This is a genomic window from Halorubrum sp. Hd13, from assembly GCF_002252755.1.
Classification (GTDB): Archaea; Halobacteriota; Halobacteria; order Halobacteriales; family Haloferacaceae; genus Halorubrum.
In genome coordinates this window covers 54,434-108,435 of the sequence record NZ_NHOY01000037.1, presented here as the reverse complement: position 1 = coordinate 108,435, position 54,002 = coordinate 54,434, and the positions used below count along the sequence as shown (strand labels likewise).

Annotated in this window: 57 protein-coding genes, 1 tRNA gene and 1 pseudogene (2 of these 59 running past the window's edge); 25 read left to right on the top strand and 34 right to left on the bottom strand. The window is 68.8% G+C overall.

The annotated features are described in order from the left end of the window. Positions 1-807, bottom strand: the 5' portion of a protein-coding gene (thiL, locus tag DJ81_RS05185) for a thiamine-phosphate kinase (protein WP_094525312.1). The gene continues 87 nt to the left of window position 1, outside the view; only the first 807 of its 894 coding nucleotides appear in the window; the start codon lies at positions 805-807; the stop codon falls past the left edge of the window. A gap of 276 nt (positions 808-1,083) precedes the next feature. On the opposite strand from thiL, the gene DJ81_RS05180 reads away from it, so the two are divergent. Both DJ81_RS05180 and aceA read left to right on the top strand, forming a co-directional pair. Further along, the gene (locus DJ81_RS05180; RefSeq protein ID WP_094588810.1) at positions 1,084-1,467 is read left to right on the top strand and encodes a hypothetical protein; all 384 of its coding nucleotides are present in this window, start codon (positions 1,084-1,086) and stop codon (positions 1,465-1,467) included. 109 nt (positions 1,468-1,576) lie between these two features. Next, on the top strand, positions 1,577-2,659 hold the full coding sequence (aceA, locus tag DJ81_RS05175; protein WP_094526739.1) for an isocitrate lyase: 1,083 nt from the start codon (positions 1,577-1,579) through the stop codon (positions 2,657-2,659). Between the two features lie 111 nt (positions 2,660-2,770). Here aceA and DJ81_RS19075 read toward each other — a convergent pair whose 3' ends face one another. Then, on the bottom strand, positions 2,771-2,935 hold the full coding sequence (locus DJ81_RS19075) for a hypothetical protein (RefSeq protein WP_170938246.1): 165 nt from the start codon (positions 2,933-2,935) through the stop codon (positions 2,771-2,773). A gap of 523 nt (positions 2,936-3,458) precedes the next feature. Between DJ81_RS19075 and DJ81_RS05170 the strand changes: the two genes are divergently transcribed. After that, complete coding sequence (locus DJ81_RS05170; RefSeq protein ID WP_094557784.1) at positions 3,459-4,457, top strand: ammonium transporter; 999 nt, start codon at positions 3,459-3,461, stop codon at positions 4,455-4,457. Here the strand turns inward: DJ81_RS05170 and DJ81_RS05165 are convergent. Together DJ81_RS05165 and arcS are read right to left on the bottom strand one after the other, a co-directional pair. Beyond that, positions 4,438-4,788 carry a hypothetical protein gene (locus DJ81_RS05165; protein ID WP_094526737.1) on the bottom strand — a complete coding sequence of 117 codons (351 nt, stop codon included), beginning with the start codon at positions 4,786-4,788 and terminating at the stop codon, positions 4,438-4,440. The two genes, DJ81_RS05170 and DJ81_RS05165, sit on opposite strands and share 20 nt — an antisense overlap. Positions 4,789-4,899: 111 nt before the next feature. After that, positions 4,900-6,702, bottom strand: a complete 1,803-nt coding sequence (arcS, locus tag DJ81_RS05160; protein WP_094588785.1) for an archaeosine synthase subunit alpha — start codon at positions 6,700-6,702, stop codon at positions 4,900-4,902. Positions 6,703-6,782: 80 nt separating this feature from the next. On the opposite strand from arcS, the gene DJ81_RS05155 reads away from it, so the two are divergent. Next, entirely contained in the window at positions 6,783-7,229 is a 447-nt protein-coding gene (locus DJ81_RS05155; RefSeq protein ID WP_094526735.1) for a pyridoxamine 5'-phosphate oxidase family protein, read from the top strand. A gap of 191 nt (positions 7,230-7,420) precedes the next feature. Here the strand turns inward: DJ81_RS05155 and DJ81_RS05150 are convergent, their stop codons facing one another. From DJ81_RS05150 to DJ81_RS05095, 11 genes are all read right to left on the bottom strand, one after another. Then, positions 7,421-7,975 (bottom strand): hypothetical protein, encoded by a 555-nt coding sequence (locus DJ81_RS05150; RefSeq protein WP_094588783.1) that lies wholly within the window; start codon positions 7,973-7,975, stop codon positions 7,421-7,423. A gap of 408 nt (positions 7,976-8,383) precedes the next feature. After that, complete coding sequence (locus DJ81_RS05145) at positions 8,384-9,304, bottom strand: hypothetical protein (protein WP_094588781.1); 921 nt, start codon at positions 9,302-9,304, stop codon at positions 8,384-8,386. Then, positions 9,305-9,913, bottom strand: a complete 609-nt coding sequence (locus DJ81_RS18700; RefSeq protein ID WP_141212535.1) for a hypothetical protein — start codon at positions 9,911-9,913, stop codon at positions 9,305-9,307. A 1,458-nt stretch (positions 9,914-11,371) separates the two neighbouring features. After that, positions 11,372-12,895, bottom strand: a complete 1,524-nt coding sequence (gene tgtA / locus DJ81_RS05130) for a tRNA guanosine(15) transglycosylase TgtA (RefSeq protein ID WP_094588775.1) — start codon at positions 12,893-12,895, stop codon at positions 11,372-11,374. 82 nt (positions 12,896-12,977) lie between these two features. Next, on the bottom strand, positions 12,978-13,754 hold the full coding sequence (locus tag DJ81_RS05125) for a Nif3-like dinuclear metal center hexameric protein (protein ID WP_094588773.1): 777 nt from the start codon (positions 13,752-13,754) through the stop codon (positions 12,978-12,980). Between the two features lie 472 nt (positions 13,755-14,226). Then, the gene (gene hemA, locus DJ81_RS05120) at positions 14,227-15,564 is read right to left on the bottom strand and encodes a glutamyl-tRNA reductase (RefSeq protein ID WP_094521995.1); all 1,338 of its coding nucleotides are present in this window, start codon (positions 15,562-15,564) and stop codon (positions 14,227-14,229) included. Then, on the bottom strand, positions 15,561-16,250 hold the full coding sequence (locus tag DJ81_RS05115; RefSeq protein ID WP_094521996.1) for a bifunctional precorrin-2 dehydrogenase/sirohydrochlorin ferrochelatase: 690 nt from the start codon (positions 16,248-16,250) through the stop codon (positions 15,561-15,563). The genes hemA and DJ81_RS05115 overlap by 4 nt, the downstream gene beginning before the upstream one ends. A 31-nt stretch (positions 16,251-16,281) precedes the next feature. Beyond that, entirely contained in the window at positions 16,282-17,367 is a 1,086-nt protein-coding gene (locus tag DJ81_RS05110; RefSeq protein WP_094527914.1) for an Lrp/AsnC family transcriptional regulator, read from the bottom strand. Positions 17,368-17,464: 97 nt separating this feature from the next. Beyond that, a complete protein-coding gene (locus DJ81_RS05105) occupies positions 17,465-17,932 on the bottom strand; it encodes a hypothetical protein (protein WP_094527913.1) in 468 nt (155 codons plus the stop codon). A gap of 13 nt (positions 17,933-17,945) precedes the next feature. Then, the gene (locus DJ81_RS05100) at positions 17,946-18,347 is read right to left on the bottom strand and encodes a 30S ribosomal protein S6e (RefSeq protein WP_094521999.1); all 402 of its coding nucleotides are present in this window, start codon (positions 18,345-18,347) and stop codon (positions 17,946-17,948) included. A gap of 128 nt (positions 18,348-18,475) precedes the next feature. Beyond that, positions 18,476-19,204, bottom strand: a complete 729-nt coding sequence (locus tag DJ81_RS05095) for a lipoate--protein ligase family protein (RefSeq protein WP_094588771.1) — start codon at positions 19,202-19,204, stop codon at positions 18,476-18,478. 137 nt (positions 19,205-19,341) lie between these two features. On the opposite strand from DJ81_RS05095, the gene DJ81_RS05090 reads away from it, so the two are divergent. From DJ81_RS05090 to DJ81_RS05080, 3 genes are all read left to right on the top strand, one after another. Further along, positions 19,342-21,021: a histidine kinase N-terminal 7TM domain-containing protein gene (locus tag DJ81_RS05090; protein WP_094522001.1), complete on the top strand. Its 1,680-nt coding sequence runs from the start codon at positions 19,342-19,344 to the stop codon at positions 21,019-21,021. Between the two features lie 104 nt (positions 21,022-21,125). Further along, entirely contained in the window at positions 21,126-22,106 is a 981-nt protein-coding gene (locus DJ81_RS05085) for a hypothetical protein (protein WP_094588769.1), read from the top strand. Between the two features lie 289 nt (positions 22,107-22,395). Then, positions 22,396-22,857, top strand: a complete 462-nt coding sequence (locus DJ81_RS05080; protein ID WP_094527910.1) for a PaaI family thioesterase — start codon at positions 22,396-22,398, stop codon at positions 22,855-22,857. On the opposite strand, the gene DJ81_RS05075 is transcribed toward DJ81_RS05080, so the two are convergent. From DJ81_RS05075 to DJ81_RS05060, 4 genes are all read right to left on the bottom strand, one after another. Next, on the bottom strand, positions 22,827-24,794 hold the full coding sequence (locus DJ81_RS05075) for a molybdopterin biosynthesis protein (RefSeq protein WP_094527909.1): 1,968 nt from the start codon (positions 24,792-24,794) through the stop codon (positions 22,827-22,829). The genes DJ81_RS05080 and DJ81_RS05075 overlap by 31 nt on opposite strands. Further along, positions 24,791-26,080 (bottom strand): gephyrin-like molybdotransferase Glp, encoded by a 1,290-nt coding sequence (glp, locus tag DJ81_RS05070; protein WP_094588767.1) that lies wholly within the window; start codon positions 26,078-26,080, stop codon positions 24,791-24,793. Before glp ends, DJ81_RS05075 begins: the two co-directional genes overlap by 4 nt. A 94-nt stretch (positions 26,081-26,174) precedes the next feature. Beyond that, positions 26,175-27,041: a PHP domain-containing protein gene (locus DJ81_RS05065; RefSeq protein ID WP_094522006.1), complete on the bottom strand. Its 867-nt coding sequence runs from the start codon at positions 27,039-27,041 to the stop codon at positions 26,175-26,177. Positions 27,042-27,418: 377 nt separating this feature from the next. Beyond that, positions 27,419-28,369, bottom strand: coding sequence for a permease (locus DJ81_RS05060; protein WP_094588765.1), 951 nt, complete (start codon positions 28,367-28,369; stop codon positions 27,419-27,421). Between the two features lie 161 nt (positions 28,370-28,530). Here DJ81_RS05060 and DJ81_RS05055 point away from each other — a divergent pair, with 161 nt between their 5' ends. From DJ81_RS05055 to DJ81_RS05035, 5 genes are read left to right on the top strand one after another with little or no spacing between them, the layout of a single operon-like run. Then, positions 28,531-28,710: a zf-TFIIB domain-containing protein gene (locus DJ81_RS05055; protein WP_094522008.1), complete on the top strand. Its 180-nt coding sequence runs from the start codon at positions 28,531-28,533 to the stop codon at positions 28,708-28,710. 2 nt (positions 28,711-28,712) lie between these two features. Next, the gene (locus DJ81_RS05050) at positions 28,713-29,417 is read left to right on the top strand and encodes a hypothetical protein (RefSeq protein WP_094588763.1); all 705 of its coding nucleotides are present in this window, start codon (positions 28,713-28,715) and stop codon (positions 29,415-29,417) included. A 9-nt stretch (positions 29,418-29,426) separates the two neighbouring features. Beyond that, the gene (locus DJ81_RS05045) at positions 29,427-29,783 is read left to right on the top strand and encodes a hypothetical protein (protein WP_094588761.1); all 357 of its coding nucleotides are present in this window, start codon (positions 29,427-29,429) and stop codon (positions 29,781-29,783) included. 58 nt (positions 29,784-29,841) lie between these two features. Next, positions 29,842-30,375, top strand: coding sequence for a nucleoside deaminase (locus DJ81_RS05040; protein ID WP_094527904.1), 534 nt, complete (start codon positions 29,842-29,844; stop codon positions 30,373-30,375). A 27-nt stretch (positions 30,376-30,402) separates the two neighbouring features. Next, positions 30,403-31,443, top strand: coding sequence for a carbohydrate kinase family protein (locus DJ81_RS05035; RefSeq protein WP_094588759.1), 1,041 nt, complete (start codon positions 30,403-30,405; stop codon positions 31,441-31,443). Positions 31,444-31,461: 18 nt separating this feature from the next. On the opposite strand, the gene DJ81_RS05030 is transcribed toward DJ81_RS05035, so the two are convergent. Next, on the bottom strand, positions 31,462-32,289 hold the full coding sequence (locus tag DJ81_RS05030) for a BtpA/SgcQ family protein (RefSeq protein ID WP_094527902.1): 828 nt from the start codon (positions 32,287-32,289) through the stop codon (positions 31,462-31,464). A gap of 82 nt (positions 32,290-32,371) precedes the next feature. Between DJ81_RS05030 and DJ81_RS05025 the strand changes: the two genes are divergently transcribed. Beyond that, positions 32,372-32,818, top strand: coding sequence for a hypothetical protein (locus DJ81_RS05025; RefSeq protein ID WP_094527901.1), 447 nt, complete (start codon positions 32,372-32,374; stop codon positions 32,816-32,818). 89 nt (positions 32,819-32,907) lie between these two features. Here DJ81_RS05025 and DJ81_RS05020 read toward each other — a convergent pair. Further along, a pseudogene (locus tag DJ81_RS05020) lies at positions 32,908-33,759 on the bottom strand (cbb3-type cytochrome c oxidase subunit I); the annotation flags it as partial. A gap of 69 nt (positions 33,760-33,828) precedes the next feature. Between DJ81_RS05020 and DJ81_RS05015 the strand changes: the two are divergent. Beyond that, entirely contained in the window at positions 33,829-34,269 is a 441-nt protein-coding gene (locus DJ81_RS05015; protein ID WP_094588757.1) for a MoaD/ThiS family protein, read from the top strand. Between the two features lie 183 nt (positions 34,270-34,452). Here DJ81_RS05015 and DJ81_RS05010 read toward each other — a convergent pair whose 3' ends face one another. The 5 genes from DJ81_RS05010 to DJ81_RS04990 all read right to left on the bottom strand — a co-directional run bounded on the left by DJ81_RS05010 (position 34,453) and on the right by DJ81_RS04990 (position 36,459). Continuing rightward, positions 34,453-34,764 carry a HalOD1 output domain-containing protein gene (locus tag DJ81_RS05010; protein WP_170938245.1) on the bottom strand — a complete coding sequence of 104 codons (312 nt, stop codon included), beginning with the start codon at positions 34,762-34,764 and terminating at the stop codon, positions 34,453-34,455. Positions 34,765-35,140: 376 nt separating this feature from the next. After that, positions 35,141-35,225 (bottom strand) — tRNA-Leu (locus DJ81_RS05005). Between the two features lie 85 nt (positions 35,226-35,310). Continuing rightward, the gene (locus DJ81_RS05000; RefSeq protein WP_094523436.1) at positions 35,311-35,664 is read right to left on the bottom strand and encodes a ferredoxin; all 354 of its coding nucleotides are present in this window, start codon (positions 35,662-35,664) and stop codon (positions 35,311-35,313) included. Positions 35,665-35,764: 100 nt separating this feature from the next. After that, a complete protein-coding gene (locus tag DJ81_RS04995; RefSeq protein ID WP_094523439.1) occupies positions 35,765-36,004 on the bottom strand; it encodes a hypothetical protein in 240 nt (79 codons plus the stop codon). Further along, positions 36,001-36,459: a DUF5796 family protein gene (locus tag DJ81_RS04990; RefSeq protein WP_094523441.1), complete on the bottom strand. Its 459-nt coding sequence runs from the start codon at positions 36,457-36,459 to the stop codon at positions 36,001-36,003. The genes DJ81_RS04995 and DJ81_RS04990 overlap by 4 nt, the downstream gene beginning before the upstream one ends. 137 nt (positions 36,460-36,596) lie before the next feature. Here DJ81_RS04990 and DJ81_RS04985 point away from each other — a divergent pair, with 137 nt between their 5' ends. The 7 genes from DJ81_RS04985 (at position 36,597) to DJ81_RS04955 (ending at position 41,468) form a co-directional block, all read left to right on the top strand. After that, positions 36,597-37,946, top strand: coding sequence for a hypothetical protein (locus DJ81_RS04985; protein ID WP_094588755.1), 1,350 nt, complete (start codon positions 36,597-36,599; stop codon positions 37,944-37,946). After that, on the top strand, positions 37,946-38,407 hold the full coding sequence (locus tag DJ81_RS04980; protein WP_094558287.1) for a hypothetical protein: 462 nt from the start codon (positions 37,946-37,948) through the stop codon (positions 38,405-38,407). The genes DJ81_RS04985 and DJ81_RS04980 overlap by 1 nt, the downstream gene beginning before the upstream one ends. Before the next feature lie 53 nt (positions 38,408-38,460). Beyond that, complete coding sequence (locus tag DJ81_RS04975; protein WP_094588753.1) at positions 38,461-39,069, top strand: hypothetical protein; 609 nt, start codon at positions 38,461-38,463, stop codon at positions 39,067-39,069. A 121-nt stretch (positions 39,070-39,190) separates the two neighbouring features. Next, complete coding sequence (locus DJ81_RS04970; RefSeq protein WP_094588751.1) at positions 39,191-40,102, top strand: shikimate kinase; 912 nt, start codon at positions 39,191-39,193, stop codon at positions 40,100-40,102. Positions 40,103-40,129: 27 nt separating this feature from the next. Beyond that, positions 40,130-40,423: a chorismate mutase gene (locus DJ81_RS04965; protein ID WP_094581024.1), complete on the top strand. Its 294-nt coding sequence runs from the start codon at positions 40,130-40,132 to the stop codon at positions 40,421-40,423. A 172-nt stretch (positions 40,424-40,595) separates the two neighbouring features. After that, positions 40,596-40,916 (top strand): hypothetical protein, encoded by a 321-nt coding sequence (locus tag DJ81_RS04960; protein WP_170938244.1) that lies wholly within the window; start codon positions 40,596-40,598, stop codon positions 40,914-40,916. Beyond that, on the top strand, positions 40,917-41,468 hold the full coding sequence (locus DJ81_RS04955; RefSeq protein ID WP_094527895.1) for a hypothetical protein: 552 nt from the start codon (positions 40,917-40,919) through the stop codon (positions 41,466-41,468). Between the two features lie 77 nt (positions 41,469-41,545). Here DJ81_RS04955 and DJ81_RS04950 read toward each other — a convergent pair whose 3' ends face one another. Both DJ81_RS04950 and DJ81_RS04945 read right to left on the bottom strand, forming a co-directional pair. Next, positions 41,546-42,841, bottom strand: a complete 1,296-nt coding sequence (locus tag DJ81_RS04950) for an RNA-guided endonuclease TnpB family protein (RefSeq protein ID WP_094588748.1) — start codon at positions 42,839-42,841, stop codon at positions 41,546-41,548. Further along, positions 42,838-42,993, bottom strand: a complete 156-nt coding sequence (locus tag DJ81_RS04945) for a DUF2080 family transposase-associated protein (protein ID WP_094527893.1) — start codon at positions 42,991-42,993, stop codon at positions 42,838-42,840. The genes DJ81_RS04950 and DJ81_RS04945 overlap by 4 nt, the downstream gene beginning before the upstream one ends. Before the next feature lie 53 nt (positions 42,994-43,046). On the opposite strand from DJ81_RS04945, the gene tnpA reads away from it, so the two are divergent. Beyond that, the gene (gene tnpA / locus DJ81_RS04940; RefSeq protein ID WP_094588746.1) at positions 43,047-43,445 is read left to right on the top strand and encodes an IS200/IS605 family transposase; all 399 of its coding nucleotides are present in this window, start codon (positions 43,047-43,049) and stop codon (positions 43,443-43,445) included. A gap of 438 nt (positions 43,446-43,883) precedes the next feature. Here the strand turns inward: tnpA and DJ81_RS04935 are convergent, their stop codons facing one another. Both DJ81_RS04935 and DJ81_RS04930 read right to left on the bottom strand, forming a co-directional pair. Beyond that, the gene (locus DJ81_RS04935; RefSeq protein ID WP_094588744.1) at positions 43,884-44,180 is read right to left on the bottom strand and encodes a DUF3006 family protein; all 297 of its coding nucleotides are present in this window, start codon (positions 44,178-44,180) and stop codon (positions 43,884-43,886) included. Further along, positions 44,177-45,631, bottom strand: coding sequence for a lamin tail domain-containing protein (locus tag DJ81_RS04930; protein ID WP_094588742.1), 1,455 nt, complete (start codon positions 45,629-45,631; stop codon positions 44,177-44,179). The genes DJ81_RS04935 and DJ81_RS04930 overlap by 4 nt, the downstream gene beginning before the upstream one ends. A 205-nt stretch (positions 45,632-45,836) precedes the next feature. Here DJ81_RS04930 and DJ81_RS04925 point away from each other — a divergent pair, with 205 nt between their 5' ends. Then, positions 45,837-46,838, top strand: coding sequence for an acetamidase/formamidase family protein (locus DJ81_RS04925; protein WP_094588740.1), 1,002 nt, complete (start codon positions 45,837-45,839; stop codon positions 46,836-46,838). 209 nt (positions 46,839-47,047) lie between these two features. Here DJ81_RS04925 and DJ81_RS04920 read toward each other — a convergent pair whose 3' ends face one another. Continuing rightward, a complete protein-coding gene (locus tag DJ81_RS04920; protein WP_394338267.1) occupies positions 47,048-49,045 on the bottom strand; it encodes an ATP-binding protein in 1,998 nt (665 codons plus the stop codon). Continuing rightward, positions 49,038-49,940 (bottom strand): helix-turn-helix domain-containing protein, encoded by a 903-nt coding sequence (locus DJ81_RS04915; RefSeq protein ID WP_212589828.1) that lies wholly within the window; start codon positions 49,938-49,940, stop codon positions 49,038-49,040. Before DJ81_RS04915 ends, DJ81_RS04920 begins: the two co-directional genes overlap by 8 nt. Before the next feature lie 292 nt (positions 49,941-50,232). On the opposite strand from DJ81_RS04915, the gene DJ81_RS04910 reads away from it, so the two are divergent. Further along, the gene (locus DJ81_RS04910; RefSeq protein ID WP_094588738.1) at positions 50,233-50,595 is read left to right on the top strand and encodes a DUF5518 domain-containing protein; all 363 of its coding nucleotides are present in this window, start codon (positions 50,233-50,235) and stop codon (positions 50,593-50,595) included. A gap of 322 nt (positions 50,596-50,917) precedes the next feature. Here DJ81_RS04910 and DJ81_RS04905 read toward each other — a convergent pair whose 3' ends face one another. Both DJ81_RS04905 and DJ81_RS04900 read right to left on the bottom strand, forming a co-directional pair. Continuing rightward, complete coding sequence (locus DJ81_RS04905) at positions 50,918-52,618, bottom strand: tryptophan--tRNA ligase (RefSeq protein WP_094588736.1); 1,701 nt, start codon at positions 52,616-52,618, stop codon at positions 50,918-50,920. Between the two features lie 503 nt (positions 52,619-53,121). Next, complete coding sequence (locus DJ81_RS04900) at positions 53,122-53,508, bottom strand: DUF5830 family protein (protein ID WP_094527885.1); 387 nt, start codon at positions 53,506-53,508, stop codon at positions 53,122-53,124. Positions 53,509-53,637: 129 nt separating this feature from the next. Between DJ81_RS04900 and DJ81_RS04895 the strand changes: the two genes are divergently transcribed. After that, on the top strand, positions 53,638-54,002 hold the 5' end (the start) of the coding sequence (locus tag DJ81_RS04895) for a tRNA pseudouridine(54/55) synthase Pus10 (protein WP_094588734.1). Its footprint extends 919 nt past the window's final position; 365 of the gene's 1,284 nt are visible here — the first part of the coding sequence; its start codon is at positions 53,638-53,640; the stop codon falls past the right edge of the window.

Here is a 54,002-nt window from a genome sequence, read left to right as displayed (position 1 = left end):
GAGTTCGGCCCGACAGGCATCTCGGGCCGCGTCGAGCTCGGCGTCGGGAACGGCGCAGACGAGCTCGAAGTCCTCCCCGAAGTGCGCCGCAAGCTCGAACCGGTCGCTCGGGCCCTCGGCGATGTCGTCGACCGCGGGATGGACCGGGAGCCGGTCCCGTTCGAGCGCGAACCCGACGCCGCTCGCCTCCGCGAGCTGGTGGAGCGACCGCGCGAGGCCGTCAGAGGAGTCCATCATCGCGGTCGCTCGCCCGACGAGCGCGGTCCCGTCGGCGACGCGGGGCGTGAACCGAAAGAGGTCGTTGGCGCGCTCGACCGACCCCTCGTCGTCGCGTTCGAACAGGCGGAGCGCGGCCGCCGACCGCCCCCACTCGCCGGTGACGCAGAGCGCCTCGCCCGAGGCGGCGCCCGAGCGCGTTACCGGTCCGTCTTCGGCGACCTCGCCGATGGCGGTCGAGGCCGTCGTGAACTCATCGTGGCTGTCGAGGTCGCCGCCGACGTACTCGGCGTCGACGGCCTCGCAGACGTCGACCGCGCCCGCGACGAAGCGGTCGAGTCGGTCGGGGTCGAAGGCGGCGTCGGCGTAGACGGCGACGGCGGCGGTCGCGCTCGCGCCCATCGCCGCCACGTCGGAGAGCGACGCGCCGACCGCGCGCCACCCCGCGGTGTACCGCGTCGTTCCCGGTGGGAAGTCGGTGCGCTCGTGGAGCATGTCGGTCGTGATGACGGTGTCGCCGACGACGGCGGCGTCGTCGCCCGCGTGCGGCAGGTCGGCGGCCAGCCGGCGAAGCGCGTCGCGCTCGTTCACGGCGGGTCCAACGCGCCGGAACCGGTTAGTATGGATCGGTCCGACGCTCTCGGCCCGCACGCGCGGTGCTCCGATCGGAGTCATGTTCCGTGGTACCACACATCATTTAAGGGAATAAGATAGGTTAACGAATATTATCATTATCAATCATTATGTTTATTACCATTCCTCCGAACGAACCGAGTGCAATGTCAGTATCCGTACGCGGACATGTGGCAACGCGACGCGCCGACCGACAGATCACCAGACGACCACCGCAACCACCCACACGACCCGATGACGACACCTAACGACGCCACGACGCCCGAGACGACTCGACCGACAGACCAGCAGACGACCGACGGCGACCGATCGACGACCCGGACCGACCGATCGACGACCCGGACCGACCGATCGACGACGGGGCGCCCGACGACCGATCGGACGCCGACCGACGACACTTCTCCCCGAGGGATTCCCGGCCGCACGCCGATCACCGAGGAAGCGGGCGCGCCGCTCGTCCCGACGACGACCGCCGAGCGATCCCCGACGACCGCCGACCCGACGCGCCGATCGGCTCGCGCCGCGACGCGCCCCCCGACCGACGCGGAGCGGGACGCGCCGCTGGTCCCGGACCTGCGTCCGACCGGCCGCACGCGGACCGACGGGGGATCGCGATGAGCGCCGTTCCGATGGCCGGAACCGGTGACGGACCGCGACCGGACCCGACGACGTTCACGCGGCGCGCGACCGACCGACACACCGACGGCGACACTGCGGAGTGACACCTATGCACCCGAACGAACTCGACGACGACGTCTTCACGAGAGATATCGACAACCCGGCCGGCAGGAAGCTCCGCGAGCTGTTCGCGGAGCAGGAGTACACCTTCGCGCCCGGGATCTACCACGCGCTCGACGCTCGCCTCGCGGAGATGGCCGGCGTCGACGCCGCCTACATGAGCGGCTACTCCACCGTGCTCGGTCAGTTCGGCTTCCCCGACCTGGAGATGGTCACGATGACCGAGATGGTCGAGAACGCCAAGCGGATGGTCGAGGCGACGAACCTCCCGGTCGTCGCCGACTGCGACACCGGCTACGGCGGCGTCCACAACGTCCGCCGCGCGGTCCGCGAGTACGAGAAGGCCGGCGTCGCCGCCGTCCACATCGAGGACCAGACCTCGCCGAAGCGGTGCGGCCACATCGCCGGCAAGCAGATCGCCTCCCGCGAGCAGGCGCGGTCGCGCTTCGAGGCGGCCGTCGACGCCAAGCAGAGCGAGGACACGGTCATCATCGCGCGGACCGACGCGTACGGCTCCGCGAACGGCGACTGGGAGGAGCACCTCGAACGCGGCCGGATCTACGCCGACGCCGGCGTCGACCTCGTCTGGCCGGAGATGCCCGACCCGTCCCGCGAGGACGCGGTCGAGTACGCGGAGACGATCCACGAGACCCATCCCGACCTCGACCTTGCGTTCAACTACTCCTCGTCGTTCGCGTGGAGCGAGCAGGAGGACCCGCTCACCTTCGAGGAGCTCGGCGACCTGGGCTACCAGTACATCTTCATCACCCTGTACGGGCTCCACTCGGGCGCCCACGCGGTGTACGAGGACATGCAGAACATCGCCGAGAACGACGAGCAGGCGCAGTTCGACCTGGAGGACCGCTACCTCGGTCACGAGACGGAGAGCCACCACGAGCTCTCCTTCGTCCCTCGGTATCAGGACATCGAGGCGCGGTTCGACCCCGAGGCGTCGGCCCGACAGGAGGCGTCGGCCGGCTTCAGCGAGGACGAGCGCGACCCGATCACGGCCGAGGACACCGAGGCCGAGGGAGAAACGGAGGAGCCACCGGCCCCCGAGAGCGACGACTGATCGGGAGCCGATCGCGGAACGAGACCGGAATCGCCCGGTCGTCTCGCTTTTCTTTATCGCCGGCGGTCGGTCGCGGTTCGGGGACCGGTGGTCGGACGCCGCGCTCGCGGATCAGGCCGGAAGCGTGTCGATGCCGTTGATCTCGACGTAGCCGTAGCCGCACTCGGGGCACCGCCACTTCGTCTTCTCGCCGAGGTGGAGGGTCATCGCCGCGGTCCGGTAGAACGACTGGGCCTCTCCGCACGAGGGACAGTCCACGTCCTTTTCGAGCGCCATGTGCCAGGTTCGGTCCGGCGCAGTTTTGAAGCTACTGATCCGGCGATCGGAGGGGATCGGTGATCGGGTCATCGCGCGCTCCGATGGCTCCGTCGATCGTGTATACGTCGGTCTCGAGGCCGGTAGAGCGGTGACAACCACCGAAGTTCGGCCGCTCAGGGATAACCGATCGACCGCGTTCGATACTGACCACTCCCGAAGCCAGCAGCCGTGGGGACGACGCGTTCGAACAGCGCCGCGACCTCGCGCCTCCCCAGCCTCGCCGCTCGCTTCGCTCGCGGCGTCCCTCGCGCGCTCCTCGCGGGCCGGCAGCCCGCTCGTCGGCGCGACACGGCGCCATAGCGTTCTTTGAAATCTGTGGCGAAAACGAGAACATTAGCCACACGATCTCAAACATCAGATTCAACAGATACCTCGGCATCATGCCAGTGTTTTCACTTTCGATGCTACGATACTCTTCATATGTGATGTATCCCAAGTTTTGTACTAACATATCACATATCTTCGTCTCAAGCGTCGGGACATGACTCGTGACAAGCCAGCCGAGACTTCGTCACCTAGTGAGCGAAGCACCGAGCGGGCGCTGACCATCACGGTTGACGACGAGGAGTACCGTTCGAAGAAGCGACACCTCAACGTCGACAACATCGTTGTTCTGTCCGTCTCCCGCGGTGCGCTCACCAGTAACGGTATCGTCGGCATCGTTGGGATCTCGGCGGCGGTCGGGTTCCTGCTCTCGACCTTCAGCACTCTCGTGGGTGTCGTCGGGTTCGTGATCGCCGCCATCGCCGTCTCGCTGTTGTTGTTCGTGGACGACACGGTCGAGATCGAAACGACCGCCGACACGTACTCCGTCGGGCTCTCGGACTGGGAGTCGATGGCGTCCGGGTACAGCGAGCTCGAACACGACCTCCAGCAGCTGACCGACGACGACACGGGGGCGATCCTGTTGCTTGCGGGCATGGCCGGCGCACTGGTTGGCATCGTCGATGTCGTGCTGGGTATCGCCATCGGCGTCCTCGGCGCGGCGGCGCTCTACGCGTACCTCCCGGACGAACCCGACTCCGACGAACCGTTCGGGGTGACATCGCTGACGGTCAAGGACAACCGGATTGAGAACGAGTTCCGTGAGATGGCACCGGACCCCATCATCGTTAAGCGGAACGAGGAGACACTACTCAGACGGTACAGCTACCGGTACTACTTCGTCCCAGAGAACATCGTGAGCATCGCCGAGGCGGAGGTCCTGCACCCGGCCCGGACGATACTCTGGACCGCGATGCTAATCTCAGGCCTGCTCGCCCTCTACTTCCTCATCCAGGCCGATGTCCTGTACACCCTGGTGTTCGTCGTCATCGTTGGGTTGGCGCTACTACTCGCGTCGCTGCTGGAAGACTTCGTCTTTGTCTCCGTCCGCAGCCACGGTGATACGGAGAAACACTTCGAGATGCTGCCCGAGGACGCCAAGACCCTCCTCCAACGGTTTAATCGGCGGCGCTCCACTACCGCCGCGGAGGAGTAAACAGGTATCTGGACGGCACGAACGGACTCCCCCAGAGCAGGACGGTGAAGGGAAGCAGAAACCACAGCGCTATCGCCACTACGCTCGCCTGTTTCAGACCGCTGATGACCAGAAGGTCCACGACGAGCATCACAACTGCGAAGACTGCACCGAGAACCCCGTATCGGAACCCGATGCCACCGTAGACGAGAGCTCCCAGCAGGATTGGGATGATCAGTGGCGTGTGCTTCAATACCGGGATCGCACCCAGCCTGACTGCCCAGCCTATTCCCTCGTAGGCCCCGATTAGCACGCCGAAGACCGTGGCCAGCACTCGCGCTCTGGAGATCACGGGTCCGGACCTCACCCCGCATGTATATTTCGACCAACTAATACTTTTGCCGGGTGGGCCAGCGATGATAAATAAACGGTATCGTCGTCGTCGCTCGCTACTCGTCACCGCTCACTTCTCGTCCACGTGCCGGACCTCGCTGGCGACGCCGCGCGTCGAGTCGACCATCTCCGGCCCGGACATCTCCGCGCGGCCGACCGCGAACGCCTTCGGCCCCTCGATGACGACCTCGTCGCCGACGCGGATGTCGTCGTCCGCGTCCACGACGCCGGGCGCCAAGACGGAGCCGTGCGGGACGAACGGGTCGATCTCGACGCGTTTGGTCGGGGCGGCGCTCTCGGCCCAGCGGCGCGCGCCGGCGAGGGTGAACGAGAGGGTGCCGTACTGGGGCACCATCGTCGCGAGCTGCTCGCCCGGCTCGCCCTCGCGGCCGGCGTCGGGGTCGTCGCCCCACACCTGGAGTTTGGGGTAGCGGCCGGTCGTGCGGATATCGGCCTCGCCCGGCCCGCCGAACAGGTCGTCGCCCGCGCCGTCGCCGAGCAGGTAATCGGCGAGCGCCCGGACCGTGTTGTGCTCGCGCTCGCGCTTGCTGTAGGCGGGCTCGCCCTGCAGAGTCGCGTTCAGCTCTCCGAGCGACTCGTCGCTCGTCGGGTGGCCGACGCACGTGTACTCGAACGGGACGTCGACCGCGGGGTCGCTCGCGACGCGCTCGCAGATCTCGCGGTAGCCGTCTTCGGGGACGTGCGCGATCACCCGCGAGTAGTCGTTCCGCTCCAGATAGCGCCGGAGAACCTCGGAGACGAACCCGATCTCGTCCTCGCTCCAGTCGCCGGTGACGACCGCGTCGTAGTGCTGGGCCGGGTACGTCGTCTCCAGCTCCTGAGGCACCACGCCGATCGGCGAGGTCATCGAGACGGTGTGGCCGCGCCACTGGATCGCGTCGTGGAACTGCCCGTGACTCTGCGAGTCGCTGTACGGCTTCGTCGCCGAGCAGGGCACCAACACGAGCGGCTGATCGGTGAACCGGTTCCGGTACCGGCTCGTCACGCGGTCTGCGAACCGCCGGATCTCGACGCGGTCCAGCGTCTCCGCGGTCGCCGCGGTCACCTCGGCGTCGCGCATCAGCGGCGTGCGCTCCTCGACGTACCCCCACTGGTCGTCGAACTCCCGGAACGCGGCCGTGAGCCACTGCTCGTGGCGGGCCTGCCCCTCGACGTAGTCGCGGAGGCGACCCGCGCGGATCCGCTCGCGGACGCGCCGAAGCTCCGCGCGGAGCGCGTTCACGTTGTGCACGGCGCAGTCGGCGCGGGTGAACTCGTCGCGGGGCGTCGCGCAGGCCGGACAGGCGCACGGCAGTTCGTCGAGGTCCTCCAGGAAGTGCTCGGCGTCGGCGGTGAGGTATCGCCCCTCCGTCCCCTTCGTCCGGGCGAGCGTCGCGTCCACGAGGTCGACGCCGGCGTACGCGAGGACCGCGACGTTCAGCGGCGTGGCGACGCCAGAGAGGAACAGCGCGGTGTCGGCCGGGAGCGCCTCCTTCGCCGACACGACCGCGTCGCGGAACGCCTCGCCGTGGCCGACGAACCCGGACGCGTCCGAGAGCAGATACGCGTCGGCGCCGACGTCGCGGGCGCCCGCGCTGTCGACGACGGCGGCGGAGGGGTAGTCGACATCGGGGTGATCGACCGCGAACGACTCGCGGACCTCCTCGCGGGTCCCCGCGGGGAACGAGCGGTGCGGCAGGACAGTGAGCGCGGCCTCGTCGCCGTCGGGGACCGCTCGGTCGCCGGCCCAGAGGCTGCCCGCGTCCTCGAGGAACGGGTCCGCGAGCGCCGGCGTCGTCACCGGATCGGCGAGCCGAAGCTCCCCGAGTCGGGCGGCGCCGTCGCGCTCGTGGACCTCGAAGTAGTCGGTCATACGTCCCCTCGCGCGGGGACGGTCAATTCTCTTGTGTTCCGCGCCGCAACCGTTACGCCGGACCCGACCGAATGGATCGCATGGAGCCGACCGGCCCGTGGGACCGCGACCGCGTCGACGAGTTCCTGACCGACACGCACGTGCCTGTCCGCCTCGGCTGTCACACCCCCGCAGACGACCCGTGGATCGTCTCGCTGTGGTTCTCGTGGGACGGCGCCGTCCACTGCGCGACGAGCGCCGACGCCGACCTCGTCGCCTTCCTCGCGCACGACGACCACGTCTCCTTCGAGGTGTCGACGAACGACCCGCCGTATAAAGGCGTCAGGGGACGAGGGCGCGCGACGGTGTCGCCGGACGAGGAGAAGGAGCTCCTGCGCGCCCTGCTGGACCGGTATCTCGGCGGCGTCGACAACCCGACCGGGGAGCGGCTCCTGAGCCCGGAGCGAGAGGAGGTCCGGATCCGCATCGAGCCGGAGCGACTCCACACGTGGGACTACTCGAAGCGGATGGGGTCGGGAGAGGGATAGTATCGCCCGGCCGTATTTCCGGTCCCCGTTGAAGCTCTCAGACCGTGAGGGGAAGTGGCTGCTGAATACAGAGGATGGATACACAAGAGACAGAAGTGGTGAGCCCAACCGAAATTCATCGCTCACCGGACAGCCGTCTCGGGTCAGCGGTTTCAGAAAGTTACCAGACGGCCATCGGAGAGATCCCCGACTCACTCATCAAGCGAGCGCTCGTATAGCGCTCCAGTAAGGACGCTGGCCGGCAACGCGATCCACGACGAAGCGAGGAACGCAACGACGATGATACCGATGCCACCGATGACGGTGTCGACGAGGGGGCTGCCGGTGGCTACGGCGTAAACCGAGGGAAGCCCAACTACCAACGCACCGGCGACGAGATAGGCCAGTGCCATCGCCAGCAGACCGCCGATCGCACCCCCATAGCGCTGTGACGGGGGGACGAGTCGCCACGCCGCGACCCCGGTGACGAACAACAGTGGGGCAACGACGGCGGAGAGACTGATAGCAGCCGACAGGAGTCCGACTACAAACGGGGGTCCTACTACAGCGTTGGTAACGAACGGAGCACCACCCGAACCCACCCCGATCAGTAGGATCCCAACCCCGACAACGAGATAGTAGAGAGTCGTGACCCCGACTGCCGTAATCGCCATCACGTATCCCGCACCAACGTCACGATCTCCGCCACGTGGGAGCCGATCGAGGTGCTTGAAGGGGGAAACAGCGAGTCGAGGGACGGGGACCATACAGGCACGTCAGGTCTGAATCAGTTAACGTTTGACTGCCTCGACGCGGGCCGTAACGTGGAACCCATACTATACACTTCACAAAACCGCGTGAGTGTGGAGTCTGAAGGATTCGCGCCTTGTATCTCGCACGGCTGTCGGAACATTTCTCTGAACTGGTAGACCCCTCGGTGGTCAATACGCAAGCGCGAAATTGCGGGTGATTCAGCCGCGTAGGCCCGGAAGTATCGACTGTAGATCGTTCAGTACAGGGAACTTACAGACCAGAGACGGTCTACTCCCTCCTCACTTCTGTTAGGAACGTAATGCGAGATACAGAGGCTGAATGTACTTCGGTGCTTGATACGAGGTACAGAGGAGCGAGTCGAGGTTGGTATCGCGTGGCGACTCTGCCGAAGGATGTCTCGCCTACTGGGCAGGTGTCTCGTGTCTCCAGAGCGTACTTCCGAAAATAAACACGCTGATCGTGACAGTAAGAAGAAATCCCGCAGCGATGCTCGGGGAGAGCCAGGGAGCGATAGGCGTCGAGACGAGAGGCGTTCCCAGCAGTGCCAATACCAACGTCACGGCGACCAGACCACCGTAGAGCACGCCGACGATACCGACGATACCAAGCGCCACACGAGTCGAGACACGACTCCAGCGAGTTGCGAGGTATCCCGTGAGCGGGAGGGCCTGTAACGCGTGAAGCCCGACAAGATGAGCAACACGAAGGTCGCCACCCGTCAAACTCCAGTTTAATAAGGTGAGTCCAGGCCCTCCACTGGCAGCTCCGACGGCATGGGATTGCCTGAACACCATGAGCCACCCTTGGAAGCTCATGAGAACAAATAGGAACATCCCGAGTACGAGTCCCCAGAGATAGGGAGGCGGGAGATCGGGAGGACTCCGGACGACTCGCCAGAGGACGTACGCGACGACAGAGGAACTGATAGTAATTGTCGCGCCCATGATCATGAAAATCGTCGTGTCGAGTGGCGCGCTCGTGTTGAAGTGTGATGCAACTCCTCTCGCGGCTTGGGTCGAGATCAGGGTGATTTCGATCGTCATCGCTCCACTGATCGTGTAGGTAGCTACCTTCTCCACTTGGTCAGTCAACGACAACGAAGGAAGAATCCACGCCATCGTTCCCGTAAAGATGGCAATCGAGATGGCGAACTTCCACGGCTTGGTCCAGACGTTCCGTCCGAGAAGCGTTCTACTGTCCAGTGCTATCAGGACAGTGAATAGAGCGGCGAGAGCGAGATGGGCGAGTGTAACGGTGTACAATAGTCGGTTACGGTTGCGAAGTTCTGTCAGCATTTCCTGCGCGGGTAAGGCCCTGTTCATCTATTCACCCCGCGAGGACGTAATCGCTGCTCCCTTCGACTGCCGTATTAGCAATAGCGAACTGTAGACGAGGCCAGTGACCAAGACGATCGTGAATCCCACGACCCACGCGAAGGCAAACCATCCAACCAGTGCATTCTCGTAGACTGTGATGATGTCTGCCGGTGGCTCGATGGCTGAGGGACCGAAATGCACGTACCCGATTAGTAGTGAACTCACGAAGAACAGGCCCGTCCAGTAGGGGATCCCAGCGCGGTCACGCCAGCCCAAGTACAATCCCAGTGTGATAAACGGGTACGATAGCAGACTGAACGTGAACGCGTTGATTTCCGGTGTCAGTGGCCATCCAACGTGGTTGCCGCGGATGATGTGGTCGATATGATGTCCGATTCCAAACAGGGAGATAATCACCAATAGCCCAACGAGTCGCTGTGGGATAGGGTGGTCACCTTTACGCAAGTCATGTATAACGGGACGGAGGTGAGATCCCTTCCACATGAACAGGCCGGAGATTACTAATGCTGGAAACAGAGCCAGTTTCACGAACAGTTCTGCCCTCGGAGTCGATCCCAGCGGTGAATAAATGAAGAGGCCGAGAACTGCTGCCACTGCGGCGTGAACGATTCGCTGAAGAGATCGAGATGGCCACCATTGCTGTGTTTTATCACTCATACGTTGTCTTCTAACCACCTCATTTGCTATTTGCTGGGATAATTAAAGCCGTTGGATAATAAACAATTTCATCCACGATCTATAATGTGGTTTTCAGGAATATTCACACAGAGCGTTCTGCTCTCACACGTCTTCAAAAGGATACAGGGAGCAACTACTATGACCAATATGCGCCCTCTATCGGCACGAGCGGTATCAACTCCCCAGTCGCTGTCAGTAGCTACATGACCGATAGGGAGAATACATTCAGCACTGAGACTGCGTTACTTTCTTCGTTTGATTCCCGGACCAACCGTTAGTAGGTGCCTACGGACGCATCTGTATGACTAGCTAAAGCATCTGTTTGTTTCTGGATATTCTATTTATACTCTACCGTCAAAACCACATGTGTGAACAGGAGAACGTATCTGTCTGTAACGAGTGTGACCGTGGCGTCTGTCCTCGGAGGCTGTTCGGCAGTGACGGGAGGTTCTGGTGATGTCCGCGTCGATGACACGACACAGCGAGAACAGACGTACGAATTAGACCTACAGAAGGGTGATACAGTGAAAATCATCGTTGGAACACAGAAAGGGTCTGGTGGAGAAGTTACTCTCTCTCATGACTCGCAAGACGTTCTCTCAGAGGCGTTCGAAACGGAGCAGACGTTTGAGCGTACAATCACGGTTACCGGTGTTCACGAACTCTCAGTGAAACCGTCCGAGTCTACTGTGATAAGTATCAAAGCTATCGTTAATCCGTAGCGGTGGATGACAGTCGATCCCCTGTACTGACCCATTTGGGCTACCGTTCTCTGGAGGGGGTTCCGTGTAAAATACGCGCGTTATATGTAGCAGTGACGTTTCGAACTACTCGGCGCTTGTCAGTGCTAGCGTGACCGATACAGAGGATCTAATCAGCACGGGGACTGCGTTATTTTCCCCATTTGAATTCTAAATTAGGCATAGATTGCGCTTGCGAACTGGTCAGTCGTTTACCAGTTCAGAAAAGTTATCACAAACACCACTCGAACTAGTTTTGATGCCCTCCGGAACAGATGAACTACTTACATCGATTCGGTATCTGCTCTTCATAATTGTATTTTTGCTCGGGCTTGGAGTCGCGGCACTTGGTGATCTCGCTGTTGCGGTACGTGGTTACACGACAGGGATATCGACTGCTGCTCGCTCGATCGGGGGCGTAGTCGTACTTACAGAACTTGGGCTTCTCTTTTATACAGTGCTTCGACCGAACGGGAGTCAAGACTCAGCGAACTAAGTTTATCGAGTGATTCGTGATTTCCCTGTACTGACCGATCCGGCCTGATCATACTGAGGGGGACTAGTACAAGACTCCCGCCCTGTATTCAGCACAGCCACAGAAATCAGTCACTGATCGGGGGTTCAACAAGCCCCGTTACCCGGACCGCCCGAGCGTCCGCAGGTCCTCCGTCTCGACGCAGTCGGGGACGGCGTCGAGCGCCGTCTCTGGCCAGCCGTCGTGACCGAGCGTGATCGCGGTCTCCGGGTTCGCCGACGCCAGGGCGGCGACGCCCTCGGCCGCGGCGACCTGCGCCGCGTCGTCGAGTCGCTCCGGGACCTCGGCAGTGAGCGGGTACGTCTCCGAGAGCGCCCGCGGGAAGGGACCGAACGGGGGTTTCACGCGCCACACGGCGTCGTAGTCGTGCGTGGAGGGCGCGTTCGACTCCGTGAGCAGCAGGCGGTCGGGGACCTCCAGCCTGGCGAGCCGGTCGCGGTGCCGGCGGATCTCGGGGCGCCGGGCCGATTCGTGGGAGGTGTAGAAGAACGCGTCCTTCGAGACCGGATCGGCGCGCTCCAGCTCGTCGGCGTGGTCCAGCAGCGCCCGGTAGCCGTCGAGCATCGCGGGGTGACCGCGGGCCCGGCGGTCGACCAGTTCGAGGAGGTTCCCCGACCGGATCGCCGCCTTCACGCGGCGGAGCTCCTCGAAGGTGACGTGGAGGTTGTGCTCGGCCAGCAGCTGCTCGGCGGACGCGTCGGCGTCGGTGTCGCCGTTTCCGCCCCCGGCGCTCCCGTCCATCTCCCGGAGCTCCGCGGGCGTGTGCTCGGCGCAGACCGGACACGAGCAGGGGAAGTACTCCATCTCCTCCAGGTGCTCGGTCCCGGAGACGGTCAGGTAGCGCCCGTCGCGCGCCATCAGCGCGTAGGCGGCCGAGTCGAACAGGTCGCAGCCGGCGGCGACCGCCAGCGCGAGCATCATCGGGTGGCCCGCGCCGAACAGGTGGACGGGCGCGTCCGGGTCGAGCCCGCGCTTCGCGGCGCGGACCGCCTCGACGACGTCGGCGTAGCGGTAGGCGTTGAGGAGCGGCACCATCGCGCCGACCGGGAACACGTCGAGGTCGGTGTCGGTCGCGCGCCGGCCCGCCGCCTCTCGGAGGTCCGGGAACGTCGACCCCTGTACGGGCGCGTTGACGAGCATCTCGCCCGTCTCCGCCGCCTCGGCGTCGGCGAGCGCCTCCTCGGTGGTCGCCAGCTCGCGCTCGGCGCGCTCGCGGTCGACGTCCGGCGGCGTCGGCACGTCGACGGGGGTCGCCACGTCGCTCCCGATCCGCCGCTGGAACTCGATTATCTCCTCGGTGGTCACGTCGATGTCGCCGTACTCGGCGAGCTGGAAGGAGCCGGAGTCGGTCATGATCGCGCCGTCGAACCCGAGGAAGTCGTGGAGCCCCTCGTCCAGCACGCGGTCGCGAATCCGGTCCGTGCTCCGGATGATGTAGGAGTTGGTGATCAGCATCTCCGCGCCGAACTCCTCGCGGAGTCGGGACGGCTCGACAGTGAGCACGTTGGGGTTGACGACCGGCAGCAGCGCCGGCGTCTCGACCGTGACCCCGGCGCGGGGGACCTCCAGCCGGCCGATCCGCCCGGCGGCGTCGTGGTCCCGGATCTCGAAGTGATCGCGCATACCCGGAGTGCGCGGACGCGGGCGGTAAGGGTTGCGTTCGGGAGGCGACGGGACGGAGCCCTCGCCCCTCCGGTCGGACTCCTCAGAGTCCCGTCGGGTGACTCACGTACTCGGTCCCCAGCCCCCACTCCGCCGACAGCGACCGGAGGGACCGCACCCCGAACGTCTCCGTCGCGTAGTGGCCCGCGAGGAACACCGTGACGCCGGCCTCTCGCGCCTCGTGGTACGCCTTCCCCTTCCCCTCGCCCGTGATCAGTGCGTCGGCGCCCGCCTCGACGGCCTCGTCGAGCCAGTCGACGCCGGACCCGGTGACGACGGCGACCCGGTCGATCTCGTCCGGGCCGAAATCGAGCACGCGCGTCGGCGACGCCTCGCCGTCGGGCTGGCCATCGAAGTCGTCAAGCGCCTCCCGGATCGACGCCGCGGACCGCGGCGCGTCGAGCTCGCCGACCGTCCCGATCGTGACCGGTCCGATCTCGCCGAACGGCTCCCGGTCCCCGACCCCGATCGCGCCCGCGACGCCGGCCGCGTTACCGAGGTCCTGATGGCCGTCCAGTGGGAGATGTGAGACGTACAGCGCGAGATCGTTCTCGACCAGCGCCGCGATCCGGTCGTACGCGGTCCCCGTGACGCGGTCGATGCCCCCCCACGAGATCCCGTGGTGGACGACGAGGACGTCGGCGCCCGCGTCGGCCGCGGCCTCGATCGTCGCCTCGGCGGCGTCGACCGCGAACGCGACGCGCTCCACCTCGGCGTCGTCCGGACCGACCTGTACCCCGTTCGCGCTGGCGTCGACGTCGGCGTACGCCGCCGTGTCGAGTTCGTCGTCGAGCCGTCGCGCGTACTCGGAGAGTTTCATGACGATCCGTGGATCGGCCGGGGAATAAAGAGCGACGGTCCGTCCGGGTCGGCTCCGATCGCAGCCGGACCGAGAACGTCTCTCAGGCATATAAACGTCTCATGCGGTGGCGCGCGCCTCCGAGCGCCCGGAGGGCGCGACGGAGCGCGCGCGAGGGAGTCGGACGTCCGGAGCGAAGCGGAGGGCGTCCGACGAGGCTGGGGAGGCGTGAGGCTGCGGTGCTGTGCGGGGCGGGATTCAAATGGGCAGCCGCGAGGACGAAGCACGACGACGCAAGCACTGCAGGGAGCGAACGAAGTGAGCGACCGAAGCGCGTGGTTCGAGACGCCCGAGGCGTCTCGTCATCGCCGGAAATCAGAGATTTTCGGCTAGCAGTCAGAACGCAGAGCGTTCTGACGACATCACGAAAGGCGCTCCGCGCCTTTCGAACGACAGCGAGTCGCGCGAGTAGCGAGGGCGACCGAAGGGAGCGCTAATCGTCCAGTTCCTCGGCGATCGACTCCGGCGGGCCGTCGATCTCCGGACCGCTCTCCTCCGCCGACGTCCCGCCCGGGACCTCGGGCGGGGCGTCGAACTCGGGATCGAACAGCCGGAGGGCGGTCCGGATCGTCTCCCAGTCGTCCTCGCCCGCGGCGTCGCGCAGCGAGCTGGTCGGGGCCGCGAGCAGCTGGCCGACCAGCGCGTCCGCCATGTCCGAGACGGTCTCGCGCTGCTCGTCGGTCAGATCGCCCTGCGCCTCCAGCTTCGAGAGCGCGCGGTCGACCTCGCGGGCCTTGACGCGGTCGGCGCCCGCGTACATCGCGGAGATGGCGTCGTCCGCGCGCTTGCGCTTGTACGCCCGCAGGATTCGGTCGAGCTCCTCGTCGATGATCGCCTCGACCTCGCGCGCCTCCGCCTCGCGGCTCTCGCGAGTCCGGCGCGTCACGTCCTCTAACGCGTCGATGTCGTACAGCGTGAGCTCGTCGCGGTCGGCGACCGCCGGGTCGACGTCGCGGGGCTGCGCGATGTCGATGCAGACGAGCCGCCCCGCGTCCGCGACGTGTTCCGGCTCGATCACCGGTTCCGGGCTCCCGGTCGCCGAGATCACGAGGTCGGCCCCGTGCACGACCGCCGGGAGGTCGGCGAGCGAGACGGCCTCCGAGGGCGTGTCGACCTCGCCGGCGACGAACTCCGCGTTCGGCACCGTCCGGTTCGCGACGACGATCTCCGAGACGGCCGTGTCGTCGAGCGTCCGGGCCGCGAGCGTCCCCATCTCGCCGGCGCCGACGATGACGGCCGAACCGTCGGTGAGGTCGATCTCGGTCGCGGCCAGCCGGACCGCGGCCGACCCGAGCGAGACGACCCCCTCGTTGATCGACGTCTCGTTCCGCGCGCGCTCCCCGACGTGGAGCGCCTTCGTCACCGCGTCCTTCAGGACGGGGCCGATGCCGCCCGCGGACTTCGACTCCTCGTACGCCTCCCGGAGCTGGCCGATGATCTGGTCCTCGCCGAGTACGAGCGACTCCAGCCCGGAGGCGACGCGCATCAGGTGTTCCAAGCTCTCCTCGTGGTCGAGTCGGCGGACCGCGCCGCCGCGGACCTCGGGGGCGAACGACGCCAGCGCGTCGGTCCCGTCGACGGTCCGGTCGGTGACGACGAACGCCTCCGAGCGGTTGCACGTCTGGAGGGCGAACGCCTCCTCGACGCCGTCGCGCGCGAGCAGGTCCGAGACGGTCGCACGGACGCCGTCGCCGCCGGCCGACTCGATCTCGTCGACCGTCGCGCGGGAGTGAGCGACGCTCACGCCGGCGATTGCTCCCGTCTCTTTCATTCCTTGAGTACCTCCTCGATCACGGAATACGCCTCTTGACGACCGTTGGATCTCCCCTTTTGTAAACCCTTCCAAACCCCCTCGGATCGCACGACGCGACGGATCGCCTCCCGGCGCGCCTCGGGCGCTATCTCCCGCTCTCTGAGCTCCGCGCGGAGCTCGCCGGAGAGCTCCGCCATCGCGCCGGCGCCGTCGATCTCGGCCTCGACGCGCTCGCGGAGCGCCTTCGCGAGCGCCGGGCTCGCGCCCCCGGTCGAGAGTGCGACCCGGACCGGCTCGTCCTCGACGGTCGCCGGGACCACCACGCTCCGGGCGTCGCGCGTGCCCGATCGGTCCGCGGCCGACACGTCCGTTCGGTTGACGAGCAGGCCGGCGTCGAGCGCGGCGGCCTCCGCCGCGGCGTTGACGGCGGCGACGTCCGTGGCGGCGACCACGAGCGCGGGGTCGACGCGCGCGACCCAACCGCGGACCGCGTCGGCGTCCGGGGCGGCGCGGACCAGCTCCACTCCCGCTCCGCTCGCTCCGCCTCCGTCCCGCGCCCGCTCGACGAGCCGCTCGTCGAACCCGGGGCTCACGACGACGACGCGGGCCTCGTCGGCGAACCGCGACGCCTTTCGCGCGCCGACGCTCCCCCCGCCGAACACGAGCACCGACTCCCCGGCGAAGTCGTGGTACAACGGGATCACGTCGGACGCCCCCGAACCGCGGTGCGACGGATCACGTCGTGTTGCTGTCGGCGCGGTCGGCGATGCGGATCCCCGTCTTCTTCAGAATTCGCGTCGAGAACAGCGTGTCCCAGTCGTCGGCGCCGACGTCCCAGTGCTCGTCCATCAGCTCTTTCACCTCCGCGATGCGGCGCTCGCTCTCCGCCTCCGTCCGCCCGTGCGTCATCGCGAAGAAGTTGTACTCCCAGACGCCGGCGTGCCGAGGGCGCTCGTAGCAGTGCGTGACGAAGTCGAGCGAGGCGACCGCGGGGCCGACCTCGTCGAGGACATCCTCGGGCACGTCCCAGACCGTCATTCCGTTCTCCGTGTACCCGAGCGCGTAGTGGTTCGGGATGACGCCGACGCGGCGCACCTTCCCCTCCGCCTCGAACTGTTTGATCGTCTCGATCACCCAGTCGACGTCGGCGTCGAGCGCGGCCGCCACGTCGGCGTACGGCGTCTCCGTGATCGGGAGCCCGCCCTGGATCTCGACGACGAGGTCGCGCTCGTCGGGCGTGAGCGCCCCCCGGTCGCTCGGCGTGACAGCCGGACCGAGGTCGGACAGGTCGACGTCGCCGTCGGGGACCGGACCGTCGACGAGGAACTTCGCGCCGACGTGGAACTCCCGGAGCTTCGGCAGGTTGTACGTCTCTTGGCCCGTCGCCGCCTCGATCTCGGCGAGCACCTCCTCGACCCGGTCGTTCCCGTCCTTGTCGGGGTCCGGGTGGTCGGCGACGCTCACCACGAACCACATGTTGAGGTGCGGGTGCTCGCGCTCGTAGTTGTGCGCCACTGCGGTGAACTCGTTGACCGTCTCCGCGATCTCCTCGTAGCGGTCCTCGGGCGCGTGCATCGCGACGAGCGACGCCGCCCCGCCGATCTCCTCGGCGTTGACGAGCGCGCCGAACCGCGAGAGGATGCCCTCCGCGTCGAGTTCGCGAACGCGCTCGCACAGTTCGGCCCCGGTCACGTCGACGCCGTGTTCGCGAAGCGCCGCCGCGGCCGGCTCGAAGGGCCGTTCCGTCGCCGGGAATCCGCCCTGAAAGGCGTTGATGATCCCGCGGTCGAGCGCCGTCAGATCCGCGTCGACCTCTCTCATGCCTCCAAATCGGGTCCGAGCGAGAATAAGCGATCCGACCCGCGGGCGAGGTCTGCGATCAGCGTCACCGTCCCGGTCCGCGCCACCGACGCCGCCTTCAGCCGTCGAGGTCGCGCGCGATGTCCGCGAGCGACGACGGCGGCCCGCGAGTCGCCTCGTACACGGTCCGCTCGCCGGGGACTCGGAGCCCGTACAGCTCCCCCGGCACGACGACGTCGAGGACGACGCTGTCCCCCGGCTCTCGGCCGTTCGCGGCGAGCCACGCGACCAGGCGGTTCTCCCCCTCCCCCGCCTCCCGCGCGAGCCGTCTGTTGTCGAACGCGCCGCGGATCAGCCGCCCGGCGCTGTCGGCGGTCACCGGGGCGTGGTACTCCTCGCGATCGATCGCGATCCGGATCACGTCGCCGGCGGCCATCGACAGCGACTCGCAGGTCCCCGACTCGACGCGGCCGGAGAGCTCGTCGTCTTCGGGGATCCGAACGCAGGGGCGGCGAGTGCCGCCGCTCCGGGCGAGCGAGACGCGAATCGAGGCGACGCCCTCGTCGTCGGAGGGAACGCGGGGCATCGGAAACGGGCCCTTACTCCTCGTCGGCGTCGTCGGCGTCGCCCTCGCCGAGCGCTGCGGCGACGTCGTCGCCCTCGACGACCGAGACGTTGATCTGCGCGACGTCGTCGTCGACCTCGCGGCCGCGGACGGTGATGCGCTTGCGCTCGCCTTCGCGGGACGGCTTGAAGCCCACGCCGCCCTCTAAGAGGAGCTCCTTCAGGCGAGTGCCCGAGACGTCCTCGCGCATCGGTCGACCGGTCTCGTCGGAGCCGCCGGTGATCTCGATCGTGTGCTCGGAGAGTCCGACGGCGTCGCCGCCGATCTCGTCGCCGATCTCGCGACCGAGGAACCGGTTGGCGTCCTGTCCGTCGACCTCTCGCTGGAACGTCTCGCCGCTCTCGGGGTCGGCGATGACGACTTTGAATTCGGCCATGGGCGAACGGAGACCCCCGCGAATAAAAAGCACGTCGAAACCGGGATCCGGCCCCGATCGGTCCGCGGATCCGGTTCGGCGGCGGGATTTCCCCGTCGGTCCCGGCCCGCCGCCCGGGATCCCTCCGCTCACCGCCCGGCGCCGATCCGCTCGACCCGCCGCGACCCGTCGCCCCACGGACCCTCGACGAACGCGTCCTCCAGCGCCCGAGCGACGCGCGCCGGTTCGCTCGGGCCGCCGGCCGCCGCGACGCTACCGACCGTCTCGGGATCGAACGGCACGCCGATGGCGTCGTAGACGGCGTCGCTGACGCCGGCGATCGCCCGGGCGTCGGCCGGCGTGACGACGACGCACCCGGCGACCAGCGCCGCGTCGGCGCGGACGCGCTGGGCGATTCCCGACACCTTCCCGCCGCCGGCCACGCGAACCGAGTGGTCGCCCGGGCAGAACGACGCCGGCGGCTCGCCGGCGACGACGTCGGCGCCCAGCTCTCGGAGCGCCCCGACCACCGCCTCGACCGTGCGGTCGTACCGCTCCGTGATCGAGCCGCGTGCCCCGCTTCCCGTCGGGTCGCCCTCGCCCAACGGGATCGCGTGGGCGAACGCCAGCGTGTCTCCGGCGTACGCAACGGCCCGACCGCCGACGTCGCGCTCCACCGGGCGGAATCCCCGTTCCGCGGCGATCCGTTCGGCCCTATCGAACGCCTCCGCGCGGGCGTCGCGGCGACCGAAGGCGATCTGTCGGGCCGGGGCCCACACGCGGAGCCCGGGCGTCCCGTCACCCGCGTCGGTGAGCAACGCCGCCGTCCGCTCACGGTCCGCGTCGGGGTCGTCGACAGCTCCCCTGAGCACGCGCATACCGGTCTGCAGGGCGGCGGCGGACAAGCCGGTTTCGGCCGGTCGCGGCCGCCGTCCGCGAACGGCGGCTCGCCGAGGGCGGGGCTCCGGCGTATGACACAAACGTTTTGCCGGCCCTCTTATTGGGTCACGTATCGATGAGCGACCTCGGCGCGCTGCCGGTACGAGCCTATCTCGCGGCCTGCCTGCTCGCCGCGATCATCGGGCTCTGGCTCGGCGGGGTCGCGTGGCGAGAGCGCGACCAACCGGGCGGGACCGAGGTCGCCCTCTACCTGCTGTGTGGCGGCGGGATATCGCTTCTGTACGCGGTCAGGGTCGCGAGCGCGAGCGAGCTGGTAATGGTCGTGACGCTCAACCTCGCGACGCCGCTCGTCGCCGCGATCCCCGGGATCTGGACGGCGTTCACGCTCGCGTTCGCCGGCCACGACCAGTGGCGGACGGAACACCGCATCGTCGCGCTGGCGACGCCCCCCTTCGTCTGGGTGCTGCTCGCGTGGTCGAGCGCCACGCACGGGCTCTCCCGTCGCTCGCTCGCCGCGGTCGCGGAGGGGCCGTTCACGCTGCTCTCGTTCGAGCTCGGCCTCGCCGACGTCGGCTTCGTTCTGTACGCGTACGCGCTCTGCGTCATCGGCGTCCTCGTCGTCACGGACCTCTACCAGCGGACCGGGAACCGGTACCGGCTCCAGACGTTCGTGATCCTGCTCGGGACGCTGTTCCCGTTCCTCGCCGGGATCGCCACCGTCGTCGACTTGGGTAGCTACGCGAACCTCGCGTGGTTCCCGTCGTCGCTCGTCGTCCACGGCGTCTTCCTGTACGGAACGGTGTTCTGGCTCGGGACGCTCGACGCCGCGGTCGTCGCCCGCGACACCGCCGTCGAGGTGATGCAGGACCCGGTGATCGTGGCCGGGTCCGACGGTCGGATCCGCGACCTCAACCCGGCCGCCGAGGAGCTGCTCCCGCCGGACGCGGTCGGGTCGTCGCTCTCGGCGGTGTTCCCGCGGCTGGAGATCGGCGTCGAACACCCGATCGCCATCGACGGGCGGCAGTTCGACATCCAGGAGGACCCGATAACGGACCCCCGCGGGACGGACCGCGGTCACGTGTTCCTGCTCCGTGACGTGACGGAGCGGGAGCGTCGCCAGACCGAACTGGAGCACCGCGAGGCGGAGCTGGAACGGCAGAACGAGCGCCTGGAGGACTTCGCCGGCGTCGTCTCCCACGACCTCCGGAACCCGCTCGCCGCGGCGACCGCGGCGGTCGAGCTCGCGCGCCACGACGGCGGAGAGAACGACGACGCGCTCGACCGGGCGGCGAACGCCCACGAGCGCATGGACGACCTGATCGAGGGGCTCCTCTCGCTGGCGACCGCGGGGCGCTCCGTCGACTCCGCCGATCGGGTGTCCCTCGACGCGACCGTCCGGCGGGTCTGGTCGCGGCTCGAGACCGCGGACGCGACGCTCTCCGTCGAGGGGCCGGACCCGACCGTCCTCGCCGACGGCGATCGGCTCGAGCAGCTGCTCTCGAACCTGTTCCGCAACGCGATAGAACACGCCGGAGCGAACGTCTCGGTGCGGGTCGAGATCGAGCGGCGACCGGGCGGCGTCGCGCTCGCCGTCGCCGACGACGGCCCGGGAGTCCCCCCGGAACAGCGCTCCCAAGTGACCGAACGGGGCGTCTCGCTGGACGGCGGAACCGGGCTCGGGCTCGCGATCGTCGTCGACATCGCGGAGGCGCACGGCTGGGAGCTCTCCGTCGAGGAGTCTGAATCCGGCGGCGCCCGCTTCGTGATCGCCAGGATCGAACCCGCTGACGGGTGAGACGACGGCGCGGACGGGCGGGTCGACTCCGCGGTGTCGACCTCCGGCCCGGGCTACCGGCGTCGACGGCCACTTGTCGGTCGAGCCCCGCCCTCCGAACGACGATGTCGGTCACGCTGCCGCCAGACTCGCTCGACGGCTACCGTCGGTTCTCGCGGTTCAACTCGCCGTACCCGGCACACGACGACGGGAGCGCAGTCGATCTGTACCCCGAGGACGGTCGGGGAGTATCGCCCGTCTCGGGCGTCGTTCGCGAGACGCGTACCGTCGGCTGTCCGGACCGATCCTACGCCGCGAGCGAGGACCATCTGATCGTCGTCGACCTCGACGACGAGTGGTGTCGGCGGGCCGGCGCCGCGCCCGGGACCGCCGCTCGGATCCTCCACGTTGTCCCCGAGGTGTCCCCCGGCGACCGCGTCGATGTCGGCGACGACCTCGGGCCGACGACGCGCTCCGGGTTCTTCGGGCAGTGGGTCGACGACCACGTCCACCTCGGGTTCCGAGCCCCCGGCGCGAGCGCGCTCAGGGCGAGCGGGTCGCTCCCGGTTGACGTCGACGTCGCGGTCGCCCCCATCCCGTGGGACGGGGAGGGCGTCGTGGTCGAACGCGGGCCGACGCACGTCATCCTCGACGCGCCGGTCCACCCCGATCCGGGCGAGTCGTTCGCGGCGCTCGCGAGCGACGAGCGGATCCCGCTGGACGGCGGACTGGCCCACTACGCCGGCGGCGGCGCGTTCGGCGCGGGCACGCCCGGCGGCGCGCTCGACGGTGGCACGCCCGGCGGCGACGCGGTCGAACACGGCGACCCGGCCGGACGCGGCGACGGGTTCGGCCGGTTCGAGGAGGGGGCGGCGGCGACGCTGTGGGGGACACGCGTCGGCGTCGCGGCGGGTCGCGGACTCGCGTGGGACGCCGTCGACGTGCTCGCGAACGGCGAGCGGGTCGTGGGGCTGTCGCTGTTCGCGGCGCGGGACGCGGGGTACGGCGCGAAGGTCGTCTGCCCGGACCGCGAGTTCGCGATCGGCGAGGCGGTGTCGCTCGACGTGGTCCCGATCGACGACCCGATCCGGCTCGGAGTGGGGTGAGGTCCCGTCAGCGCGAGGGGAACGACGGCTGGCGAACGGCCGGCGCGTTCGGCGGTTCCCGCGGCGGTGCGCCGGACTCCCGTCTCGGCCGCCGCGGGCGAAGCGTCAGGTCACGGGGCGGGTGGCTCGGCATCGGACAAGAGCGGTCGGGCGGGCTCGGAGCGATCGGTCAGACCGCTGACCGGGCGGACCTCGAAACACCGGTCCCCGACCGCCGCCGGCGCGCCAACCCCGGACCAGTTGTTTCCCGTTTCGGGGGCTACAAGCGGGACCCTCGTGAGTTGGAGGTATGAACCGGACAGACGTCGCGGACTTGGACCCCTTGCCGGCCGAAGCCGTCGCGCTCGTCGAACGGCGAATCGAGGAGGAGCACGGCTACCTCTCGTGGCTGAACACGTCGGTGGACGTCGTCGAGCGGGGGCGGGTCGTCCTCTCGATACCGTACGACGACAAGCTGACGAACAGCGACGGCGGCACCATCCACGGCGGCGTGGCGGCGACGCTCGTCGACACCGCCGGGGGAATCGTCCAGCGCACCGCCTTCGAGGACCCGCTCTCGGGCGGCGTCGCGACGGTGAACCTCAACGCGAACTACCTCCGCCCGGCGACCGGAGACCTCCGCGCCGAGGCGACGATCGTCAGGTCCGGCGGGTCGATCGGGGTCAGCGACATGACCGTCACCAGCGCGACCAACGGCGAGACCGACGAGGTCGTCGTCGGTCAGGGGTCGTTCCGACTGTTCCGCGAGTAGCCGGCGAGACCGTCGATGAGGTCCGCCGGGTCGTCGAGCGCGCCCGCGAGTTCGGTTACCGCGTCGCGCTCGGCCCGGTCGGGCGCCGCGCGGACGACGACCGACTGCTCGCCGAGCGACACGAACTCGCAGTCGAGCCGCTTCGCCGTCTCGCGCAGTCCGACCCCGACGTCGGCGTCGCCGGCGATCACCTTCCGAACCGGGCTCTCGAACGCCCGCACGGTGAGCTCGTAGCCCGCGACGGCCTCGATCAGCTCGCTCCGCGAGGTCGACCGCTCGTCGGCGAGCGCGTCCAGCGCGTCGTCGAAGCTCCGCCGGAGCCCGGAGTCGGTCGGGCGGTTGACGAACCGCAGGTCGCGGTCGACGACCGATTCGAGGCCAGTCACGTCGGCCGGGTTGCCCGCGGGGACGACGAGCCCCCACTCGCGGGTCCAGCCGCCGAGCTCGACCGACTCGACCTCGCGGTCGGTCGGTCCCGCGACGACCGCGACGTCCGGGACGCCGTCGCGCAGCCGCCGGAGCCCCTCGCGGGAGCCGACCGGGAGGTACCGCGGGTTCTCCAAGCGGTCCAGCAGGCGGTTGAGCGCCGGGTCGTCCTCGCCGACGCCGAGCAGGCTCGGTGGGCGCACCTCGGGCGAGAACAGCCGCACGGTGACGCGCTCGCCCCGGTCGAGGTACTCCGTGTCCGGGTCGACGGCGACGACGCCGTCCGCTTCGACGAGGCTCGTCGTCGCCCCGGAGCCCTTGTCGACCGGGTAGACGAGCGGGAGGTCGCCGTCGGCCAGGTCGAGGAGTCCGACGGGCATCAGCCGCATGCGTCCCTCCCCGTATCGCTCGCCGAGCCCCATCCGTCCCTCGACGGTCGCCGTCGCGGGCTCGGGCCGGCCGGCCGCCTCGCGGATCGCGGGCGCGACGAACGTCCGGAATATCGTGAGCGCGGAGACCGGGTACCCGGGGAGACCGATGTACGCCGAGGTCGCGGCCGACCCGCTCTCGTCGCCGCGGCGGTCGAGGCGGCCGACGAGCATCGGCTTGCCGGGCTTGACCGCGACGCCGTGGAGCAGCAGCTCGCCCCGCTCCTCGATCACCCGGTAGATGACGTCGACGGCGCTCGCCGAGGTCGACCCCGAGGAGAGCACGAGGTCGCACTCGTCGGCCGCGCGCCGGAGCAGCCGCTCCATCTCGTCGTAGTCGTCGCCCGCGTGCGGGTAGAGGACCGACTCGCCGCCCGCCTCCTCGACGCCCGCGGCGATCGTCGTCGAGTTCACGTCGTATATCTCGCCGCGCGAGGGGTCGAGCGACTCGCCCGGTCGGACCAGCTCGTCGCCGGTCGAGACGATCCCGACCCGCGGTTTCCCCTCGACGGGGACCTCGTCGACGCCGAGCGCGGAGAGGAGCCCGATCTCCCGTGGCGTGAGCCGCGTTCCCGGACCGAGCGCCCGGGCACCCGCGGCGATGTCCGCGCCGGCGCTCATCACGTGGTCGCCGGGCGCGACCGCGGTCCGGAACGCGATGCGGTCGGGCCGGTCTCCGTCCCCCGCTTCCCCCTCGCCGTCCAGTTCGTCGGTCCGCTCGACCATCACCACGGCGTCTGCGCCCTCGGGCATCACGGCGCCCGTCGAGACCTCGGCGCAGGTGCCCGGCGCCACCGTCACCTCTGGCGCGGCGCCGGCGTGGACCGCCCCGACGAGGTCGAGCTCCGCGGGGTCGGCCTCGTCCGCGCCGAACGTGTCGCGGGCGCGGACCGCGTACCCGTCCATCGACGCCCGGTCGAAGCCGGGGACGTCGATCGCGGCGTCGACGCGCTCCGCGAGGACGCGCCCGCGGGCCTCCGCCAGCGGGACCGTCTCCGACTCCGGCGCGAGGTCGAGCGAACCGATCGCCTCGCGGGCGGCCGCGGGCGTCGCGAGGTCCCGGAACTCCTTGCGGTCGCTCACGGCGTCACCTCCCAGAGCTCGACGTCGACGACCTCGCCGGCGTCGAGGCCCTCCCGCGGCTCGGGGACCACGACCCAGCCGTCGGCGAGCGCGACGCTCGACAGGATGCCGGAACCGCTCGCGCGCGTCGGGGTCGCGGCGGGGAGGTTCGCCGCTCCCCCGTCGCCGTCGTTCGCCCCGTCTCCCCCCTCGTCGCCGTCCGCTTCGTCGCCCTCGCGCTCGGAGAGCGCCACCCGCGCGAACGTCCGCGTCCCGGGCTCGCTCGGTACCTTCCGGTCGAGGACCGCGCGCCGCGTCGGGAAGGGGTCGGCGGTCGTCCCGCCGACGCGCTTCTGGAGCGGCCGGAGGAACTGCGCGGCGTTGACGATGCAGGCGACCGGGTAGCCGGGCAGGGAGACGACCGGCGTGCCGTCGGCGACGCCGAGGCAGACCGGGTGGCCCGGCTTCAGGGCGACGCCGTGGACGAGCACCTCGCCGAGCCCGTCGACGACCTCGGGGATCAGGTCGCGCTCGCCGACCGACGACCCGCCGGTGGTGACGACCACGTCGGCGTCGAGGTCGGCCTCCACCGCGGCCGCGAGGGCCTCCTCGTCGTCGGTGACGACGTCGCGGTAGCGCGCCTCGCCGCCCCACCGCTCGACTAACCGCGAGACGGTCAGCCCGTTCGTCTCGATCACCTCGCCCGGGTCGGGGTCGGACTGGACCAGCTCCTCGCCGGTCGGGAGCACGGCGACAGTCGGGGGGTCGTACACCGGGACCGCGTCGAGCCCCACCGACTTCAGGAGCCCGAGGTCGGAGGGGCGAAGGACGTGGCCCGCGTCGAAGAGGCGCTGGCCGTCGGCGACGTCCTCGCCGGCCTCGCCGACGTTCTCGCCGGTCGCGACGGCGTCGAACGCCTCGACCTCCTCGCCGACTTCCTCCACCTGTTCGATCATCACGACGGCGTCGGCGCCCTCGGGCACCGCGCTTCCGGTGTGGACCCGCGCGGCCTCGCCGGGCGCGACCGACTCGGCCTCCGTGCCCGCGGCGCGGAGCACCGCCGGCGAGCGGTCGGAGGCGCCGAACGTGTCCTCGGCGCGGACCGCGTACCCGTCCATCGCCGCCCGGTCGTAGCTCGGGACCGGCGCCGGCGCGTCGATCGGCTCGGCGACGACCCGCCCGTCGGCGTCGGCCGTCGGCAGCGACTCGGTCCGGCCGTGCGGCTCGGCGGCGTCCAGCAGCGTCGCCAGCGCGTCCGCGACGCGGGTCCGCCGCTTGAAGCCGGCCTCGCGTCTGTCGTGGCTCATGGGCGTTCGTTTCGGTCCCGCGTGCAAAAACCCCGCTCCCCTGGCGGTCGCCTCGCCGGGCTCCGACCGCGGGCTCACCGCCGTCGCGGTCGCCTCAGGTGATCCACGAGAGGACCCGTGCCGCGCGGTGGGTGCCCTGAATCGCCGCGACCCGGGCGGCCGAGAGCGTCTCGGCGGCCCCTCGCCGCGCCGCGGTCGCGCTCCGGACCGCGCTCGTTCGGGCGTAGTAGCCGGACTTACGCCCCGCGGCGCCCACGTAGTGCTTCGCGGCCATCCGGATCGGGGCGCGGCGACCGTCGACCGTGGTCGTCCCCTCCCGGATCGCGTCGAGGACGTCGTCGGCGGTGACGTCGGCGACCGATTCGCGCCCGTCGACCGCCACGTCGGTGAACGCTCGGCCGACGTACTCCAGGTGGTGCGCGTCGCTGGCGGCCACGCCCGGGTAGTCGTACTTCGCGGCGAAGCGCCGCGCGCGGCGGTTCCGGTAGCCGGTGAACAGCCACGCGTTGAACGTCTCGACGGCGTCGACCTCGTCGATCCCGTCGCCGTCGGCGACGAGGACCTCCTCGTCTCTCGTCTCCGGGACGGGGATGTTCCGCTGTCGGACGCCGTGACGCGAGCGCTGGAAGGGGTGCGGGACGATCGCGACTCCGCCGCGCTCGTGGATCCACGCGATCGTCTCGTCGTAGGGGCGCCGGCGCGGCGGCATCCGCTCGACGCCGACCGCCAGCAGGTGGCCGTGCGCGGTCGACACCTCGACGCCCGGGATGCCGATCAGGCCGTACTCCGGGGCCAGTTCGGCCGCCCGCTTCGACTCGCCGATCACGTCGTGGTCGGTGATCACGACCGCGTCGAGACCGATCTCCGCGGCGTGCTCTAAGATGAGCTCGATCGGCTCGTGGCCGTCGTAGCTCTCGTCAGAGTGAACGTGGGGGTCGATGCTGACCGTGACGCTGGACACACCCGGAGTAGGCGACGGGAGATACTTAAATGCGCGAAGGACGTCCGACGCTCAGTTATCACGAAACCCTGCCGCGGCGCGCGCCTCAGAGCGGTCGCCCGCGGCGACCGCGAGGAGCGCGTGCGAGGGAGTCAGTCGCCGGAGCGAAGCGGAGGCGACTGACGAGGCTGGGGAGGCGTGAGGCTGCGGTCGCGGTACGGGCTTTGGAGCTGTTCGTCAGCGGTCCGAACTCAACTATTTATAAACAGGCGGCTGGCGCTCTGGAAGAGCTCTGGAAGGGCTCTCGAAGCGCTCTGCGAGCCGTCCTCGATCGGTTCTCACTGAGCGCGCTCGACTCCGGAAGCGTATCCCCGCGACGGACGCAAGTTATAAAACGTTCAGTCGAACAGCCCTCTGATTCTGTCGACGACCGACCCCTCCTCGTCGCTCGCCTCGGACTCCTGGCGCTGTTGCTCCCGGAGCTCGCGGAGCTTCGCGGCCTGGTCGTCGGTCCCCGAGCCGCTCGCGGTCTTCTTCTCGCCGCCCTGGAGCCCCTTCAGCTCCGAGACCGCGTCGTTGACGGTCCCGGACTTCGTCCGGGTCTCCGTGGCGGATCCGGCCAGCTTCTCGCGGTCGACGTCGACGTCGTCCACCGCGCTCGTGTCCAGTTCCAGCCGGCGGGTCTCGGTGCGCTCGACGCCGCCCCACGTCAGCTCCGCGTCCTCCAGCTCGCGCTCGATGTCGGCTCGGACCTCGGCGTCGGTGACCGCGTCGCCGTCGCCGCCCGCGCCCCCGGCGGTCCCGTCGTCGCCGACGCCGCCCGCGGCGGACCCGGCTCCGGCCGCGTCGCCTCCGGCCGCACCGCCGGCGACGCCCGTCGCGCGCTCGACGCGGTGGGCGACCAGCGCGCCGCCGGTCGCGGCGATGACGGCGACGAGCCCGAGAGTGTACACCGCGACCACCTGCGCGCTGTAGTCGGTGTCGGGAACGTTCCAGTAGTACGGGTACGCCCAGGTGAACAGCCCGACGGCGACGAGGGTGATCGCGGTGCCGACGCCGGCGAGGTACACCATCCGCCGGTCGACGGGGAGCAGTACGACGACGCCGAGGAGGAGTGCGGGCAGCCCGACCGCGGCGGCGACGGCGGCGACCTCCCGGACCGCGTACGTCGACAGCGCCTCGGACGGGAGCGTCGCGCTGTAAAAGAAGATCGCGACGCCGACCAGTCCGAGCCCGATCCCGGCGAAGAAGAGCCCGAACCCCGCGTACACGTCGATCGCTCGGTCGGGGTCGCCGACGTAGCGCCGGTAGTACTCCAGCAGGCGGTTCTCCGCGTTCGATTCGCTCATACGGGAGGGTCGCCGCCGACTCTAATGATTGTTACCCCGCGAGCCCGCGGTCGCGCCGCGGGCGGCGCGAAGCCCGACCGCGTCACCCCCGGTCGCGTCGCTCCGCCCGCGTCACCCCGTGCGCTTTTGAGGGCACGGGTCCACCGTTCAGGCGATAGCCCGTGTCACTCGACTGCCCTCGCTGCGGAACGACGCTGTCGACGTTCGCGCTCGGCGGGGCGACGGCGGTCGCCTGCGACGACTGCGGCTACGCCGGCGTCGAGGCCGACCACTCGGGCGAGCCGCGACTCGCCGAGAGCTGGGAGGAGGCGTTCGCGCGCTTTCAGGAGCAACACGACTGACCATGCCGACCATCGAGATCACCGACGACGACCGCGACCGGATCGAGGCGCTCCGCGAGGAACTGACCGCGGCCCACGCCGGGCCGTACGCCTCGGTCGACACGGGGGACACGCTCGCGTACCTCCTGGACTTGGCCGACGCCGTCGACGACCCCGAACGCGAGGCGGACCCGGCCGCGCTCGGCGGCGATCGAACGGACGACGCGGCGCGTGCGGCCCCGGGAGACGAGACGGCGTTCGACCGGGATCGCACGCGCGAGCGGCTCGAGTCGCGCCCGCGCCGGCACGGCGACCCGGACGCCGCCGAGGAGGCGGACCTGTACGAGATCGCGGCCGCGTTCGACGTGACCGGCCGCAGCGACATGACGAAGGCGGAGCTGGTCGACGCGGTCCTCGACGCGGCCGAGTCGCTGTCGGCGGACCCGTTCTCGTGGGTCGACGTCGACCTCGGCGACGACGCGTCCGAACCGGCTCCCTCCGACGAGAGCGAGACGCCGGAGCCGGCGGACGACGAGGCGGAGACCGAGAGCGAGGGCGACGCCGGCGCCAGCCAGCTTAACGCGATGATGAGCCTCCTCGACACCCACGACGACAAGTGGCGGGAGGCGGACGGCGACGCGCGGTACGAGGTCGAACTGCCCGACGGCGACGTCGAGACGGCGCGCACCAAAGACGACGTGCGCGCGGTGCTGTTCAGGAACTACTGACGCGAACCGATGGGACTGCTGTCCAGACTGCGCGCGTGGATCGGCACGGTCTTCGGCGGCGACGAGCGCGGCGAGTCGCCGGCCGAGGAGTCCGGTGCCGACGAGAGCGGTGCGGATGAGAGCGACGCCGACGGGAGCGACGCGGGCGACGAGCCGACCGGTCTCGACCCGAGCGCCGCGACCGAGACCAGGACCGCGGCGACCGACGACGCCGTCGACGCGCTCCGGGACGTCAGGCGATCGCACGACGGCGCCCCGGCCGGCGGTGAGACGGAGGTCGACGCTGACGGGGTCGACGCTGACGAGGTCGACGCTGACGGGGTCGACGCCGACGGGGCCGGCGGCGACGACCGAGACGCGCCCTGATCGCTCCGTCGCCGTCCGCCGCACGAAACGTTAGGTGCCCCGGCCCGAACACGCCCGTATGACCGACCCCAACGAGGGCGACCGCGAGGCCGAGAGCGACGCCGACGGCGAGGGTGCGGCCGCCCGCGACCGCGCGTTCGTCGACCGGACGATCGAACTCGCCGAGGAGGCGGTGGAGCGCGGGAACACCCCGTTCGGGGCGCTCCTCGTCGTCGACGGCGAGGTCGTCGCCGAGGCGCGCAACGAGACGCGGACCGAGGACGACCTGGCCGCGCACCCGGAGCTGACGCTCGCGCGGCGCGCCGCCCGCGAGTTGGACCCCGACGAGCGGGCGCGCTGCACGATGTACGCCAGCACGGAGCCCTGTCCGATGTGCGCGACCGGGGTCCACTACGCGGGGATCGACCGGGTCGTCTTCGGCGTCTCGGGCGAGACGCTCGACGGGCTCACCGGCGGCGTCGTCACCGTCCCCTGCGAGGAGGTGATCCGCCGCGCCGGCGGCGAGACGACCGTTGAGGGGCCGATCGCGACCGAGGCCGCGATGGCGCTCCACGAGTCGTTCTACGGGGCCGGACCCGCGGGGGAGTCGTAGCGTGCGGGGTCGACACCCGCCGGCGCGATGACCGGCGACCCCGAGACCGTCGTGGTCGGCGCCGCGGCGATAGACGAGTGGTACGCCGTCAGCAACATCCCCGAGCCGGACGGCGGCGCGTTCGCGGGCGAGGTGACGAGCGTGTTCGGCGGCGTGGGCGCGAACGTCGCCGTCGCGCTCGACCGCCTCGGCCGCGACGTCGGCCTCGTCAGCCGCGTCGGCGACGACGAGTACGGCCGCCGGGCGCGCGAGTACCTCGCCGAGACCGGCGTGGACGCCTCGCGCGTGCGGGTCGGCGACGACCCGTCGACCCGGTCGCTCATCCTCAGCGCGCCCGACGGGGAGCGCGCGATCGTCACGACTGGCGAGAGCTTCCGCGAGCTCCGGCTCTCGACCGCCGACCGCGAGGCGATCGCCGCGGCCGACGTCGCCTTCCTCACCGGCTACACGCCCGACGCGGTCTCGCGGGACGTCCTCGGCCTCGTCGAGTCGGCCCGCGACCCGCCCGCGCTCGTCTTCGACCTCTCCGGCCCCGTCGAGGAGCTCGTCGGCCGCGGCACCGAGCCCGAGACGATTCACCGACTCCTCCACGCCGCCGACCTGTTCGTCGCCGGCGACGTCGCCGCCGCGGCCTACTTCGGAGACGAGGCGGCCGCGGTCGAACGGGGCGCGGCCGCGCAGCGGGCGCGAGTCGACGCGGGCGGCGCGGTTCCCGGCGGCGCCGAGGCGGACTGGCCGCGCGCCGTCCTCACGCACGGCGCCGACGGGATGACCGTGATCGCCGACGGAGCGGTCCGGCGGTTCGAGGCGTTCGACGTGGACGTGGCCGACGCGACGGGGGCCGGCGACGCGTTCGTCGCCGGGCTGATCGATCAGTGGGTCGCCGGCGGGCGCGACGGGGCCGGCGCCGACGACGGGGCCGGCGCCGACGCCGCGGGCTCCGAGAGCGTCGCGGACGGCGTCCGGTTCGCGGCCGCGGTCGCCGCGATCAACTGCACGGAGCGGTTCGCGCAGGGCGGGCTCCCGACCCGCGAAACGGTCGCGCGGTTCCTCGCCGAACGGGACTGACCCGGACCGAGGGCGACCTCAGCGCGCCTCGTCGGCCCGCGAGACAAGCTCGGCGACCCGGTCCGCGTCGACGGGCGCGGTGGTCTCGCCGCCCTCCTTGAGCGCCGTGCCGACGATGACGCCGTCGGCGACCGACAGCGTCCCGGCGACCGTCTCCGCGCTCACCCCGCTCCCGACGAGGACCGGCGTGTCGAGCCCGTGCGCGTCGCGCTCGGCGACGACCGCCTCCAGCGCCTCCGGGTCCGTCGCCTCGCCGGTTCCCCGTCCGGAGGCGATCACGGCGTCGGCGAGCCCGCGCTCGGCGGTGTCGGCGAACGACTCCGCGGTGTACCCCTCGGCCGACAGCGGGGCGGAGTGTTTCACGTCGGTGTCGGCGAACACCCCGACGTCGACGCCGAGCGCGTCCCGGAGCCGGAGCGTCTCGTGGGCCCGCCCCTGCACGACCCCCTGGTCCGTGACCCGCGCGCCGGTGTGGACGTTCACCCGAACGTAGTCGGCGCCGACCGCGGCCGCGACGGAGAGCGCGGCCTCGGCGTCGTTCCGGAGGACGTTGATCCCGAGCGGGAGGTCCGTCTCGTCGGCGACAGCGGTCGCGGCGCGGGTGACGGCCGCGACGACGTGTTTCGGGGCGTCGTCCGGGTAGAAGGGGGCGTCGCCGAAGTTCTCGATCATGATCCCGTCGACGCCGCCGCCGTCGAGGGCGCGGGCGTCGGCCGCGGCGCGGTCGAGCGCGTCCCGCATCGCGCGGGCGCCGTCCGCCGGCGCCTTCGGCGCGCCCGGGAGTGGCGGGAGGTGTACCATGCCGATCACCGGCGCGTCCGTTCCGAAGGTGGCCTCGAACTCCATGTCACGCCCAGCGACGCCCGCTCCCCTCATAAGCCTCCCCACACGGTTTAGTCGGTCCGGGTCGAACTCGGGACGAACGGTCATGAGCCTTGACGTCGACGCCGACCCCGTGACCCGGAGCGGCGAGCTGACGCTCGTCCTCTCGCTCGGCGCTGCGCGGCGGCTCGCTGACCCCGAGGCGGCGTTCGCCGAGGCCCGCCGGTGGAGCCGGTACGTCGGGATCGTCGCGAACGACGCCGAAGCTGTCGAGCGGTTCGTCCGCGAGCACGGCGTCGAGAACGACTACGCGCTCCGCAACTGGGACAAGTGGGGGACGCTCGGCGACGTCTACGACGAGGCCGACACGCCGCGGCACGTCTTCGTCGGGACCTCTCCGTCCGACCGCCGCGTCGCGACCCACGTCGGCTTCGAGTACCGCCCGATCGGCGAGGCGGCCGAGAAGGCCGACTGGGAGCTCTCCGACCCTCGCTCCGCCGACGACTCGGGGTTCATCGACCGAATCCGCCGCGCGGTGAGCGACCGGCTTTGATGAGCGACCGGCTTTGATGAGCGGTCGCTCCGTCGCCGACGGAACTGGATTCTAAACAACTGATTGAGGATTAAAACCAAGGTTTCCGGTCAGTCGTCGTCGCCGCCGACGATCCCCTCCGCGACGGCCATGTCGTCGACGGTCGGGTCGTCCTCGGAGCGCCGGAGCGCGAAGCGCTTCCGAGCCACGTCGGCGGCGTAGACGGCGGTACCGGCGATAAGCAGCGTGTCGCCGGGGAGCCGCGCCCAGAACAGCGACTGGACGAGCGGCCGCTCGTAGAACGCGAGGCTCCGGGCCGCCGCGTAGCTCTCGGTGAACCCGACGTCGAGCTGGAGGAACCCGACCGGGAGCACGGAGACGAACACCATCAGCGCGAGCCCGACGTTCCAGAGCCAGAACGACGCGCGGAGCCACGAGCCGTCCCAGCGCTCTGGGTCGATCGACAGCTGGAGCACGTACGCGACCATCCCGAGCGCGAGGAACCCGAACGCGCCGAACATCGCGGCGTGGGCGTGGCCGACGGTGAGGTAGGTGCCGTGCTCGTAGTAGTTGACCAGCGGGAGGTTGATGAAGAAGCCGAGCACGCCTGCGCCGACGAAGTTCCACACCCCGCTGGCGACGATGAACATGAACGGGAGCGTGTAGGTGAACCCGCCCGAGGCGGTCATCGCCCGGTACTGACCGATCGCCTCGTAGAGGATGAAGATCAGCGGGAGCAGCTCCAGCGTCGAGAAGACGCTCCCGATCGGCGCCCAGTAGTCGGGCATGCCGACCCACCAGTAGTGGTGGGAGACCCCGATGACGCCGGTGCCCATTACCAGCAGCGCCTGCAGCATGACCGACTTCTCGGCGCTGCGTCGGGTGAGGAGGTTCATCGAGACGAGCGTGAGCCCGATGATGGCGACGATGAAGAACTCGAAGGCGCCCTCGACCCACATGTGGCGGCGGCCCGAATGGTGCCGAACATGTTCGTAACGGGGCTTACGCCCCGAGACGCCTTACAGAACGGTATGACCTCGAGTCAGCAGGCGGCAGAGCCCGCCGTCGAGAGCGCGCCGGACGCCGCGGCCGGAGGGGAAACGGAAGCCGAGACGACGGTCACGGTGCGCTGTACCGGGCACGTCCGCACGGAGCTCGGCGAGTACGAGTTCGAGTACGCGTTCGAGGGCGACACCCTCCGCGCGTTCCTCGACGAGCTGTTCGAGGAGTACCCCGAGCTACAGGACATGCTCATCGCCGAGACCGAGGCGGACGCGACCCACAGCGGGTGGGCGCCGGCGCCCGAGGAGCTTCCCGGCACGTGGACGAAGAACCCGGTCGGTGAGCAGACCACCGCCTACGCCCGGATCCTCGTGAACGGCCACTTCAACGAGAACGAGAACGGCTTCGACACGACGTTAGAAGCGGGCGACCGCGTCGCCCTCGTCTACCCGTTCATGTTCTGTTGTTAGTCGAATTGCGTCGGTACGGCTCCCCGGAAACCGCTTCTCTGGACGTACTCACGACCGAGTCGCTCCGTTCACTGACGAGTGAGGAGGGGCCGGTTTCTGGACAGGCCTGGTAGTCTGGAGCGACAGATAGACCAAGAGGAGCCTGGCGCTCGGGTGGCGGCCGGTAGTCGCCGCCGTTCGAAGCTACTTCGCGAACGCGGCCGGTTCCTCGTTCGGGACGAGTCGGAGCCACCGGTTCTCGACGACCTCGACCGTGTATCCCTGATACTGGAACGCGAGTCGATACGGCGTCGAGGATTCGCTCGCGTGGCCGACGAACGAGTCCAACGCCTCCGGATCGACGCTATCCCACAGCGGTTCGAGGTCGCCCGGGTCTCGGTCGGTCAAGTCTGCAATACTTTCGACTACTGTATAGCTCGTAGACTGATCGGCGGCCTCGTTCAGATCGACTTTGTACACAGGGACGTCTCCGTCCCGGTTTGTTTCAATATTCATTGTGGCTGTATTACAAGACTCGGGTTACGATTCTAACACAGGCTGTCAGGGACCGAGGCATAAGTCGTTTGCACCGGATATATTTGGCCAGAATACTGACATCATCTGTCGGTGAGCGCCGCGATATGCGGGGGAAGGGATTCGAACCACGGTCACGTCGCTCGCTACGCTCGCGTCCTTCCCTGATTCGAACCCCTTCTCGGCCCAGTGCTGTCGCTCGCAGAGTGCTCGCGACAGCATGCGGGGGAAGGGATTCGAACCAACGAAAGACGTTCCGGGCATGCGGTTCGCTGCGCTCGCCGGTCCGGGCTCCGACTTTCTGGGTTCGAACCCGTCTTTCTGATTCCTGCTGCTCGCGAATCGCTCGCAGCAGGAATGCGGGGGAAGGGATTCGAACCCTCGAACCTCTACAGGAGCGGATCTTAAGTCCGCCGCTTTTGGCCAGGCTCAGCCACCCCCGCGCGGATTTCGGTTCCGGCGGCGGGGTGAAACCCCTTTCGGATAGGCGGCGCCGTCCGGAGGCCGGTCCGTCGGTGGCGGTCCCCGTTACCAGTCGACCGAGAGCGTCCCGTCGCCGTGCGGGTTCGGCGCTATCTCCTCGTCGGTCCGCCGGTCGACGACGTGGATGACGCCCCGTTCCTTCTTGGCGGGACAGACCTCCGCCGCCCTTACGTTCTCCTCCAGTTCGTCCTCGCCGATGTAGTACGACCGCGGCTGCGCCATCCCGCTCTGGATGTCCATCACCCAGTTGTCGGCGACCTCGGCGCACTTCCCCGCTCCGAAGCACTTGTTCGCCTCGAACACGATCTTGTACGGCTTCTCCTCGACCGGCGGCCCCTCGCCGCCGATGTCGCTCGCGCGCACCGCCTCGTCGCCGTCGGCGTCCGCGTCCTCGCTCATACCTGCCCATCGGCGACCGCTGGACTTTCCTCTGTCGGTCGTTCCCCGCGAGTGCAGCCCGTTCCGGAGGCCGGGGGCGCGCCGCGGCTCGGCCCCTCGCTCACGCGTCGACGTGCTCCGCGAGCAGCCGCTCCGCGTGTTCGGCCGAGTCCGCGAGCTCCCACCGCACCTTGGCCGCGTCCCCGTACGCCAGCGCCTCCTTCAGCTCGTCGCGGAGCACGCCGGTGCCGAACCCGACCGTGTCGCCGTCGGCGTCTCCGAGTTCGTACAGCGCGTACCGAGTCGGGGCGCTTCCGACCGTCGAGCGGTCGAGGTCGCGCCAGGGCTTCGCGAGGCTCACCGGTGCGCGTCGAGCCCGTCCTCGGGGCCCTCGACGATCTCGAAGCTCCCCTCTGTCCAGCCGTCCTCGACGAAGACGAACACGCGGCCGCCGGCGATCTCGGGGTCCGCGATCACCTCGTTTCGCTGGTCGGTCCGGCCGACGATCACGCCGGGGAACACCTCTTCCCGCTCGCCCTCCTCGACCATGACGCGACCGACGCCGGAGTCCTCCAGGATCTCGTCGTCGGTGTTGTAGTCGTTGACGTAGGTCATCACGCCCTCGGTCTCGGTCGGGTCGGTGACGAGCACGTGGGTCTCCTTGCCGGGACCGGCAGTCACCGAACCCTCCACCGCGTCCGGAGCGCCGCGGTAGAGGGTCGTCCGCCCGTCGAGGTACTCGACGACGACTCCCTCCTCGCGGAGGTCGATCCCGATCGACGTCGGCGGGACGTCGCTGCGTGAAGGCGCTGACATACGCGCCGCTCGGGTCGCCCGCCTCAAAAGGGGCGCGCTCGGCGGCGGCCGGACGGTCCACGGCGACGTGCGGCGCGCACTCAGTTTCGAGAATCGGGCATCCCACATTTAAGTCCCCACCGACGGGAGAGTACCGTATGCAACGGACGCGACGGGGCCTGCTCGGCGCCGGCGTCGGGATCGCCGCCGGGGCCGCGGGGTGTCTCGGCGTTCGCGGCGTCGAGTACCCCGACGCGGCCCCGGACGCGACCGACGGCGACGACGGCGAACCTGATCCTCCCGGCGACGAGCAACTCGACGACCCCGATCCGGTCCTGAACGAGTCGCTCGCGGCGGCGACGCGGAACGTGGTCGACGACGCGGTCTGGTTCGCGACCGAGTACGCCGACGCGGTCGCGACGTACAGGGACGCGATCGCCGGCGTCGTCGCCGAGGTGGACGCCGTCCGCGCGGCGGCCGACGAGAGCGACGCGGTGACCGTCGAAATGGTTGACCGCTTGGACGCCGCCGCACGCGCCGCCGCCGATCGCGCGGCCGAGGCCCTGGAGCCGCACTTCCACCCGGAGGCCCGGATCCGCGGGCGAGCGCGGCGCCACGTCGAGGAGCTCCGAACGGTCGCGCCCCGGAACGACGTCGACCGGTTCTTAGAGGAGCTCGACCGCATGCGCCGAGGGTTCGCGAGCATCGGCACCGCGATCTACGTCGCGGAGGCGTTCTCCCGGGACCCGATCCACAACCGGCTGCTCGACCGACTGCTGTACCCCCTCCCCGAGGGCGACGAGCGGCGGCGGGAGGTCCGGGGGACCGCGTTCGTCGAGGTCGCGCTCGCGAGCCGCGGATTCGCGGCGTTCGCGCACGAGCCGTACGACGACGACCGGTACGACCGCTCCCGCATCCCGCGGATCTACGGCGGGGCGTTCGGGGCGGACCGGCGCGAGGAGCTCCGCGCCCGGCTGGGACCGGTACCGCGGAGCGAAGACCGGACCGATGAGCTGTTCGTCGCGTTCGCGGACCGCCCGTCCGCCGGCAACCGTCCGAGCGAGACGTTCGAGGGGTGGGCCTCCGAGCTGGACGGAACGCCCCTGTACGTCCAGCGCTACCCGGACGCCGACACCGCGAGCGAGCGGCTGGTGGCGGTTCTCGCCGACGCGTCGACCGAGGGGCGGGCGCCGATCGATCCCGGCGCCACGGCCGCCGGCTCGGACTTCTCCGGGAACGGCTCGGCGGACGGCGACGGCGGATCGGCCGACGGCGGATCGGCCGACGGCGACGAGACCGGCGCCGACGACGGACCCGCTCGCTGGCACCGGCTCTACCACGACGAGGCCGAGGGCGAGCGCTACGGCTTCGACGAGCACGCCGGGGTCCAGTACGGCTACGTCGTGCGGGCCGGCGAGTTCCTGCTCGCCGCCGGGTTCTCCGGCGACGCGTGGGAGGAGCGCGCCGGGTGGCAGGGGCGGCTGGCCGACGGATGGGGGGCGGTCTGATGAACGCGAACGGAGTCGGCCTCACGGCGGCGGTGTTCTCAGTGGCCGGCGTCGGCGTCGGTCTCGTCGCCGCGGTCGGGACGGGCTGGGCGGAGGCCGCGCTCGCGACGGCCGCGACCGGCGAGACCGCGCGGTTCGGACCGGTGTTCGTCGCGCAGTCGTACCTCGCCGTCACCGCCGCCGCCCTGGTCGGCGCGCCGCTCCTCGCGGGCGTCCTCGGCGTGCTGTTCGGGTCGCGGGCGTACGACGTCCAGGGGGCGGCCGCGACGTCGGGGGTCGGCGGCGGGGTCGGCGCGCTGATATACGGGCTCCTCGTCGTCGTCCTCGTCGTCGCCTCGCAGGGCGAGGCCGCCACGCAGGCGCACGGGATCGCCGACGCGCTCGGACCGGTGCTCACGACCGCGGTCGTCGCCGCCGTCGTCGGCGCGGCGTCCGGCGCGCTCGGGTCGGTGACGGGGTGACCGATGCGGGACCGAAACACACCGCACCCTCGGGCGGCGGCGAGGAGGGAGCCGTGAGGCGATCGCTCTCTCGGCGGCGGTTGCTCGCCGCTTCCGTCCCCGGCCTGCTCGCCGGCTGTCTCGTGGAGTCGGGGGACGGCGGGGACGGGGTCGCGGAGCCGGACGCCGGCGCGGACGGGGGTGAGTCCGAGAGCGACGCCGAGACGGGAACGGACGAGGGGACCGACAGTGACGGCTCGACCGCCGACCGGTCCGAACCCGACCGAGAGGGCACCGACCAGGTCGACGACGATTCAGTCCCCGACGCCGTCGGTCCGGACGGCTCGGGGCTGGTCGTCGCGAACGCCGAGGTGCTCGACGTGGCCGACGAGGGGTACGAGACGACCGTCGACGCTCGGCTCACCGTCGAGAACCGGGGGCGGTTCACGTACGGTACGGTCGAGTTCCGCGCCGATGCGTACGCGACGCGCCCGAATTCGGCCGAGCGCGACTCGGCCGGCTTCGCGTACGACACGGAGCGGTTCCCGTCCGGAAACCGGTTCGGCGACGGGGTCCGCCGATTCGACGTCTCGATCACGTTCCGGAGTCGGGAGACGGACGTCCCGGCCGACGTGGACTGGTACGAGGTCGACGCCGCGGTGCGGCGCGCGGAGCCGGTCTGAGCCGAGCCGCCCCGGCCCCCCGTGCCGCGCCGTCGTCCCCGCGTGCTACGCCGCCGGCCGCGCCGCCGAGAGTCTCGCCGTGATCGCTACCTCTTTGTCCGCGCTCGCGAGCCGTGAGTGCATGGAGGGACGGGCCGCGGCGCTCGGCGCCGGCACCGTGTTGAACGCGCTCGCGACGGGCACCGGCGCGGCCTTCGGCATCGACGTCGAGACCCGGGCCAGCGTCGCGCTCGACCCGGCGGCCGAGGGCGTCGACGGGTCCATCGCCGAGGACCCCGACGCGGACTCCGCCCTGATAGAGCGCTGCGTCGCGCTCGCGACCGAGCGGTGGGGCGACGGCGAGGGCGGCACCGTTCGGACCGACAGCGACGTGCCCCTCGCGGCCGGGCTCAAGAGCTCCAGCGCGGCCGCGAACGCGACCGTGCTCGCGACCTGCGACGCGCTCGGACTGCGTGTGGGGGACGGAAGCGACGGGGACGTCGGCGACCCGGACCCGGCCGCCGACGTCACCCGGCTGGAGGCCTGCCGGCTGGGCGTGCGCGCGGCCCGCGAGGCGGGCGTGACCGTCACCGGTGCGTTCGACGACGCGACCGCCTCGATGCTCGGCGGCGTGACCGTCACCGACAACGCTGGCGACGAGCTCCGGTCGCGCGAGGCCGTCGACTGGGACGTGCTCGTGTGGACCCCGCCCGAGCGCGCCTACAGCGCGGACGCGGACGTGGCCCGCTGCGAGGCGGTCGCGCCGATGGCGGACCTCGTGGCCGACCTCGCGCTGGACGGCCGGTACGCCGAGGCGATGACCGTCAACGGCCTCGCCTTCTCGGCCGCGCTCGGGTTCGACGCCGACCCCGCGGTCGAGGCGATGCCGCGCGCGACCGGGGTGTCGCTGTCGGGCACCGGGCCGAGCGTCGTCGCCGTCGCGGACCCGACCGACCCGGCGACCGACCTCGACGCGCTCGCCGACGCGTGGGGCGAGCGCCCCGGAACGCTGCGGCGGACGACCACGAGTAACGACGGCGCGGCCGTCGAGTGAGCACACCATCGACCGATCCCACTACCAATGAGTGACACACCGAACTCTGAGGACCGAAGCCTCGACGAACTGCGACACGAGATCGAAGACATCGACCGAGAGATCGTCGAACTGATCGCCCGCCGGACGTACGTCGCGGACACCGTGGCGGCCGTGAAGGAGGAGCGCGACCTCCCGACGACCGACGAGGGCCAAGAGGAGCGCGTCATGGAGCGCGCAGGCGAGAACGCCGAGCGGTTCGACGTCGACGCCAACCTCGTGAAAGCGATCTTCCGGCTGCTGATCGAGCTGAACAAAGTTGAGCAGCGCGAGTCTCGGTAGCTACAAACAGGTTTCTTAGGCCGTTTGTTGCCGGTTTGGCTGCCGAATCACCTTCCGATAGCTGCTCTTTCGATTCAGACTCGATGAAAAACACCATGTCCGCGGTGGCTCCGAAGGATGTGGTAGTGACAAGAGGGCAAGCGTTTTGGCTCTGTGCTCACAATGTACACATATGAGTTCCGAGTCCGAAAAGAAGCGCGTCCAGTTCCGTGCACCGAGGGGACTAGTAAACCGGGCCGACGCGCTCGCTGCGGTGTTCGAGACGGATCGGACGGACATCCTCATCTCCGCGCTTCGGGACTACCTGCGGGACGCCGCGCACTCCGACGAGGTGAAACAGGAGATCGCGGAGGCCTTCTACGACGACGATATCACGTTCGAGGAACTGAAAGACCTCGTCGGGCACGAGGAGGCCGCCAACTTCCACCTGTTGAAAGAGCAACTGACCGACGAATTCGTGGACGAGGTCGCGGAGGAGCTGGCCGACTCGTAGATGGTTCTGATAGTCGCCGACACGTCGGCTCTCGTAAGCCTCGGGACGGTGGCGGGGGGCTCACCGAATCCACTCGACCTCCTCCTCGATTCGCACACCGTGGTCGTCCCAGAGCAGGTCATCGACGAACTCACCGAGACTGCGTCCTACGACGACGCATCCGGTGAGGCGGCACAGGCGGTTCTCGACCGTCGCTCTGCGTTCGAGACTCGTTCCGTCGAACTAGACGAGACGTTCCCCCTGGACGATGGCGAGAACGCGGCGGTTACGCTGGCGAACGATATCGACGCCGTACAACTGATCTGCGACGAATTCAATCGGCTTGCGCTCGTCCACGCCTCGCTGGCCGAGACCCGCCTCGTCACGACGCCCATCCTCCTCACCGCGCTGGTTCGCAACGACGCGATCTCGCCGGACGCTGCCGACGAGTTCTTGGCCGAGATGAGTGACGCTCGCAGTTGGTCGTCGAACTCCTACGTCGAGCGGGCGCGGTCTACGCTTCGACAGCAACGCAATAACGAGCAACCCGATCCGAAGGGATCGACTCGTTAGACACGCGCTAGCCGATCGGAACGACTCTCCGTGAACCGCCTCGGGGTCAAGCCCCGAGGCTTCTGTCTTCCCGCAGTTTAATCGGACACTCCCACCGTCCTCGACGCCACACCCCGAGATGGGTCACGGTCGTCTCGAACGGACGAGTGGGTTGCGGTCGGGGCGTCCACGGCCCCCGATGCCCGCCGTCGCACCTTCCGAACTTGGGGAAGGCTGTTGAGAGCGGGCACATTCCAATCTTGATGCTTCTTGATGCCTTTCACGGCGATGTTGACGCTTGCACTCCGGTCGCTATGGTCTTGATGGGAACACGACCGGCATTTGAACCGCTTCTTGTTCCGGTTCGCTCGCTCCGTGTGCCCGCACATCGGACACCGTTGGCTCGTGTACTCCGGGTTAATCCAACCCGTCGGAATCCCCTCGAATGCTGCCTTGTACGACGTATAGAACTGGAGGGCGCGGAACGGGAGGTGGTGCAAGCGTCGGTTCATCCGCGTGCCGTAGTCGATACTGTCGCGCATCTCTTTGAGGTCTTCAAAGACGATGCACGGCTTCTCGAACTGACGACTCCACTCCACGACGTGCCGAGACACCTTGTGGAGTCGGTCATGAACAAACCGTTCCTCACGCCCTTCCAGCGTGTCGTGCATACTTGACTTCTCTGCGTTCTGCACGCGCTTTCGCATCGTGAAGTAGCGATGGCGCTCGAACTTGATCTCGGGGAAGTCGATGACCAGCGTGTCTTCGACGCCATCCTCTGAGAGTGCGGTAAGGGCCACGTTGTCCTCGTTCACGTCCACACCAACGACCGTCCGCGAGTCTTGCTTGTCTCGAACGGTCTGCTCGCTATTGCGGATATTGACGTGGAGTTCCGGCTCACCGTCACGCCACAGCGTCTCGGACGTTGTGACCGTCCACTCGTCGCCCGTGAGCGCGGTCTTGAGAAGATCGAGATGAGCATCACTTCCGTCAAGGACGCCCTTGACGTGTTTGTAGGGTTTCGCGCTGATACGGAACGCCACGTCGCCGTCATCGGTGAGCGACAGGTTGTAGCCCTCCTTGTAGTTCGCCCGGAGCGGGTACGTGCCATCCTTTGTGTGGCTGGGTTTGCCGAAGTCGTCGTACTCGTAGTAGTTCTCCATTGCCCCGAGTGCCTTGGCGACGATGCGTTGGGTCGTGTTCTTCACGAGGTCGGCATCGTCTTCGAGGCGAGGCGAAATTGAATCCCAGTCTACGCCCTCTTTGGCGAGCCGGATGGTTTCGTTGTACACTCGGCGGGTTTCGAGCGTGGCGTCGTACAGCAGACCCTCGTTGTCACTCTGGATGTCGAGTTGGAAGTCCAGCGTCTTGACGAGGGTCTGTGAGTCAGTCATTCTTCGTCTTGATCGGTGGGTTCTGAGGTTCGGACGACTTTCACGTCGGCCCCTCGCCACCGTTTGGGGACGGTGACGTGGGCGCTATTCCCGAACGGCTTGACCTCGCCGTCAATAACTTCCTCGCCGTCGATTTCAAAGCTATTCGCCATACCTGTGTATATCCTTTGGATATACTTAACTGTGTTGGTGGAGTGTGTTCGATATGGGCGAGAAACGGTCGAATCACACGGTGTACAACGTCAACTACCACTTCGTATGGTGTCCGAAGTATCGCCACTCGATACTCGAACCAATCGAAGACTCGTTGGAAGCGAGTTTTCGGGACGTGTGCGACGAGTACGGCTACGAGATACTGTCGTTGTACATCTCACCAGACCACGTACATCTGTTCCTCTCTGCTCACCCGAAGCACGCGCCGAGCGAGATTGTTCGGACGGTCAAGAGCGTCACGGCCCGGAAGATGTGGGAACAGCACGAGTCGTTCTTGGAGGAGTATCTGTGGGGTGGTGGGTTCTGGGAACGTTCGTACTACATCGGGACTGCGGGAACCGTCTCAACGGAAACGATTGAACGGTATATCCAACGAACAGAACACGTCTAAGTGTTGGCTTCACCCTCGGGGTCAAGCCCCGAGGCACTCGCCTTATTTTCTCTGTAGAGCAAGGACATCTCAGCTAAATACGCCACCGATACACGCCCTTTGCGACCTGAATTCTGTCGTATCGGACGTGTCGTTGGATACTATTTCAGGGAGTCCGTCATAAATGTCAGCTACCTGAACAAGGTCGAACAACTGGAGAGTCGCCGAACCGCGACGCCTCAGTTCACGCTCTTCGAGAGCTCGGCACCGGATTTGAACTTCACCTCGTTCGACTCGCGTCCCGCGCTCAGTAGGTGAAGCACCGGCGCGTCCAGCGGACAGTGCGTCACCGCGACCTCGCCGCCGGCCTAGCCGTTCACGGGACACACGAGAACAGACGCGCCCGCCTCGGCCCGCGGTGGGTCCCGTCCCGGCGTCGCGGCCCGCGCACCCGGACCGCTACTCCCGACCGTCTTTCGGCGGTCGGCTCGACAACCGATCGAACCGGTCTTGCGCGGCCTCGGAACGGGACGACGTGCGGTCCGGGTCGTAGGTCGCGGTCGCGATCGATCCGTCCTCGACCTCCACGTCTAGGATCGCGTCCGCGTGTCGCCCGTCGTCCGGTAATCGGTCGACGCCGAGGACGACGTTACCGACCTCGTCGCCGTCGCGCTCGAAGAAGAGCGTCGCGAACCCGTCTTCGACCGCGTCAACGACCGCCGTGTACGTTCCGTCCGCGAGATCGATCTCGGTCATTCGTACGACTCCGCTAGCACGCGGTCCCCGGTAGCGTTTTCGACGATCACGGTGTCGCCGCCGTTGTTCCAGACCGGCGATCCGGCGCCCCAGTAGAGGTCGGTTTCGGTGTCGGTCCCGCTCCCCGTCCTGAGCGTCAGCGTCTCTCCGGGGGCGAGCGTCACCCCGTCCGGCATCTCGTACCGCTTCCCGGCCTCGTCTTCGACGGTCCACCCCGACAGGTCGAGCGTCTCGTCGCCCGCGTTCTCGAAGACGACGTACTCGTCGTTGAGGTTCTCGCGGTCGTCGCCCGCGGCGTCGGCGTTGATCGCCGCGACCGCGAGCGCGCCGTTCGAACCGGCGGCCGTCTCGTCGCCGCTCCCGTCGGAGTCGTCCGCGTCGTCACCGCCGTCGGTGACGGCGACCGCCCCGCCGCCGCCTATTCGGGCCCGTTCCACCACGTCACCGCCCGCTCCGGGACCGACCGGGTCGCCGTCGCGGAGCGACAGCGGTTCGGTCGGCGCGTCCCGCTGCGTCCGCACCGAGACGTTCGCGCCGTCGCTGACGAAGACGACGTCGCCGTGCGTCGCGGTCCAGTAGGTCGGTACCGAGCGGTCGGCGAAGCGCCGGAGGACCTCCTCGTGCGGATGCCCGTACTGCGAGTCGTAGGCGCTCGACACGACCGCGACCCGCGGGTCGACGGCGTCGACGAACGCCTCGCTCGAGGAGCTGCTCGACCCGTGGTGGCCCGCCTTCAACACCGTCGACCGGAGCTCATCGCCGTACGTCTCGACGAGGTACGCCTCCTGGTCGTCCTCGGCGTCGCCGGACAGCATGAAGCTCGTCTCGCCGTGCGCGAGCTTGAGCACGACGCTGTTCTCGTTGCGGGCCTCGTTCTCGAGGTACGGCTCCGGGGGACCGAGCACGTCGACGTCGACCTCGCCGAAGGCGATCGAGTCGCCCTCGCGGGTCTCGTACAGCGTCACGTCGTGCGCCTCGATCGCGTCGAGGTACTCGCCGTACGTTCGTGTGCTTGCCGCGATCCCCGGATCGTAGACCGCGCCGATCCCGTCGGCCTCCGTCTCGTAGTAGTCGATGATCGCGGCGTTCCCGCCGATGTGGTCCGCGTCGTTGTGCGTGGTCACGAGGTGATCGATCCGCGTGATATCGTGCCGCCGGAGGTACTCCAGCACGTGTTCCCCGTCGTCGTTGTAGTGGCCCGTGTCGACGAGCATCGTCTCGCCGTCCGGTCCGACGACGAGCGTGCTCACGGACTGGCCGACGTTGACGAAGTGGACCTCCAAGGAGCCGTTGGCCGCGGCGACGTCCGCCCCGCCGTCGGTCGCCGCCCCGGTATCGGGCGTCGACCCGGTGTCGGGCGCCGGGTCACCGAGCGACGCGCCCGCGCACCCCGCGAGAGCGACGAGGCAGACGACGAGAAGCACGCGGGACAGCCCCCGAGAAGATGTCATTGTTCCTCATGAGAGACGTTTACCTGTAAAGTTGATCTAACGTGAAATATATCCGTTACTTGGAGCCGCGGTGGTGAGAGAGGCGTTCCGTTCCGTCGTTTCGCGCGTTCCGTTGTACCCTCTCGCGCGTTCCGTTCCGCCGTCCCGTTCAAACGGAACCTCCCCGCCGGGATTTTTGACGGCGCGCCCCCGAGTCGAGACCGACATGTCACGAGAAGTGATCTCACACACCGACGGCCACGTGTATGAGTTCGCGCCGGAGATGGAGCCGGTCTACGAGGCGGCCGACGGGGAGTCGCTCACGATCGAGACCATCGACAGCCTGAACGGCGAGATCCAGAGCGACGACGACCTGCTGGACGCGATCCCCGAGGAGGTGAACGCGGCGACCGGTCCGATCGCCGTCGAGGGGGCGAGCCCCGGCGACGTGCTCGCGGTCAAGATCGAGGACGTGCGCGTCGCAGAGGACCGCGGGCGGGTCCTCACGGCGCCCGGGTTCGGCCTCCTGCAGGACGACCCGGGGATCGAGCATCCGGCGACGCGGATCACCGAAGTGGACGGCGAGGGCGACGGGAGCGACGGCGCTGGCAGCGGGAGCGACGGCGCTGGCGGCGGGAGCGACGGCGCTGGCGGCGGGAGCGACGGGATCGGCGGCGGAGACCGGATCGAGTTCGAGGGGATCGACGTCCCGATCGATCCCGTGATCGGCACGATCGGGGTCGCCACCCCCGACGAGGCGATCTCGACCCTGACGCCGGACGACCACGGGGGGAACCTCGACACGACCGACATGACGGCCGGGACGACCGCGTACTTCCCGGTCTTCCAGGCGGGCGCGATGCTCGCGATGGGCGACTCGAAGGCCGCGATGGCCGACGGCGAGATGTGCGGGACCGGCGCCGAGATCGCCACCGAGATCGACGTGACGCTGTCCGTGATCGAGGAGCCGGAGGTCCCGCTCGACCGCCCGCTCGTCGACACCGGCGACGCGGTCAAGACCGTCGCGAGCGCCGAGACGATGGCGGAGGCGGTGGAGATCGCGAACCGCGATATCGTTCGGCTGCTGGCGCGCGACCACGGCCTCTCCAGGACCGAGGCGTACCTGTTCTCCAGCCTCGTCGGCGGCCTGGAGATCAGTCAGGTGGTCGACCCGCAGGTGACGGCGCGGAACGCGGTGCCGAGCGAGTACCTCTCGGTCCCGTTCTGAGCGTCGCCGCCGCGCCGATCCGACTCCGACTCGGCGCCCCCGTCGCCGAACCGCCCAGCCGCCTGAACCCGACGAGCCAGGCGCGCGGGAGGCCGCCGCCGCGGGCCGCGAGGAGGGCGGCGACCGCGACGAGTCCGGCGGCGAGGCGCGGCAGTCCGACGACGGTGACCGGCGAGTCGAAGGCCGCGAGCGCCCCGACCGCCGCCGGCTCACTCGTCGGCGGTCGGGCCGCGGTCGGCGAACCGCCGCGCCGCGTCGGTCAGGCCGCCGGCGTCCGATCGATCGGTGGTCTCCGCCGGGCTCTCGTCCGCGTCCGCGGCACCATCGGGCGCGTCTCCGTCGCCGACGTCGGACCCGTCGCTGGTTGGGGCGCCGCCGTCGCCGCTGACGAGCGCCGCGTCGCCCTCGTCGCCCGGCGTCCGGTCTCGGCTCGGATCGACCGCCGAGGGGTCCGCGTCCGGCGGATAGCTCCGCTCCGCCGGCGGGACGAAGACCGTCTCGACCGCCCGGACGATCTTCCGGACGCTCTCCTCGTCGAGGCGGTCGGCGTACGCCTCCCGGATCAGGTCGGGGACGGCGTAAGCGTAGTGCCCGCGCCCGGCGTGCCGGATCAGCCCCGCGCGCCGGACCGGGCGATGGCGGCTGTAGGCGTGGCCGGAGTCGCCGTCGCCGCCGGCGTCGATGTGGGCGGCGACGGGGTCGCTGACGCCCTCGCGGCGGTAGTGACGGAGCATCCCTCGCGACAGCTCCGGGAGGGCCTCGATCCGGCCGCGGAGCTCCTCGATGACCGCCTCGCGGGTGCCGAGTTCGACCGCGTCGTCGAAGCGGAGCGCGCTCTCGGCCACGTCCGCGCGCGTCACGGGTTCGACGTCCTCGTCCGGCGGCGCGGCGGCGTCCTCGGGGTCGCCGTCGACGGCGGCGGGGGCGTCGGCGGCGTCGGAGGCGTCGAGGGCGTCCTCGGCGTCGTCCGCGTCCGCCGCGGTCTCGGTCGCGTCGTCGGCGTCCGTCCCTCCGTCGGCGTCGGATATGTCGTCGCCGTCGAGGGTCGCCGCGACCGCCTCGTCATACGATTTGAGGACCGACTGGTCCTCGTCACCGCCGTCACCGACCCTCTCGCCGGCGCCGACCGCAGACGGTTCGGTACCGGGCGCGGCCCCGCCGCCGCCCCGGTAGGGCGCCTCGGCCTTCCCGAGGAGCGCCTGCGCGAACTGGTCGGCCATGCTGCTCAGGTCGCGGGCCTCCTCCAGCTCGCGTTCGAGGTCGGCGATCCGCCGGTCCTTCTTGTCGAGCTCCTGCCGGAGGTCGGCGATCTCCGACTCGCGGCGCTCCTTCTCGTCGGAGATCGACTGGAGCTCGCCGACGAGGTCGCTGGAGACCGACTTGAGCTCGGGGCGCTCGAAGTCGTCGAGCCCGGGCGTCGCGCCCGCGTCGAACGTCGCCTTGCGGTGGAACTGGATCCGGCGGATCGACTCGTCCCAGTCGGTCATCAGGAACGCCTCGCCGTCGCCGAGGTCCTCGACCGCGCTCGAGTACTTGGAGCCGAGTATCCGCCCGACCACCTTCGTGTCGTTGTCCCAGGTGAGCCGGTGCCAGCAGAGCCAGTCGCACTGCGTGATGAAGTCCTTCTTGACGTCGGCCGGGCGCTGGCTGATCCCGACGATGCCGAGGCCGTGTTTCCGGCCGCGCTTGCCCACCTTGATCAGCATCTTGCCCGTCTCGTCCATCCCGCCGCCCTCGGGGATGTACTCGTGGCACTCCTCGACGACGAGGAGGAACGGCTTCTTCATGCGCTTCTCCTTCGCGAACAGCTGCTTGACGACCTCCAAGAGGAGCTCGTTCGCGGTCTCCTCCTCCAGGTAGCCGGAGACGTCGAGGATGATCGGGACGTTCTGGTCGAGGGCGAGCGTCGCGAGCTTCTCGGCGTGTTCGGGCGAGACGACGATGTCGCACTCGTCGTCGGCGCCGGCGTGGAGGATCTCGTATTCTTCCTTCAAACCGTAATATTCACCGTCTACGTCAACGATGAGAATACCAAGCGCCGAATCGAGGAGTTTCTCGGCGACGACCGAGGCGGTATTGCTTTTACCCGATCCGGATTTGCCCGTTATAAATCCCCGTCCGGTGAGCAGCTCCACTACTGGGAGTGAAATTTCCGTGTCCTGTTCCTGATCGACGCCGACAGGGATCTGTTGTTGAGCGTCAGTCATTTTGGTTCTCGTTTGGCGGCTCAATGGTATTGTGACACGAACGACAAAGCGTTACAAGGTTATCCAACGTGTTCGCGTCTTCGGGGGACTGAAACGTACGGATCGGCGTTTTGTGGTGAACGTCTAAGCCGATGTCAGTCCGGTTCCTGTGTTCGGACTGCGTGATGCCGCACCGTTGACATTTGTAGTCGTCTCGCCGAAGGGCCTTACGCCGCTGTTTCGCCCAGTTGTCGCCGTAGTATTCGTCTACACCACCCTCCCAGCGATGGTGTAGTTCTCCGGGCTGTGAACCGACTGTCCGGGTTTCAATTCCGTGGTCGTGTAACCAGTCATGGACTGTAGACGGAGCACAGTCGAGTTGCTCTGCTATCGCGTACGTACTCATTCCGTCCGAGAGATACATCGATCTGAGCTTCGATTCATCTTGAATTGCTTTCGGCGTTTCCGGGTTGTACGACCGCGTTTCGATATCGTGACGATGTATCCACACCTCTATCGCTTGCCGACCACAGCCGAGTTCCGAGGCGACTTCGTCCATCGTCATCTCCGATTCGACGTACAGTTCACGTAACGTCTCCTCGTCGTGCCACGGCCGTTCCGGTCGCGTCCAACTCGTGTCGATCCCGAATTTGGTTAGCCAGTTGTGAACGGTTGCTTGACTACAGTCCAACTCGTCTGCGATGTCGGCTTCGCTCATTCCCTGTTGGCGGAGAGAGCGAAGTCGTTCCTCGTCTTCCCAAGGTCTGGATTTCTCGATGTCGTGCTTTTTTAACCAGTTCTCGACAGTCTTGCGGCTACAACCGAGTTGCTCACCGATCTCGCTCGTCGACAGGTTTTCTCCGATGTACAGCGATCGGAGGCGATCCGCCTGCCTCCACGGGGCTTCCTCGGTCATTTCAGACATCCGGTTCGCTCGTGAGTGAGAGTCCCGTTCATGCTGGGTACTAGTCATGTGATGTCACGTAACTCTTCAGGAGGTTGGAACAGCCCGATCCGTACCGTCGCGTCGCCGCCGATCCCCTCGCTGACGTCCGCGACGTGGATCGTCTCCTGCTCGCTCATACCCGTGAGAGGTGGCGCCCGCCCCATAAACTATCGCCTCGGTCGTCGGGCGGTCGCGTCGGTCGTGGATGGCTCGCACTTCGAGGTCCGCAAAACGTATGCCGCCACCGGGAGTCGGACAGCGCATGGACACCGAAAACACCCTCCTCAACGCGGTGGTCGGCGCTATCGCGTCGGCCGTCCTCTCGTTCACCGGTATCTCACCCCTCCTCGGCGGCGCGGTCGCCGGGTATTTAAACGGCGACGACGGGCTGCGGGTCGGCGCGTTCTCCGGCGCGATCGCGTCGATCCCGATCGTCGGGCTGCTGTTGCTCGTGCTGGTCGTTTTCCCGCTTTTGGGATTCTTCGCGTTCCCGGCCGAGATCGGGATCGCAGCCGGGGGAATCTTCCTCCTCGGGGCGATCGCCGTGCTGGGCGGCGTCGCCTACACCGTCGTGTTGAGCGCGCTCGGCGGACTACTGGGCGTGTACGTGAAAGACGAACTGTAAGTCGGTCGCTGTTATAGGTAGTCGAGTTCGGTTCCGCTGAGAACACCTCCGAAGCCCCAGCCGCTCGCTTATAAATGGTCGCTAGCGAACCGGCGACAAACACCTCCGAAGCCCCAGCCTCGTCACCGGACTACGTCCGGTTGCAAGCGAGAGCTTCGCTCTCGCCCTGTCGGCGGTCCTCCGCTTCGCTCCGGACCGCCGACTCCCTCGCGCGAGTTGACTCGCGGCCGCCCCCGGCGGCCGTTCGCAGGCACGCGCCACCGCACTGTCTATTCATAAAGAAAGTGTGCGAGAATCACCTGCTACGCCGAGAGGGGACGACTCAGTGCTCGCCGCCCGTCCCGCGCCGGTCGGAGTCGAGGTCGATGTCGAGGTCGTCGAGGAGTTCCTCGGCCTCCTCGCGCTTCTCTTGGTGGTCTTCGAGGAACTCTCTCATGAGCTCGGCCGCCTGCTCCTTGCAGCCGCCGCAGAGGCGCTCGCCGTTGACGCACTCGGAGTAGACGGTCTTCGTGAGCTCGTCGTCGTCGCCCGCGAGCAGGTAGGCGTACAGCTCGTAGACGGGGCACTCGTCAGCCTCGCCGCCGAGTTCGCGCTGCTTCTCGGCGGTGTCGCGCCCGCCGGTGGTCGCCGCCTTCACCTTCTCGTAGCCGTCCTCGGGGTCGTCGAGCAGGGAGATGTGGCTCGCCGGGATCGACGAGGACATCTTCCCGCCGGTGAGCCCGGTCATGAACCGGTGGTAGATCGAGGAGGGCTGGCGGAAGCCGAACCCGTCGTGATCGATCTCGACCTCGCGCGCGAGCGACTCGGCCTCGCCGCGGGTGAGGTCGAAGGCGTCGACGTGGCCCTCGAAGACGCGCTTGTCGCCCTCGACCGCCTCGATCAGGGCCTCGAACGCCTCGTCGGTGGCGTTGCGGTCGAAGAAGCGCACGCGGGGGCGGAGCGGCTCCTTACCGCCCGCGCGGAGCTTGTCGAGGGCGGTCGACTTGGCGGCCGCGAGGTCGGGGACGTCGTCGGCGTCTCCGTCGGCGGCGTCCCCATCGGCGGCGTCTCTGTCGGCGGCGCCGACCTCCGGCGGCTCGTAGTCGGCGAGCCACGCGGCGGCGCCCTCGCAACGCACGTCGGTCTCGGCGTCGTCGACGTCGGCCGCGAGCGCGTCGTACGCGGCCCGGACGAGCTGTCGCTCGGCGTCGTCGAGCTCGAAGCTCGCGAACGCCTCGGTCACCTTGAAGTAGCGCATCCGCGTCGCCAGGTCGCGGGTCAGCCGGACGTGCGGGTCCTGGTCCGGGCCGACGGGGATGACCGTCGGTTTCGGCTCGTCGACGAGCTGCGGGTAGAGGATGTCGGCGGTCTGGGTCACGACGCTCTGCATGTGCGAGATGTTGGTCTCGCCGTCGAAGCCGTAGATGGCCTCGAACTCCGAGAAGTTCGCCTTCGAGCCGAGTTCGAACCCGAGGTCCTGGACCTCGCGGTTATCCGACTGCCGGTACAGCTCGCCGTCCTCGGCGTCGAAGCCGAGCGCGAGGAGGCTGAGGAGGTAGTTGCGCGCGTGCTCGTCGATCTCGTCCCACGACATCCCCCGCGCGGAGTGGGCCTCCAGGTCGGCGATCAGGCCGAAGGCGTCGCCGCCCTGCTCCTGATGCCAGATGATCTCGTCGAAGACGAGCTTGTGACCGATGTGCGGGTCGCCGGTCGGCATGAAGCCGGAGAGCGCGGCGAACGGCTCGTCGTTCGCCATCGCCTCGGCGACGGCGTCGTACTCGCGGTGCCCGAAGATGACGCCGCGCCGCATCAGGTAGTGCGGGTCGACCACGTCGTCGGCCACGTCGTCGAACGCCTCGATGCCGAACTCCTCGAACAGGTCCGCGTAGTCGCCGACCGACGCCGACCCCCACGGGTCGAGCGCGACGTCCTCGGTCGGTCCGTCCGCGCGCTCCGTCCCGCCGTCGGCGCGGGGCGATCCCGGGGTCTCGTCGCGGGCACCGCCCGCCGCCGACCCCGTCTCCTCGGGGGTGTCCTCGTCCATACGTCTCCTCCCGTCGGTCGACGCAAAAACCGTTCGCTTGCGCGTGAGGACGTGGCATGCGAGGTCGGTCGCCGGGACTGTGAGGCTGATCTCGGTTTCGCGAATGAGATCGTGTCTGAGTCGGTCGCTTATTTATATACGATTGACCGCAAGTCGATGCTGAACGACTCCAAAGCCCCAGCCACGAGGGCGGCGCACGCTCGCTGCGCGCCTCACTCGGTCGCTGGCGCTCCCTCGTTCGGTGCTTGCGTCGCCTGCGCCGCCCTCGCGACTGCCCCTTTGAGTCCCACCCGACCGCAACCGCACCGCAGCCTCGTACCTCCCCAGCCTCGCGGCTCGCGCTCAACAGCGCTCGCCGCGTCCCTCGCGCGTGCTGTCGCCGGCGGCGAGGCCGCCGGCTGCCAGAGGGACCTCCGGTCCCTCGCTGCTCGCGGCCTTTCGGTCGCTCGCAGGCACGCGCCACCGCGTCGGTTATTTAAAAATGCGCGTCGAGACCGCGGTTCTCACTCGTCGTCGCTATCGCGCCCAGTCACTTTTCGGATGCAGGAGGATCCGAACGGGCCGAGCTCGCCCGCGTCGAGCTTCACGAAGTGGCCGGTCGTAATGGAGGTCCCGCAGCGGCGGCACTCGAAGTCGCCCTCGCGCTGGGTGACTTGGCTGTCGTAGTTCACGTAGGTGCCGCCTCGCTGGACTCGGAGCCGGGCGTCCTCGCGCTCGATGACGCCGCGCTTCTCGGCGGCGTCGAGGATGTCGCGGGTGAGCGCGGGGCTCGTCGTCACCGTCTCGATCCGGTCGATCGCGTCGGGGAGCGCCAGCTCCTCGTGCTCGAGGTGCGCGAGCAGCTCGACGCCGAGCTCCAGCTTCTCCTCCCGGGACGCCGGCTCGTTCACGCCCGGCGAAACGAATCGGACCCTCTTAAGTCGGCCGGGAGGCCGCGCGTCCCGCGGCGCTGGTCCCCCGCGACCGCCCGTCGCCCCCGATGTAGTAAGACAGTTACCACGCGGGCCGCTGGAGGGCGTATGGACGTACTGGAGGTCGCGGCGCGGGCGACCGAGACGGGACCGGTGTGTGACGCCTGTCTCGGCCGGCTCGTCGCCGACCGGAGCTTCGGGCTGTCGAACGCCGAGCGCGGGTCGGCGCTGCGCGTCTCGCTCTCGCTGCGCGACGACGAGGACCACGAACCGGTCGACACCGCGGACTGCTGGGTCTGCGAGGGCCGCTGCACCGAGTTCGACGCGTGGGCCGAGCGCGCCGCCGAGGCGGTCGAGGGGATCGAGTTCGCCACGTACAACGTCGGCACGCGCCCGCCGCCGCTGATCGAGGAGAACGAGGCGCTGCTCCGCGCCGACGCCGGGCTGGACGAGGACGCGGGCGAACCGTTTAA

Excerpts from the sequence above, each read along its gene's own strand:
- DJ81_RS05110 (WP_094527914.1), bottom strand. The coding sequence starts at position 17,367 with ATGAGAGAGGTCGACGCGGATCTGACGGCGCTCGACCGCGGGATCATC.
- DJ81_RS04950 (WP_094588748.1), bottom strand. The coding sequence starts at position 42,841 with ATGACTGACTCACAGACCCTCGTCAAGACGCTGGACTTCCAACTCGAC.
- DJ81_RS04945 (WP_094527893.1), bottom strand. The coding sequence starts at position 42,993 with ATGGCGAATAGCTTTGAAATCGACGGCGAGGAAGTTATTGACGGCGAG.
- tgtA (WP_094588775.1), bottom strand. The coding sequence starts at position 12,895 with ATGCGCGATCACTTCGAGATCCGGGACCACGACGCCGCCGGGCGGATC.
- DJ81_RS05025 (WP_094527901.1), top strand. The coding sequence starts at position 32,372 with ATGAGCCTTGACGTCGACGCCGACCCCGTGACCCGGAGCGGCGAGCTG.
- DJ81_RS04915 (WP_212589828.1), bottom strand. The coding sequence starts at position 49,940 with ATGACCGAGGAAGCCCCGTGGAGGCAGGCGGATCGCCTCCGATCGCTG.
- DJ81_RS05095 (WP_094588771.1), bottom strand. The coding sequence starts at position 19,204 with ATGCGCGTGCTCAGGGGAGCTGTCGACGACCCCGACGCGGACCGTGAG.
- DJ81_RS05030 (WP_094527902.1), bottom strand. The coding sequence starts at position 32,289 with ATGGAGTTCGAGGCCACCTTCGGAACGGACGCGCCGGTGATCGGCATG.
- DJ81_RS05155 (WP_094526735.1), top strand. The coding sequence starts at position 6,783 with ATGGAGCCGACCGGCCCGTGGGACCGCGACCGCGTCGACGAGTTCCTG.
- DJ81_RS04935 (WP_094588744.1), bottom strand. The coding sequence starts at position 44,180 with ATGACCGAGATCGATCTCGCGGACGGAACGTACACGGCGGTCGTTGAC.
- DJ81_RS05015 (WP_094588757.1), top strand. The coding sequence starts at position 33,829 with ATGACCTCGAGTCAGCAGGCGGCAGAGCCCGCCGTCGAGAGCGCGCCG.
- DJ81_RS04905 (WP_094588736.1), bottom strand. The coding sequence starts at position 52,618 with ATGGACGAGGACACCCCCGAGGAGACGGGGTCGGCGGCGGGCGGTGCC.
- DJ81_RS04925 (WP_094588740.1), top strand. The coding sequence starts at position 45,837 with ATGTCACGAGAAGTGATCTCACACACCGACGGCCACGTGTATGAGTTC.
- DJ81_RS05080 (WP_094527910.1), top strand. The coding sequence starts at position 22,396 with ATGAACCGGACAGACGTCGCGGACTTGGACCCCTTGCCGGCCGAAGCC.
- DJ81_RS05100 (WP_094521999.1), bottom strand. The coding sequence starts at position 18,347 with ATGGCCGAATTCAAAGTCGTCATCGCCGACCCCGAGAGCGGCGAGACG.
- DJ81_RS04980 (WP_094558287.1), top strand. The coding sequence starts at position 37,946 with ATGAACGCGAACGGAGTCGGCCTCACGGCGGCGGTGTTCTCAGTGGCC.
- DJ81_RS05085 (WP_094588769.1), top strand. The coding sequence starts at position 21,126 with ATGTCGGTCACGCTGCCGCCAGACTCGCTCGACGGCTACCGTCGGTTC.
- DJ81_RS05150 (WP_094588783.1), bottom strand. The coding sequence starts at position 7,975 with ATGGTCCCCGTCCCTCGACTCGCTGTTTCCCCCTTCAAGCACCTCGAT.
- DJ81_RS05050 (WP_094588763.1), top strand. The coding sequence starts at position 28,713 with ATGCCGACCATCGAGATCACCGACGACGACCGCGACCGGATCGAGGCG.
- DJ81_RS05090 (WP_094522001.1), top strand. The coding sequence starts at position 19,342 with ATGAGCGACCTCGGCGCGCTGCCGGTACGAGCCTATCTCGCGGCCTGC.
- DJ81_RS04985 (WP_094588755.1), top strand. The coding sequence starts at position 36,597 with ATGCAACGGACGCGACGGGGCCTGCTCGGCGCCGGCGTCGGGATCGCC.
- DJ81_RS19075 (WP_170938246.1), bottom strand. The coding sequence starts at position 2,935 with ATGGCGCTCGAAAAGGACGTGGACTGTCCCTCGTGCGGAGAGGCCCAG.
- DJ81_RS04920 (WP_394338267.1), bottom strand. The coding sequence starts at position 49,045 with ATGACTGACGCTCAACAACAGATCCCTGTCGGCGTCGATCAGGAACAG.
- DJ81_RS05045 (WP_094588761.1), top strand. The coding sequence starts at position 29,427 with ATGGGACTGCTGTCCAGACTGCGCGCGTGGATCGGCACGGTCTTCGGC.
- DJ81_RS05180 (WP_094588810.1), top strand. The coding sequence starts at position 1,084 with ATGACGACACCTAACGACGCCACGACGCCCGAGACGACTCGACCGACA.
- DJ81_RS04930 (WP_094588742.1), bottom strand. The coding sequence starts at position 45,631 with ATGACATCTTCTCGGGGGCTGTCCCGCGTGCTTCTCGTCGTCTGCCTC.
- DJ81_RS05040 (WP_094527904.1), top strand. The coding sequence starts at position 29,842 with ATGACCGACCCCAACGAGGGCGACCGCGAGGCCGAGAGCGACGCCGAC.
- DJ81_RS05035 (WP_094588759.1), top strand. The coding sequence starts at position 30,403 with ATGACCGGCGACCCCGAGACCGTCGTGGTCGGCGCCGCGGCGATAGAC.
- DJ81_RS05060 (WP_094588765.1), bottom strand. The coding sequence starts at position 28,369 with ATGAGCGAATCGAACGCGGAGAACCGCCTGCTGGAGTACTACCGGCGC.
- DJ81_RS04955 (WP_094527895.1), top strand. The coding sequence starts at position 40,917 with ATGGTTCTGATAGTCGCCGACACGTCGGCTCTCGTAAGCCTCGGGACG.
- DJ81_RS05000 (WP_094523436.1), bottom strand. The coding sequence starts at position 35,664 with ATGAGCGAGGACGCGGACGCCGACGGCGACGAGGCGGTGCGCGCGAGC.
- aceA (WP_094526739.1), top strand. The coding sequence starts at position 1,577 with ATGCACCCGAACGAACTCGACGACGACGTCTTCACGAGAGATATCGAC.
- DJ81_RS04965 (WP_094581024.1), top strand. The coding sequence starts at position 40,130 with ATGAGTGACACACCGAACTCTGAGGACCGAAGCCTCGACGAACTGCGA.
- DJ81_RS05010 (WP_170938245.1), bottom strand. The coding sequence starts at position 34,764 with ATGAATATTGAAACAAACCGGGACGGAGACGTCCCTGTGTACAAAGTC.
- arcS (WP_094588785.1), bottom strand. The coding sequence starts at position 6,702 with ATGACCGACTACTTCGAGGTCCACGAGCGCGACGGCGCCGCCCGACTC.
- DJ81_RS05145 (WP_094588781.1), bottom strand. The coding sequence starts at position 9,304 with ATGAACAGGGCCTTACCCGCGCAGGAAATGCTGACAGAACTTCGCAAC.
- hemA (WP_094521995.1), bottom strand. The coding sequence starts at position 15,564 with ATGAAAGAGACGGGAGCAATCGCCGGCGTGAGCGTCGCTCACTCCCGC.
- glp (WP_094588767.1), bottom strand. The coding sequence starts at position 26,080 with ATGAGCCACGACAGACGCGAGGCCGGCTTCAAGCGGCGGACCCGCGTC.
- DJ81_RS05170 (WP_094557784.1), top strand. The coding sequence starts at position 3,459 with ATGACTCGTGACAAGCCAGCCGAGACTTCGTCACCTAGTGAGCGAAGC.
- DJ81_RS04960 (WP_170938244.1), top strand. The coding sequence starts at position 40,596 with ATGAGTTCCGAGTCCGAAAAGAAGCGCGTCCAGTTCCGTGCACCGAGG.
- DJ81_RS04910 (WP_094588738.1), top strand. The coding sequence starts at position 50,233 with ATGGACACCGAAAACACCCTCCTCAACGCGGTGGTCGGCGCTATCGCG.
- DJ81_RS05105 (WP_094527913.1), bottom strand. The coding sequence starts at position 17,932 with ATGCCCCGCGTTCCCTCCGACGACGAGGGCGTCGCCTCGATTCGCGTC.
- DJ81_RS04990 (WP_094523441.1), bottom strand. The coding sequence starts at position 36,459 with ATGTCAGCGCCTTCACGCAGCGACGTCCCGCCGACGTCGATCGGGATC.
- DJ81_RS05125 (WP_094588773.1), bottom strand. The coding sequence starts at position 13,754 with ATGAAACTCTCCGAGTACGCGCGACGGCTCGACGACGAACTCGACACG.
- DJ81_RS04970 (WP_094588751.1), top strand. The coding sequence starts at position 39,191 with ATGGAGGGACGGGCCGCGGCGCTCGGCGCCGGCACCGTGTTGAACGCG.
- tnpA (WP_094588746.1), top strand. The coding sequence starts at position 43,047 with ATGGGCGAGAAACGGTCGAATCACACGGTGTACAACGTCAACTACCAC.